Consider the following 57,671-nt stretch of genomic DNA (forward strand, 5'->3'; position numbering starts at 1 on the left):
CATCGACAGCGGCAGGTACTGCTCGAGGCGCTCATCGCCGCCGACCTCGCCCATGGGCATGACCTCGATGATGGTCATGTCGTGGCCCTCGCTTCCGCACCAGGCGAGCATCGAGGAGAGCTCCTCGTCATTGACGCCGCGGAGCGCTACCGCATTCACCTTGACCGCGAGCCCGGCCGCCTTCGCCGCCCTGATCCCGTCCAGCACCTGGTCGAGCTTGCCCCAGCGGGTGATTTCGGTGAATTTCGCCGGGTCGAGCGTGTCGACGGAGACGTTGACGCGCTTGACGCCGATGCTCCGGAGCTCGTCCGCGTAGCGCCGGAGCTGGCTGCCATTGGTGGTCAATGTCAGCTCCTCCAGCGCGCCGGTCTTGAGATGGCGGCCAAGGGCGCGGAACAGCGTCATGATGTCCCGGCGCACCAAGGGCTCGCCGCCGGTCAGCCGGAGCTTCTTGACGCCGAGTCCGACGAAGGCGCTGCACAGTCGGTCCAACTCCTCGAGGCTCAAAATGTCTTTCTTCGGCAGAAAGGTCATGTCTTCCGCCATGCAATAGACGCAACGGAAGTCGCAGCGGTCGGTGACCGACACGCGCAGGTAGCTGATATGTCGGCCGAAGGGATCGATCATTGGTCTGGTGCCCGAAAGTCCCATCTAATGTAGGCGCGCCGGGGCGAAATAACAGCCATGAATTCTACGAGGTATTTCGCCACCTTGCGGGGTATCGACGGGCCGGAGCATAGTCGAGGCCGATGGCGGAATTCTGGATCAAGCCGGACCCGAGCGACCAGCGGCTGACCCGCCGGGTCGTGGGCATGGACGAAGCCGGCCGGGCGGTTGAGACCTCGGTGCCGACCGAGCGGCCGCTGACGCTATTCCTCAACGGCCAGGAGATCGTCACCATGATGACGATCGGCGACTATCCCGAGTATCTGGCCCTGGGATATCTCATCAACCAGAACATGATCCAAGCCGATGAGCCGATCGCCGGCATCGACTATGACGATGAGACCGACAGCGTCGTGGTCCGCACCCGGCGCAAGACCGACTTCGAGCAGAAGCTGCGGAAGAAGACGCTGACCTCCGGCTGCGCCCAGGGCACGGTGTTCGGCGATCTCATGGAGAAATTCGAGACGATCGATCTCGCCAAAGACGCCGTGATCAAGACCTCGTGGATCTACGCGCTGGCGAAGAAAATAAACACCACGCCCAGCCTCTATCTGGAAGCCGGCGCCATCCATGGCTGCGTGTTGTGCGAGGCCGACCGGCCGCTCGTCTATATGGAGGATGTCGGCCGCCACAACGCCATCGACAAGATCGCCGGCTACATGGCGCGCCACCAGGTCCCGGCCACGGGCAAGCTCTTCTACACCACCGGACGGCTGACCTCCGAGATGGTGATCAAGACGGTGCAGATGGGCATCCCGATCCTGATCTCCCGCTCGGGCTGCACCGCCTGGGGCGTGGATCTCGCCAAGAAAGCGAACCTGACCTTGATCGGCCGCGCCAAGGGCAAGCGCTTCATCGCCTTTGCCGGCGAGGCCCGCATCCTCTACGACGCCGACCCGCGCCAGACCGTCGAAGAGGACGCGCGGCACAAACGCAAGGCCAGCGTCGCCGACGATGCGGCGTAGCCCGTCGTACCCCCTCTCCCATGGGGGGAGGGCAGGGGTGAGGGGAACCCGATGAGCATCTCGGCTGCGCGCAAGTTGCGCCGTAACATGACCGAAGCAGAGAGCAGGCTCTGGACTGCGCTTCGTCACCACCAATTGGACGGCTTCAAGTTCCGCCGACAGCACGCAATCGGTCCCTATGTGCTGGACTTCTACTGCGAACCCCTGAAGCTTGTGGTCGAAGTGGATGGCGGCCAGCATAATGATGCAATCGCACATGACGCGGCTCGCACCGCCTGGCTCGAAGCGCGTGGTTGCCGCGTGCTCCGCTTCTGGAACAATGAGGACCTCGGCAACCTTTCAGGCGTTCTGGCGACCATCCAATCGGCGTTGCCGGCTTCCCCTCACCCGCTCGCTCGCGCTCGCGACCTCTCCCCACGGGAGAGGTGACCGATGGTCGCCAAACCCCGCGACGTCGTCGGCGTGCTGCTCGCCGGCGGGCTGTCGCGTCGCATGGGCGGCGGCGATAAATGTCTAAGGGAGCTCGGCGGCGAGACCATCCTGGCCCGCATCCTCACGCGGGTGCGCCCTCAGGTCGGCCGGCTCGTGCTCAACGCCAATGGGGCGCCGGAGCGCTTCGCCGACTATGGCCTGCAGGTCGTGTCCGATGCGGTCTTGGGCTATGTCGGGCCGCTGGCCGGCGTGCTTACCGGCCTCGAATGGGCCTCGGTGCATGCGCCGGCCGCCGAATGGGTCGCCTCGTTTGCGACCGATGCGCCGTTCCTGCCCCTGGATCTGGTGCGCCGTCTGGCCGACGCGGTCGCCGACGACCAGGCCGATCTCGCCTGCGCCGCATCAAGCGGCCAGAGCCATCCGGTCTTCGGGCTGTGGCCGGTCAGGCTGCGTCACGACTTGCGGCGCGCGCTGACCCTGGAGGGTGTGCGCAAGGTCGACGACTGGACCGGCCGCTATCGCCTCGCCACGGTCGAATTCGCGACCGACCCCATCGACCCCTTCTTCAACGCCAACCGGCCGGAGGATCTGGCGGCGGCGGAGACGATGGTGGGGGAGACGCCCGGTTGATTTGATGACAGTTGCATCGCCCGCTCTTTGCGGGATTGATGTCTCCCCTCGAAATCGATGGGAGAGACTCTCGTGCTCAATCACTGGCTCGCTTTCGCCGCCGCCTCGGCGGTTCTCGTCGCCATTCCCGGGCCGACGGTGCTGATGGTCATCTCCTATGCCCTCGGCCATGGACGCAAGGCGACGGCGGCGACGGTGGCGGGGGTGAGTCTCGGGGATTTGACCGCGATCACCGCCTCGATGCTGGGGGTGGGCGCCGTGCTGGCGGCCTCGGCGGCGATCTTCACCGCGGTCAAGCTGGTGGGCGCCTTCTATCTTGTCTATATCGGGATCAAGCTCTGGCGGGCGCCGGTCGGCGACCAGCATCTGGCGGTGGTCGAGGAAGCGAAGCCCGATCGTATCTTCTGGCATGCCTATTGGGTGACCGCCCTCAATCCCAAGGGGGTGGTGTTCTTCGTCGCCTTCCTGCCGCAGTTCTTCGATGCGGCCGCGCCGATCCTGCCGCAGATGGTCTTGTTCGCGATCACCTTCGTCGTGATCGCCACGCTGAACTCGCTCCTCTACGCGCTGATGGCCTCCGCCGCGCGCCAGTCGATCCGCAAGCCGGCGGTGCAGCGACGAGTCAACCGCCTCGGCGGCTCCATGCTCATCGGCGCCGGCGTCTTCACCGCGGCCTGGCAGAAGGCGGGCGCGTGACGACCTTTGTCGCGCTTCTCCGCGGCATCAATGTCGGCGGCCGCAATCCTGTGGCCATGTCCGATCTGCGCCAGCTTGCGGCGGGGCTGGACCTCGAGGAGCCGCGCACGCTCCTGCAAAGCGGCAATCTCGTCTTTCGCAGCGAGGGACGGACGGCCGAGATCGCGCGTCGTCTGGAAGACGAGACGAAGAAGCGGCTCGCGCTCGCGACGACCTTCATCCTCCGCACCGCCAAGGAGTGGGCGACGATCATCGCCCGCAACCCGCTTGCGGACATGGCGGCCGGCGACCCTAGCCATCTCGTCGTCGTGTTTTTGCAGGAGGCTCCGACGGCGAAAGCCTGGAAGGCACTGGCGGCGGCGATCACCGGCCCGGAGATCCTCAGCGGCAGCGGGAAGGAAGCCTATATCGCCTATACCGCCGGGATCGGGCGCTCGCGGCTGACGATCGAGGCGATCGAATCCAAGCTCGGAACGCGTGGGACCGGCCGCAATTGGAACACAGTGCTCAAGCTCGCCACGCTGCTCGAGGATTGAATTGGCGTGAGGCTGAGATGAAGCGTGCGAGCCCCGAGTCGCTGGCGCGGATCGTGCCGTTCCTGGGTGAGCTCCGCCGTCGGCCTGGGCTGACCGAGAAAAAGCCCGGCATCTTCTACTGCCGCGGCAAGGCCTTCCAGCATCTCCACGAAGATGCGGCCGGGCTATTCGCAGATCTCCGCTTTGTCGAAGGATGGCGTCGATTTCCGGCGAACTCCGCTAAGGACTGGAAGGCACGTCTGGCCGCCGTCGATGGGGTGAACGGAGCGGCTCTGCGCTAATCGTTATTTATTCCAGTGCTTCTGTAGCAGGAGGGCGGCCAGGAACACCGCTGAGTTTGGTTGCTTGCGCACGGCCTGCCAATCAGTGATCGCCTGCTGTGCCTGATTAACCTTTTGGAGTACGTCCGCCCTGACGAACGGCTGGGATAAATCATAGTCAGCTCGATTGCGCTCTTGCTGCAAAGCGACGAAGGCGGTCGCCACAGACTGGAGCTCTTGTCTAATGGGCGACGTTACAATTTCCCGGGTGCCGGCCCCGAGCCCGGCAATATTGCCTTTTGCAAATTGCGCGCAGACATTCTTCATCTCCGAATGCGCAAACGCCCTTCGTACCTGTCCGCGCAGCGTGGCCGGTTCTCGCGGCGCAAGTATTTGCACGCCCTCATCGACCAGCAGGTGAAAAATTGCATAATACGCCGCGGATACGGCGCGCCGAAGGCTCGCTTGTTTGGGCTTCTTGCGTTCTCGAAAGGCGAGGTGGCGCGCTTGCTCAATTAGGTCAGTGTAAAGCGCCACCTCGCGGCCGCGTCACGCTGCCGCGCGAAATTGCACATAAGGCCACCGCTCGATGCCCTTCTTCGGCAATTTTGCAAGAAGGTCGGCGGTTACCTCCTGCGCGAGCTTGCTGAATTCGGAAACCTTCTTGGGCGAGGGGTTTAAATCGTCATCGATGATGAACAACACCCAGACGGCCGGATCACCGGTCGAATCGTCTCCGAACTGAAGCTCGAAACGTTTGACCCCCGCAGGAAGCTTAAGCTTGCTGACCAAGCTGTGGACCACCTTCGCTTCAGTCGCATACGCGGTCGTGACTGGCGATTTGGGCATGAAAAAGAACTTAGGTCGCCTCGGTGCTTTTGTCCACGGCACTACGTTGGCACTTTTGCCGCGCTACCCGCCGCAGCTGGGCGGCACCAGGCCGATCCGGGGCTGAAGCTGGCCGGCGGCGGTCTCGCATTCATCGCCATGGTCGGTGCAGTAGCTGGTGATGGCGTTGATGCCGGCGCCGGTGGCGTTGGCGAGACTGGTCGACATGTATTGCAGCGAGGTGAGCGCGCCCAAGCGCTTGAAGGCGTTCACCATGACCTCGCCCTGGCAGCGGGCACCCGGCGCCTCGCCGGGAATGACGACGATGAGCGGGTCGGGCTTCTTCACCTCGCCGCGCTTGCGCTCATCCTTCTTCTCCTCAGCCTGCACGGGCAGCGCCATCGGTGCCGCCATGGCAGTGAGCCAAAGGGCTGCCAGCAGGATGCTGAGCGGGCGGCAGAGGAAGGTCATGCGCTGCATGGGCGAGACGATACGTGATTCGCGGCACGGCGGGGGCAACAATCGCCTATTCGGCGGCGAGACGCACGGGCTCCACGCGGGCGGCGCAGAATTTCAGCTCGGGGATTTTTCCGAAGGGATCCAAGGCGGGGTTGGTCAGGAGATTGACGGCCGCCTCGGCGAAGCAGAAGGGGATGAAGATCACCCCTTCAGGCACTTCGGCGTCGGCACGGGCCCTGAGCTCGATGCGGCCGCGCCGCGTCTCCACGCTGACCGCCGCACCGGCGGCAAGGCCGAGGCGGTCGAGATCGGCCGGCGCCATATGGGCGATCGCCTCCGGCTCGATCGCATCCAAGGCAGTGGCGCGGCGGGTCATCGCCCCGGTGTGCCAATGCTCGAGCAGGCGTCCGGTGGTGAGCACCATGGGATAGGCGCTGTCCGGCACCTCGTCCGGCGGCAGGATCTGGCAGGGGACGAACTTGCCGCGGCCGCTCTTGGTGGGGAATCCCTCGCCGAAGATGACGTCGCGGCCGGGCACGTCCTCCGAGTCCACTGGATATGTCACCGCCCCCTCGCGCTCAAGCCGCTCCCAGGTGATGCCCTTCAGCGACGGCATCACCCGGCGCATCTCGGCGAACACGTCCTTGGGGTGGGTGTAGCGCCAGTCGAGGCCGAGGCGACGGGCGAGCTCCTGGATGGTCCACCAGTCGGGTTTGGCTTCCCCCGGCGGCTGGAGCGCCTGCCGGCCAAGCTGCACGCGCCGGTCTGTGTTGGTGAAGCTGCCGTCCTTCTCCGGGAAGGCGGTGGCCGGCAGCACCACGTCGGCGAACATCGCGGTCTCGGTCAGGAAGATCTCCTGCACCACCAGATGCTGGAGGTGCGCCAGGGCTTCGCGCACGTGGTTCAGGTCCGGATCGCTCATCGCCGGGTTCTCGCCCAGGATGTACATGCCCTTGATCTTGCCCGCATGCACCGCGTGCATGATCTCGACCACGGTCAGCCCGCGTTTGGGGTCGAGCTGCATGCCCCAGAGGCTCTCATACTCGGCCCGCCCCGCGGGATCCTCGACCGGGCGATAATCGGCATAGAACATGGGGATGAGCCCGGCATCCGACGCGCCCTGCACGTTGTTCTGGCCACGCAGCGGGTGCAAGCCGGTGCCGGGCCGTCCGACCTGTCCGCAGAGCAGCGCCAAGGCGATGAGCGCCCGGGCATTGTCGGTGCCGTGCACGTGCTGGCTGATGCCCATGCCCCAGAAGATCATCGCCCGCTCGGCCCGGGCGTAGACCCGCGCCACCTCGCGCAGGCTCTGAGCCTCGATCCCGCAGAGCGGCGCCATCTTCTCGGGCGAGAACGCCGCCGTCTGGCGCTCGAGCTCGGCGTAGCCCTCGGTGAAGCCCTCGATGTACTGCCGGTCGGTCAGCCCCTCGGTGATGATGGTGTGGATCAGCGCGTTCAAGAGCGCCACGTCCGAGCCCGGCCGGTTGCGCAACATGTAGGTGGCATGCCGCGAGAGCGCCTGGCCCCTGGGATCGGCGACGATGAGCGTGGCGCCGCCCTTGACCGCGTTCTTGATGAAGGTGGCGGCGACCGGGTGGTTGACCGTGGGATTGGCGCCGATGACGACGATGACGTCGGCGTTGGCGCATTCGGAGACCGGTGCGGTGACCGCCCCCGAGCCGATGGTCTCCATCAGGGCCGCCACCGAGGAGGCGTGGCAGAGCCGGGTGCAATGGTCGACATTGTTGGTGCCGAAGCCGGTGCGGACCAGCTTCTGGAAGAGGAACGCCTCTTCATTCGAGCCCTTGGCGGAGCCGAAGCCGGCGAGCGCATTGCCGCCATCGGTCTCGCGGATGCGCTTCAACCCCTGGGCGGCGGCGTCGAGCGCCTCGTCCCAGCCGGCTGGGCGGAAATGGGTCCAGGGATTGGCGGGATCGCAATCGAGCGACCGGTCCTTGGGCGCGTCCTGGCGCCGGATCATCGGCTGGGTCAGCCGGTGGCGGTGGTGGACATAGTCGAAGCCGTAGCGGCCCTTGACGCAGAGCCGGTTGTGGTTCGCCGGACCGTCGCGGCCGTCGACCGAAACGAGCTTGCCCTCCTTCATATTGAAAGTGAGCTGGCAGCCGACGCCGCAATAGGGACAAAGCGAGTCGACGGCCTTGTCCGGCGTCACCGCCTTGCGGCCGGCCATGTCGAGGAGCGAGGCCGGCATCAAGGCCCCGGTCGGACAGGCCTGCACGCATTCCCCGCAGCCCACGCAGGTCGACTGGCCCATGGGATCGTCGAAGTCGAAGACGATCTTCGAGTCATGGCCGCGATAAGCCATGCCGATGACGTCGTTCACCTGCACCTCGCGGCAGGCGCGCACGCAGAGCCCACATTGGATGCAGGCATCGAGATGAACCCCGATCGCCGGATGGCTGCGGTCCGGGGTCGGGGCGCCGCGGCCGGCAAAGCGGCTGGAGGCCACACCCATGCGCTCGGCCCATTGCCAGATGAGGGCATTGGGGTCATGGCTGTCGTTGCGCTGGGGCTGATCGGCCAGCAGCAGCTCCATGATCATCGCCCGCGCCTTCTTGGCGCGCTCCGAGCCGGTGGTGACGCGCATGCCGGCCTTGGGCTTGCGGATGCAGGAGGCGGCCAGCACGCGCTCGCCTGCGATCTCGACCATGCAGGCCCGGCAATTGCCGTCGGGGCGATAGCCCGGCGCCGGCTTGAAGCAGAGATGCGGGATCTCGGTTCCTTGCCGGTTCGCCACCTGCCAGATGGTCTCCTCGGGACTGGCCTCGACCTCGCGCCCGTCGAGCTGGAAGCGGATGAGTTCGCTCATGCGAAGTCCTCTGGAAAATAGCGGAGCGCTGTCAGCATCGGATTGGGTGCCGCCTGGCCCAAGCCGCAAATCGACGCATCCTGCATGGCGGTGCTGAGCTCGCTCAAGAGGGGGCGGTCCCATCGGGGCTGGCCCAAGAGGGCGGCCGCCTTCTCGGTGCCGACCCGGCAGGGCGTGCATTGGCCACAGCTCTCATGGGCGAAGAAGCGCATGAGGTTGTGGGCGGCCATGCGCACATCGTCCTGATCGGAGAGCACCACCACCGCGGCCGAGCCGATGAAGCAGCCATGGGGCTCGAGCGTGCCGAAGTCGAGGGGGAGATCGGCCATGCTCGCCGGCAGAATACCCCCCGAGGCGCCGCCCGGCAGATAGCCCTTGAAGCGATGGCCCGCAGCCATGCCGCCGCAGAAATCATCGATCAGACGACGGACGGTAATCCCCGCCGGGGCGATCTTGACGCCCGGTTGCTTGACCCGGCCGGAGACCGAGAAGGTGTGGAGCCCCTTGCGCCCGTTCTCGCCTTGGCCCACGAACCAGGCGGCGCCGCGCTCGACGATGTCGCGCACCCAATGGAGCGTCTCGACATTGTTGATGAGCGTCGGCCGGCCGAACAACCCGACCTCGGAGGGGTAGGGCGGTTTGTGCCGCGGCAGGCCGCGCTTGCCCTCGATGCTTTCCAGCATCGCCGACTCTTCACCGCAGATATAGGCGCCGGCGCCGCGCCTGAGCTCGATCTCCAGCCCTTGGCTGAGCCCGCTCTCGGCCAGCGCCTTCAGCTCCTCGCCGAGGAGTGCCCTGATGCCGGGATACTCGTCGCGGAGATAGACGTAGATCGACTTCGCCTCGATCGCCCAGGCGCCGATCAGCATGCCCTCCAGCATCCGGTGCGGGTCGGTCTCCAGGAAGTAGCGGTCCTTGAAGGTTCCGGGCTCGCCCTCATCGGCATTGATCGCCAAGAGCCGCGGAGCGGGCTGCTGGCGAACCAGGCGCCACTTCTGACCGGTCGGAAAGCCGGCACCGCCGAGGCCGCGCAATCCCGCCTGCTCCAAGACGGCGATGATCTCTTCGGGCTTGCGGCGCCCGGCTCGGCAGGCTTCGAGCAATTGGTACCCGCCATCCCGGCGGTAGCTCGCCAGGCGGCGATGGCTGATCGGCTGCGGCGTGGTTTCCCCCGCAACCAGGGCGGCGCGGATGCTGGCGGCATCGGCATGCGCGATCAATCTTTGGCCGACATGGACGGCGGGTGCCTTGTCGCAGGCGCCGATGCAAGGCGCCGGCACGACGCGAACGCCGGGGCCGACATCGGCGGCGAGCGCCGCCATGAGACGCTCGGCGCCGGCCAAGGCGCAGCTCAAGGAGTCGCAAACCCTGACCGTGACCGCAGCCGGAGCGGGCGCGCCGTCCTCGATCATATCGAAGTGGTGATAGAAGGTGGCGACCTCGTAGACCTCGGCCAGCGGCAGCTTGAGCTCATGGGCCAGTGCCGCCAGCAAGCCGGCCGGCAGCCCGCGATGGCGATCCTGAACGAGATGCAGATATTCGATCAGCAGATCGCGGCGGCGCGGGCCGGGACCCAACAGCGTGCGGATCTCGGCCAGCGCTTGGCCATCGACCTGCCGACCCTTCGGCTGCGGTCTCGCCTTGCCGCGGCCGGCGCCGTGGTGGCGCGGCTTCCCCCCGGCAACTTCGTTATCGGGCATTCCTTCTTTCCTCCGCGGGTTGCCGGGATTCTATTCCCGTCCCCGATGGCCGTGCCCCGTCCGGCAGCTCCCGAACCTGCTTACCTCGTCGCACCAAGCTCACGCCAATTTGCCCCTGTGATCGCCGCATCGGTCGGCGCCATCATTTTTGATCGTCATTTGGCCCGACCGGGTCGAGACTGATGATGTCGCTGTTGATCAGGCGCTTGCCTGCATGCTCGAAATTGACCGTTACCCGGTTGCCGATTGCGGACTGCACCTGTCCGATGCCCCAGTCGGGCTGCCCCGGGTGCCGCACCAATGTGCCGGGAGTGATCTGCTGGGACAAGCCTGTCGCTCGCGAAGCTAAGATTGCAGTATAGGAAATCTCCGCGGCGCGTTGAAGGCCGCCCAGCAAGAGGCTCCGAGAACCCGTGTCATCGAGTATTCATCTAGGGGAGCTGCTGATCTCGCGCATCTGCCATGACCTCGCCAGTCCGGTCGGCGCGGTCATGAGCGGTCTCGAGCTCATCGAGGAATTCGAAGGCGAAACCGCCGACGATGCGCTCAGGCTGATGGCCGATAGCGCGCGCATCGCTGCCCGGCGCATGGCCTTCTATCGGCTGGCCTTCGGCTTTGCCGGCAATGCCGCAAATCTGTCCCTGGCCGAGGCGCGCGCCCTGCTCATGGACTTTTTGGTCGGCGGGCGGGCCAGGCTGGACTGGCCGGAAGCCACCGACGTCGCCAATCATTGCCCCGAGGAAGGGGGCGTCAAGCTCCTGCTGATGCTTGTCTTCGTTGCGCTCGAAGCCTTGCCCCGCGGCGGCACGGTCGCCGTCGGGTTCGATCTGGCGGGGGGGATCGCCCGGATCCAGGCGCAGGGGCCCGGCGCTCGGATCGCGCCTGCGAACGAGGCGGCTCTCACCGGCGCCGAGGACATCCTCCAGCGCCTGGATGCGGGAACCGCGCCGTCCTACTACGCGGGTCGCCTGGCCCAGAGGCTCGGTGCGGGGCTCATGCTCGAGCCCGGCACCGATCGCCTCAGCCTATCGGCGCGGCTGCCCTAGGCGATCGCCGGTTCCTTGGCGGCGCCGCGAGCGCGCTTCGGCGGCTCTTCGGCCTGCGGGTCGCGGAGCACATAGCCCCGGCCCCAGACCGTCTCGATGTAGTTCTCGCCGTCGGTCGCCAGCATCAGCTTCTTGCGCAGCTTGCAGACGAAGACGTCGATGATCTTGTGCTCGGGCTCGTCCATGCCGCCGTAGAGATGATTGAGGAACATCTCCTTGGTGAGCGTGCTGCCCTTCCTGAGGGCCAAGAGCTCGAGGATGCTGTACTCCTTGCCGGTCAAGTGCACCGGCTTGCCGTCCGCTTCGACCAGGCGCTGGGCGATGTTGATGGTGAGCTTGCCGGTCCGGATGAGCGGGTCGGAATGGCCTTTGGAGCGCCGCACGATCGCCTGGATGCGGGCGATGAGCTCACGCCGATCGAAGGGCTTGGTCATGTAGTCGTCGGCACCGATGCCGAGGCCCTTGATCTTGTCGTCGGGTGCCGCCAATCCCGACAGGATCAGGATCGGCGTCTGGATCTTGGCGGCGCGCAGCCGGCGCAGCACCTCGTAGCCGTCGATGTCGGGAAGCATGAGATCGAGAAGGATGATGTCGTAGTCGTAGAGCTTCCCGATCTCCAGGCCGTCTTCGCCGAACTCGGAGATGTCGACGACGAAGCCGCTCGACTTCAGCATCAGCTCCAGGCTGCGTGCCGTCGCCGAATCGTCTTCCACCAAGAGAATGCGCATAAGCCACCCCTCCCACTGGCACACACAACCTAAAGATATTAACCGTTCCTGAAGGAATGGTTAACGACGTAGCAACAACCGCGGCCCGGGCGTGCGGAATGTGTCCTTTCCTGCTATGATACGCCTCCGCGGGGCAGGGGTTTCCCGATGCTGATCAATCCGTTGCGGCAGGCAGTGAAAGAGGTGGAGAAGCTGCCGGAATACCGCCTTTACGGCCGCGTTGCCTCGGTTTTAGGCATGATGGTGGAGGTGGGCGGGGTCGAGCGGCAGCTTTCCATCGGCGATCGCTGTCTCCTCATGGCCCGCGGCGGCCGCCGGGTCCCCTGCGAGGTGGTGGGGTTCCGGCAGAACCGGGCCTTGGTCATGCCCTTCGTCCCGCTCGAAGGGGTGGGTGTGGGCAGCCGCGCCGAGGTGGCGGAGTCGGAGCCGGTGGTGTTTCCCGATGAAGCCTGGCTCGGCCGCGTGGTCAACGCCATGGGCGAGCCGGTCGACGGCAAGGGCCCGCTGGTGAATGGCCGGCAGGGCTATCCGCTTCGCGCCCAGCCGCCGAAGGCGCATGAGCGCGCCAGGCTCGGCGGCAAGATCGATCTGGGCGTGCGCGGGCTCAACACCTTCCTCACCACCGTCATGGGCCAGCGCATGGGCATCTTCGCCGGCTCCGGCGTGGGCAAGTCGGTGCTGATGTCGATGATCGCCCGCTACACCTCGGCCGATGTCAACGTCATCGGGCTCGTCGGCGAGCGCGGACGCGAGGTGCAGGAGTTCATCCAGGACATTCTCGGTCCCGAAGGCCTGGCACGATCGGTCATCGTGGTCGCGACTTCGGACGAGTCGCCGCTGATGCGCCGGCAAGCTGCCTATCTCACGCTCGCCATCTCCGAATTTTTCCGCGACCTCGGCAAAGAGGTGCTCTGCCTCATCGACAGCATCACCCGCTTTGCCATGGCGCAGCGCGAGATCGGGCTCTCGGCGGGCGAGCCGCCCGCGAGCAAGGGCTATACGCCGACCGTGTTCGGCGAGCTGCCGCGCCTGTTGGAGCGCGCCGGGCCCGGCATCGGCAAGGGCAACATCACCGGACTCTTCGCCGTGCTGGTGGAAGGCGACGACCATAACGAGCCGATCGCCGACTCGGTGCGCGGCATCATCGACGGCCATATCGTGCTGGAACGGCATATTGCCGAGCGCGGCCGCTATCCGGCGATCAACATCATGAGGAGCATCAGCCGCGCCATGCCGGCCTGCAATACGCCGGAGGAGAACCGCCTGGTGGTCAAGGCGCGTTCGCTCCTCAGCCTTTATGAGGATATGGCCGAGCTCATCCGCCTCGGCGCCTATCGCCGCGGCAGCGACCCAAGAGTGGACGAAGCGATCGCCTATTACCCGGCGCTCGAGCGCTTCCTCGCCCAGGACAAGGATGAGCGCTGCGACCTGGAAACCGGCTATGCGCAGCTCGGCCAGATCCTGGACAATCCCCCCGTCGGCGATCAGGTCTAGCGCGGTAGACGGTGAAGAGCCTCTCCAGCCTCATACGCCTGGTCAAATGGCGCATCGACGAGAAGCGCCGGGAGCTCATGGACCGCGAGAGCGAAGCCGAGGCGCTTCGGTGGAAGCTGCAGCAGGGCGAGGAGGAGATCCGCGCCGAGCAGGCATGGGCCAAAACCACCTTCGAGGCGGGCCTGGGATACGGTGCCTATGCGCGGCGCGCCATCCAGCGGCGCGCCATGCTGACCCAGGCCTTGGCCGAGGCCGAGGCCAAAGTCGAGGTCGTCCGTGCCGAGCTCGCCGATCTCTTTTTGGAGCAGAAGCAATACGAGATCACCCAGGCAAACCGTGAAAGGCGCGAGCGCGAGCGCCTGGCCAAGATCGAGCAAGGCGAGCTGGACGAGATCGCGCTCAACCAGCACAAGGCCAAGAAGGTGGACGCCGCGGGCTAAATATTCGGATTCGATCGTCGTCGCGCAGGCGACGCGAAGAAACAGACCCTCACCCCAGCCCTCTCCCGCGATGCGGGAGAGGGAGAGAGAGGTGGCGGTCACCCCCTCTCCCGCTGGGGGTGGACTTTGGGAGGGGGTGGGGATCACCCCCTCCCCGACCCTCCCCGGGCGGGAGAGGGCTGGGGTGAGGGTCCTCACTGATCAACGCCGGTTCTCGCGGAAGCGCAGGATGACGCCGCAGGCATCCTCAGGAGCTACGCGGAGGAGATCGTCTTCCTCCTGGAAGCTCACGCCGTTCCTCTCGAGCAAGCCGCTGGTCTCGGCGAGCGCGGCGACGGCGAGAGTGATCGCCGACAGATAGGGCAGGGCCACGCCGGCGAGCGCCACGCGCCGTTGCTCGGCTTCGGCTTGGGTCATGAACTCGAGCCGCGCGCCGCCTCCGGCGTCGACCACGAGCCGGCCGTTCGCTTCACGAACCGCGGCGGCGCCGAACAGCGTCTCCTGCTGCCGCCGGACGAGGGTGATGTCGGCGACCACGGCGGTGAGCGCGGCGACGGCCAGGCTACCATTGGCGTGGCGCGTCCATTCGGGGCGGCGGATCAGCTCCGGCGTCAGATGCTGGCAAACGAGCGAGGCCATCAATCCCTCGGTCTGCCGCTGATCGAAGAACACCAGGCGGAAGCGGGGATGGACCTCGCCTTCGGCGAGCTCGAAGCGGCGGGTGAGCTCGCGGGGCGTCGTCGCGTCCAGCCCGCAGGCGCGGGCAAGACTGTAGGTTTCATCGGCCGAGCGCGGGACGAAGGCGACGCCCATCAGGCCTTCGCGCCGCTCGAGGAAGCCGTCGAGGCCATGCAGGTAGCGCTCGGCATCGACGATGCCGCGCAGCTCCAGATAGTCCCTCTGAAACATGATGCACCAATTGCCGGTGCCCCATTCCAGATGGCTGCCGCGGGGTGGAATGGTGAAGCCCAGGCGCTGGTAGAAGCCGCGCGCCGCCGCCATGTCGCGGACGGCGATGACGGGGTGATCGATGCCGATGATCCCGATGCTCATCCCTTGCCTCAGCCCCGCTTCTGCTGGGCCAACAGCTCGGGATTGCTCCAGCCGGGCTGGCGGTCCTCGACGACGACGCTGTGCTCGACCGCTTGCGGCATCCCCGCGCGCTTTCCGGCCCGGATCTCGATCATGGTCCAGCGCGGCACGATTTCGTTGTTGAGATCATCCAGCATGGCAAGGGTCATGGCTTCGAGGGACAGCCAGGGTTGCTGGGAGAGAAGGGCAAGATAGGTCTCGAGCGCGGCAGGCTGCAGGATGTCGCGGTCCGGCACATAGCAGAGGCGCACGCTCAAGTCGTTCTTGCCGACCGTGCCCAGATCCGCCTCCAGGCGCACGACATAGTCGACCTGGCCCGAGGGATTGGGCTCGCTCGCCAAGAGCCGACGACGTTCGCTGCGGGCTTCGGGAGTCGGCAAGGCTGGACCTCGGAGCCGCGCGTCAGGCCGAGATCTGGGCGGCGTGCCCGAAGAGGCGGGCGGAGTCGGGCTCGACGAAACGCGGCGTGGCTTGGAATGCGATCTGACCGGCGATGCCCGTGCCCTCGCAGGCCTTGGTGAAGATGGCATTGATCTCGCGCCGCATGTCCGCCGGCAGCGCGGCCTTGGTGCGAATAACGAGATCGAGCCGCTTGGCATGCACCAGCCCATCCAGCTGGAAGGCGCCGAGCCTGGTCAGGTCAAGATCGACCAGGAACCGGGTCGACGGCTCCTGCGCCTCCCTCTCGGTCTGCTCCTGGCCGCCATCCTTATGCACGTACAGGCGGAGCTGCCTGATCGCCTCGCCGTCGAACACCGGCACGAACAGGGCGCGCCAATCCCCGGAGCTGGTTTTTGCATCGCTCGCCTCCGCCATCTGCCGGAATTCCTGGCCGAGCTTGCTCAAGAGCCGGCCGCGACCGCTGCGCTCGAGCGCGCTCGTGCTCTGCTCGCCGAGCCACGCCCGCACGTCGCCGCCCTTGAGGGCTGCGATGAAGAAAGCGAGCCCACCGGCGAGCTGTTGACCCGGGCGGGCGATCACGTGCTCGCTCAGCGACTGGGCCAGCTGCGGGTTGATCGCCCGCAAGGCATCCAGCGCTTCGGCGAGGGCCGGCCATTCATGGGCGAGCTGGATCAAAGGGTCGGGCTTGACCGCGCCCGGCGCCGCGCCGCTCGTCGCCAGCTTCGGCGCCAGCGACAGCACCTCCATGCTGATTGGAGTGCCGACCGGTGGACTCATGCGCGTGACGAGAGTGAAAACACCATCCTCCGTGTCGACGACAGGCTCGCCCGCGAGCGTGGTGCCGGTGATCGAGCCGGTGAGGATCGGTGCGCCGGCTTGGGGGAGAACCGGCGGTCCCGAGCCGCCGAGGCTGAGCACGCGCACCAGGATGGCGCCACCGGGTCTGAGCGCCAGGACCGGATTGGCATGGGGACCGATTTCGGCCGGCGCGAGGTCTGCCGAGCCGTCGCTCGCGCCTGCTTGGGCCGGGGTGGCCGGTGCCGAGGTCTCGCTCGCCGCCGCGCCGGGCGGAGGTGCCGCGGTGCTTGCTGCGGCGTTGGCCGCTGCGCTCGCCTTCTGGGCGGCCGGCGATGCGGGGCCGGTGAGCGGAGTGGCTGGTGGAGTCGGCGACCGAGCCGCCGCATCTGCCGGTGGGCTCGCCGCGGCGACTGACGCTGGTGTTGCAGCCGCGGGGACGGGCGCTGGCGCCACCGAGGGGGGCGTCGACATCGAAGGAGGTGCGGCCGCTGCTTGCGGCGCCGCAGCCCCTCTGGCGGTGGCAGGCGCGGGTCCCGCCGTTGCCGGTGCGGCGCCGCGCGCGCCCCCAGCCGAGGCGAGGAGCCCGAGGGCGGAGAGCAGATTCTGCACGAGCCCGCTGCCCGGCGCGGCGCTGACACTGCCCGGTGAAGCGGCGGCCGCCACATAGGCCGGCTGGGCCGGCATGTTCGGCACCGGCTCGCCGGGCGCGGGCTCGTTGCCGGAAGTGCCCGCCGGTACCGCGGTCGCTGGATAGGGCGATTGCGGACGCGCCGGTGCGGGGCGGTTGGCCGGAGATTTCGGATCGCTCGGCGCTTCGACGGCCGCTTCGAGCAGCATCGTCGCCAAAGTCTGAGGGCTCACCAGCGTCGCCGGCCGGCGGGCGGCCGGGTCTGCTTGCGGATCGCTGGGCACGGCCAAGCGCGGCACGGGCAGGGGCTGCGGCAAGGTTGCCACGGGCGGGGGTGCCGTGTTGGGCGGAGATACGGTGTTGGATGCGGGCGGCGTGTTGGGCGGAGACGCCGCGCTCGGCAGAGGCGCCGTGTTGGGCAGCGGTGCCGGCGCGCCTGCCTCGGCGCTTTGACCTTGGCCCGGGCTGCGCTGCGCCAGCACTGCGGTAACGACGGTGCCGGGTGTGAGCACGATCGCCGGGTCAAGCGGCGCCGTCGGATTGCCGAGGTTGACCGCCGGCTCTGCAACCGGGCTTGCCGTGGCGCCGGGTCCGGCAGAGGCCGGCGCCCTGCCGTCGCTGACCGAGAGCAGAGCCACCTGCGGGACGGCGCCGGTGCTCTGCACTTGCAAGGCCACCTTGGCGCCGTCGGGGAGGGCGGTCGCCAGCGCGATCGGTCCGTGATCGGTCACCACGAGCGCGCGGCCCTGCTCATCGGTGCCGGCGACGGTGCCTTGGATGATGGCGCCGGCATTGACGCTCGCAAATTCCGGCGGCGGATTCTGCACCGGCAGCAGCGGCAGCGCCGGCTGCACCGCCGATACGGTCTGCGTCGGACTGGCCTGCGGAACGGCTGGAGCTAGCTGAGGTCCCGCAGCCGCCGTAGGCAGGATGGTGCTCACGGCCCGAGCCGGCTACCCGCCGACGAGGTTGCGCACGATCGCCTCGACGTCGGCGGCTGCATCGGAGCCGGGATGGCGCGTGAGCAGCGGTGTTTGATTGCGAATGCTTTCGACCACCTTCTTATCGCGTCTGACGATGCCGGCGAGCGGCGGCGCGATCTTGAGGAAGCCCTGGCAAGCCCGAAGCAGCGTCTGGTAGGTGCGTTGGCCTTCGGCGACGGAGCCCGCCATGTTGACGACGACGCGGATATCCACCTCGGGCTCGTCGGCATGGGTCACCTTGATGAACGCATAGGCGTCGGTGAGCGACGTCGGTTCTACCGTGGTTACCACCAGGCAGGTGCCGGCGCTCGCCGCCAGGAGCCGCACGGTGCGATCGAGACCGGCTCCGAGATCGAGGACGACGCTGTCATAGCTTGCGGCGAGCGCCACCAGCTCGGAGCGAAGCTGCGTCAGGCGCTGGCCGGGGAGGGTCGCCAGCGAGCCGTTGCCGGAGCGGCCGGCGATGATGTCGAAGCCGCCGTCGCCGTAGCGGGTGGTGGCCTGGGCGAGGGTGATGCGGCCGCCGATGACGCCGCCCAGATCCCGCTCCGGCATCAGGCCCAGCTGAATGTCGACATTCGCCAGGCCAAGATCTCCGTCGAACAGGAGAGCCTTGCGGCCATGGCGGGCGAAGGCATGGGCGAGCGTGATGGCAAACCAGGTCTTGCCGACACCGCCCTTGCCGGAGGCGACAGCGATGGCGTTGCGCGCTTTGGGCAACGGCGAGGCTCCAGCGGCGGAATGGACGGTCGTCATGACGCGGCCCTATTGCGGTAGACCTGCTCTTCCTCCGCGCTCAAATCGGGAAGCAAGAGTCGTGCCAAAGACACGGGATTCAAAGCCTTAAGCCCTTCGGCGACCGACGCGGTGATGCTGACATCGGCGAATTTGAGGCGGCTGCCATCGACCGCGACCAAGAGGCTCGCGAGCCGCCGCGCCAGGTCGATGCGGGTTGCAACCAGGCTCTTGGCGCCGACGGCGGCGAAGGCGCGGGCGATGTCGGCTGCTTCCAAAGGATCCCCCCCGGCGGCGAGGACAAGCGCAGTCTCGGCCTTCGCGGCCTCCACCAGCTTCGCAAGCGCGCGCATCTCGTCCTCCAGATAGGGATTGCGACCGGCGGTGTCGATGATCGTCACGCCATTGCGCCCGCAGGCCGCGAGCGCGTCCTGCAGACGCTGCGGCGATTCCGCGGTCATGACGTCGATCTTGAGGACGCGGGCGAAGACCTCGAGCTGCTCGTAGCCGCCGGCACGCTCGAGATCGGTGGTGATCAGATTGACCTCGCGCTTGCGCATGACCGCGCGGGCGGCGAGCTTGGCAACGGTCAGCGTCTTGCCCACCCCGGGGGGGCCGATCAGCATGATCGGCTGGCGCTGGCGGCCGTCGGGAAGCGGATGAAAGCTGAAGGTCCCGTCGAGCGCGCCGGCCAAGGCCAGGATCGGATCGTCGACGCCGAGCGTGGTGGCCGCGCGCAACAGCCGCTCCGCCAAATTCGCCGGCACCCCATGCCGGTCGAGCGCATCGCTCAGCACCTCGATGGTGTCTTCGCGTCGGGCCGGACGCTGCCCCGGCCGACCGTCGGAGTTTCGTCCTTTACCCGGCGCCGCGGCGCCGTCGACTTCCGCCTCGTAGCCCTCGAGCGCAGCGGTCACCCGCACGCCCTGGCCCCCTTCGCCCCGCTGGGTCGAGACGATGATCGCCTCCTCGCCCAAATGCTCGCGCACCAGCCGCATGGCATCGGACATGGTCGAAGCATTGAAGGTCTTGAGGCGCATGGCGTTCGGGTGGGGCTGTCTCTAAATCTGGCCGAGCGTCTTGATCTTGGCTTTGGGGTGGATCTCGTTCTGCGACATCACCACTGTCGCCGGCCGGAACCGCTCGATGATCGAGCGCACATAGGGCCGGATCACCGGGCTGGTGAGCAGCGCCGGTACCTCGCCCATCATGGCAAAGCGCTCGAAGGTCTGGCGCACGGCGGTGATGAACTCCTGCAGCTTCGAGGGCGCCATGGAGAGCTGGCGATCGTCGCCGCTGCCGACCAGCGACTCGGCGAATGCCTGCTCCCATTCCGGCGCGAGGGTGATGAGCGGAATGTATCCCTGGTCGGCGGCATTGGCGTCGCTGATCTGGCGGGCGAGCCGGGTGCGCACATGCTCGGTGATCTGGCCGATGTTGCGGGTGAAGCCTGCCGCCTCCGAGATGCCTTCGAGGATAGTCGGCAGATCGCGAATGGAGACGCGCTCGGATAGCAGGTTTTGCAAGACCCGCTGCAGGCCGCCGACCGAGATCTGGCTCGGGACGACGTCGGCGACGAGCTTCTGGTGGGTCTGGTTGGTCTCGTCCAGCAGCTTCTGGGCTTCGCTGAAGGACAGCAGATCGGGCATGTTGTCCTTCACCACCTCGGTCAGATGCGTCGTGATCACCGTCGGCGGATCGACGACCGTATAGCCGCGGAACATCGCCTCTTCGCGATTGGATTGCGGCACCCAGACCGCCGGCAGGCCGAAGGTGGGCTCGGTCGTCTCCTCGCCGGCGAGATTGATCTTGCCGCCGCGGGGATCCATGACCAGCAGCATCCCGGGTCGCAGATCGCCGCGCCCGGCCTCGACTTCTTTTACTCTCAGCACATAGCTGTTGGCCGGAAGCTGCAAATTGTCCTGGATGCGCACCGAGGGCATGATGAAGCCCATCTCGGAGGCGAGCTGGCGGCGGAGCGCCTTGATCTGGTCCGTCAGCCGGCCGCCCTCCGCATTGCGCACGAGCGGCAGCAGGCCGTAGCCCAGCTCGAGGCGAATGAGATCGATGGCAAGCGCGGTCGAGATCGGCTCTTCGGCCACCGGCGCCGGCTTCATCGCTTCGGCCTGGCGCTCCTGCTCGCGCACCTGGCGGCGCTGCATCTGCGCATAGGCGACGTAGCCCATGAACGCAGCCAGCGCCAGGAACGGAACCTTCGGGATGCCGGGGAGCATGGCCAAGACCACCAGAAGGCCGCCGCTCATCGCCAGCGCCTTCGGGTAGGCGGCGAGCTGGCCGAGGAGCGCCCTGTCCGTGGCCCCTGAGAGGCCGGCCTTCGTTGCCAGGATGCCGGCGCCGACCGAGACGACGAGGGCCGGGATCTGCGAGACCAGCCCGTCGCCGATGGTCAGCACCGTGTAGTTGTTGAGGGCTTGGCTGAGGGAGAGCCCGTGCTGGAAGGTGCCGATCAGCAATCCGCCGAGGATGTTGATGAAGGTGATGAGCACGCCGGCAACCGCGTCGCCGCGCACGAATTTCGAGGCGCCGTCCATGGCGCCGTAGAAGGTGCTCTCGTCCTCGAGCTCCTTGCGCCGCCGCCGCGCCTCGCGCTCCTCGATCAGCCCCGCCGAGAGATCGGAGTCGATCGCCATCTGCTTGCCCGGCATGCCGTCGAGGGCAAAGCGGGCGGCGACTTCGGCGATGCGCCCCGAGCCCTTGGTGATGACGATGAAGTTGATGATGATCAGGATGCTGAAGACGACCACGCCGATGATGAAATTGCCGCCCATCATGAACTTGCCGAAGGCCTCGATGACGTGCCCGGCGGCGCCGGTGCCCGAATGGCCGTTCTCCAGGATGAGGCGGGTGGCGGCGATGTTGAGCGCCAGGCGCAAGAGCGTCGTGACCAGGAGGATGGTCGGGAAGGCGCTGAGATCGAGCGGCTTCTGGATGAACATGACGGTCATCAGGATCAGGAACGCCACGGTGATCGAGATGCCGAGACTGATGTCCAAGAGCCAAGTCGGCATCGGCACCAGGAGCACGCCCATGATCGCCATGACGCCGAAGGCAAGCCCGAGATCCGAGTTGCCCTTGGTTAGGCCCTGAAGCTGCTGCCAGAATCCACCGAGATTGACCTCGGCCTGAGGTTGCGGCTGCTCGTTGGCGGTTTCGGCCATGACCGGCTTCTACCGGCTCAGCTCGTCAAGCTCGCGCGCTCGCCCTCGCCCGGCATCGGCACCGGCACGCCCTCCTGGGTGTATTGCTTCAGCTTGTTGCGGAGCGTGCGGATGGAGATGCCGAGAATATTGGCGGCGTGCGTACGGTTGCCAAGGCAATGCTGGAGCGTGTCGATTATGAGGTCGCGCTCGACGTCGGCCACGGTGCGGCCAACGAGCTGGGTGCGCTCGCCGGTGGCACGGGAGGAGGCGGCCTTGGCCGCCGCCGGCACCACGCCGCCATCGCCGCTTTGCTCGCCGGTGAGCATGATGTTCTCGACCTCGATCGCCGAGCCTTGGGCCAGGAGCACGGCGCGGTGCATGGTGTTTTCCAGCTCGCGCACATTGCCCTTCCAATGGTGGGCCTGCAGGCGCTCGAGTGCGCCGGGCGACAGCGACTTATCCGGCAGGCCGTTGGCGGCGGCATACTTTTTGGAGAAATACTCCGCCAGCGCGTGAATGTCCGCCGGCCGCTCGCGCAGGCCGGGCATGCGCAGATTGAACACGTTCAGCCGGAAATACAGATCCTCGCGGAACTCGCCCTTCTTGACCGACTCATCGAGATCGCGGTTCGAGGTGGCCAGCAGGCGGATGTTCACCTTGACCGGCTGATTGCCGCCGACACGGTCGATCTCGCGTTCCTGCACGGCGCGCAAGAGCTTCGCCTGCAGGCGCGGATGCATCTCGCTGATCTCGTCCAGGAGCAGCGTGCCGCCATTGGCCTCCTCGAACTTGCCGACACGTCGGGCGATGGCGCCCGTGAACGAGCCCTTCTCGTGCCCGAACAGCTCGCTTTCCAGCAGGTTCTCCGGAATGGCGGCGCAATTGACCGAGACGAACTTCTCGTTCGACCGCCGGCTCTTGGCGTGGAGATAGCGGGCCATCACCTCCTTGCCGGTACCGGATTCTCCGGTGATGAGCACGCTCGCGTCCGACGGCGCGATCTGATCGGCGAGCCTGATGACGCTCGCCATCGCCGGGTCGCGGTAGACGAGCCGCGTGCTGTCCTCCGCGACCGCCTCCAGGACCGCGGCGATCAGCTCGGCATTGGGCGGCAGGGGAATGTATTCCTTGGCGCCGGCCTTGATCGCCTGCACCGCCGCATTGGCATCGGTGCCGATGCCGCAGGCCACCACCGGCACGTTGATCCGCTCGTTCTTCAGGCTGCTGACGAGCATCGCCACGTCGAGCTTGACGTCGATCATCACCAGATCGGCGCCTTGGCCGGAGCGCAGAGCGGTCATCGCCGCTGGGATCGCCTGCACATGGGCAACCTTGGCGCCGCGCTCGTGCGCGATCTTGCCGGCGGTGGTTATATGGCCGTCGAGCGAGCCGACGATGAGTAGCCGCATGAGACGTCTCCGATCGAGCGAGTTCCGCTCTTCAGTCGAAATTCCTGAGCCGCTTGTCGGGCGGCAGCAAGGTGTTGAGCAGCATTTCCAGCCGCCGAGGATTCTCTTGCCGCCCGATGGAAGCGGCGGCGGTCAGGTAGATCGTGTTGACGAGGGCCTCCTCGCCCGAATTGCGGTCGAGCTTGGCCGCCAGCGGCGCAAACAGCATGTTGCCGAGGACCGCACCGTAGAACGTGGTGAGCAACGCCACCGCCATGCCCGGACCGATCGCCGCCGGATTGTCCAAATGGGCCAGCATCTGCACGAGCCCGACCAGCGTACCGATGAGGCCCATGGCCGGCGCCACTTCGGCCGCCCGACGGAGCACGCTGGCGCTTCTCTGATGCCGCGACATGATGGCGACCAGCTCCTGGTGCATGACGTGCTCGACCTCCTCCGGCGAGGCGCCGTCGACGACCATGGAGAGGGCTCGCCGGAGAAAGGGAAGAGCGCCGAGGAGGCCGAGCTGCCGCTCCAGCACCAGCACACCCTGGTTGCGGGCTAGCTGCGCCAGCTCAAGCACGTGCTCGGCGGCCTGGCGCGGGTCCCGGCTGGCGCGAACCAGCGCCAGCGCCACCGCCTTCTGCGTGCGGGCGATGTCGCTAAGCGAGAAGCACACCGTCGTCACCGCGAAGGTGCCGCCGAAGACGATGAGCGCCGCCGGCAAGTCGATGAAGGCGGAGGGCGAGCCGCCCAGCGCCATGGCCGCAAACATCAGACCAAAACCGGCGGTCAAGCCGAGAAAGGTGGCGAGATCGACCTGCCGGCGCGGCGGTGCGGCGGAGCGCTCGCTGGGCGCGATGTCGGTCAATTTGATCCTGGTGGCCGGATGGGTCATGGCAAGCGAGCTCTACGACCTCTCCGACTTGATGATTTCCGTCATGGTCACGCCGAGGCGCTCGTCCACGATCACCACCTCGCCGCGAGCGACGAGGCGATTGTTGACGTAGATGTCGATCGCCTCGCCGACCTTGCGGTCGAGCTCGACCACGGCGCCGCGGCCGAGCTTCAAGAGGTTGCTCACCTGCATCGTGGCCTTGCCCAAGACCGCGGAGACCTGCACGGGAATGTCGTAGACCGCCTCGAGATCGCGTGCCGATTGCGGGCCGCGCCCCGCATCGATCGCTTCGTCCTCTTCCTCCGCTTGCGCGGCTTGTGCGCCGGCCTCGAGCTCGTTCAGCTCCAGATTTTCGTCCTTACCCATGCTGCGTTCTCCTCATGCGAGCCGCTCTCGCGCGGCGGACGCCGACTCGTGTCATGCGCTGGCGGCAGCGGCGGAAGCGGGCAGGGCAGGGGCGGCGCCCTCCTCGGCGTCCGGTGAACGATCGAGCGCGCGGGCGACGATACGATCGATCTCGCGCCACTGCTCCTCGTTCAGGCGCTCGGCCGCCCCCGACGACCACTCCAACCGACAATCGCTGTCGCCCAGCGACTCCTCGCCGAACAGCACGAGTTGCCCCTCGAAGCTGCAGGCCTTGCCGGCGGCCTCGATCTGCGGGCGGAGCGGTTCGACCAGCTCGCTCGATACCCGGATGACGATGCGCGGCTCGTCGATCAAGGTCTCGATCACCTGGCGAACCAGGCTCTGGATCTCCTCGGAGCCGTGGCGGCGGACATGGGCGGGAATGACCTTGCGTGCGATCGCGTGGGTAACCTCGAGCGCATTCTGCATGGTCTCGTGGATCGCCTGGCTCTGGTCGCGGCCGAGCTCGGCCAGGGCCCGGCTCACCTGGTCCATGGCATCGGCGAGACGGCGCTCGAGCGAGGCCTGAGCCTCGACCAGGCCGGTATTGCGGCCTTCGTTGAAGCCCGCCTGGCGCGCCGCCTGCAGCTCCTCTTCGGAAAATGTCGGCGGCGGCGGCGCGGCGTTGGCTTCGGCTTCCTGGGCGGCGCGCTCCTCCTCCTCGCGCAGCCGATGAGCGCGCTCGACCGGCGTCTCCTCATCGAAGGAGTTCTCGAAAAGATACGGGCGGATCGTTGCCGGCACTGGGCATTCCCCGGGGTTAGTAGACCAACTCGTCGCCGCCCTTATTGTCGGACAGCACGATCTCGCCGCGCGAGGCCAGGTCCTTGGCGAGGTTGACCATGTACATCTGCGCCTCGTCCACCTCCTTCAAGCGGATCGGGCCCATGGAGGCCATGTCCTCGCGCAGGAGCTTGCCGGCGCGCTCGGACATGTTGGAGAAGAACATGTCGCGGAGCTGCTCGGAGGCGCCCTTCAGCGCGATCGCCAGCTTGCTCTTCTCCACCGTGCGCAGCAGCGTCTGCACGCCGCCCGGATCCAGGCGGGACAGGTCCTCGAAAGTGAACATCAGCGCGCGGATCTTCTCGGCGGAGTCCTTGTTGCGCTCTTCGAGCGCGGCGATGAAGCGCGACTCGGTGGCGCGGTCGAGGCTGTTGAAGATCTCCGCCATCATCTCATGGGCATCGCGCCTGGTGGTGCGCGCGAGGTTGCTCATGAACTCGGTGCGCAAGGTGCGCTCCACGTCGGAGAGCACATCCTTCTGCACCGCCTCCATGCGCAGCATGCGCATCACCACTTCCATGGCGAAGTTCTCGGGCAGCATGCTCAAGACCTTGGCTGCGTGCTCGCCCTTGACCTTGGACAAGACCACGCCGACGGTCTGCGGATATTCGTTCTTGAGGTAGTTGGCGAGCACCACCTCGTTTACGTTGCCGAGCTTGTCCCACATGGTCCGGCCGGCGGGACCGCGGATCTCGTCCATGATCCCCGAGACCCGGTCGCCGTCCATGACCTTCATCAACAGGCGCTCGGTCGAATCGAAGGTGCCGACCAAGGAGCCGGTGGAGGAGATCTGCTCGGCGAACTCCACGAACAGCCGCTCGACCACGTTCGAGGAGACCGTGCCGAGATTGGCCATGACCTGGGAGATCTCCTTGATCTCGTCGTCGCTCATCAGCGCAAAGAGCTTGGAAGCGTGCTCCTCGCCCAAGCTCATGAGCAGCATCGCCGCCTTCTCTGGACCACTGAGCGCCCGATAATCCTCGCGAACGCGCATCACCCTGCTCCCCTTACCGCAAGCCCACCCGAAAAGGGCCTGCGGCCATCACCTGCTCAGGTGGCTTCCTGATACATCCAGTTGCGGACGATGGCGACGGCTTCCTCCGGGTGCTTGTCGACGATCTCGCCGATCTTCTTCAAGGACGACGCGCGGACCCGACCCTCGACGCGGTTGATGTCGATCATCGCGTCGAGCAGATCTTCCGGCTCCTCTTCCGGGGGCGCCAGCGCCGCGGCGGTGTCGAGCGGGCCGGCGAGTGCGGCCATGCCGGCACCCGGCGGGCCGGCGACGGCTTCCGGTCCTAGGGCCGCGCCGGCTGCCGGCAACGCCTCGAACAGCCTGGTCAGGACCGGGCGGACCACCAGCAGGATCACCAGCAGGCCGACCACGCCCAAGACGATGATCTCGGCCAGCTGCAGGAACTCGCGCTTGGAGATGCCGAAGAGCGTGGTCGCGGTATCGGCGACCTCTTCGATCTGGGCGAAGGGCAGGTTGGCGAGCTCGACCTGGTCGCCGCGATTCGCATCGAAGCCGATTGCAGACTTCACCAGGGCCTCGAGCTGCTGCATCTCATCCTTGTTGCGGGCGGCGTAGGTCTTGTCCGGTCCGGAGTAGATGCCGTCGACCAGAACCGCGACCGACAGGCGCTTGACCGCGCCGCCCTCGCGCACCGTGTTGCGGACGATGCGGCTCACCTCGTAGTTGACGGTCTCCTCGTTGCGGCCCGAGCGCGAGCCGGTGCTCCCGCCGCCGACATTGACGCCGGTCTGGCCTTCCGGGAGGTTGTTCTGCACGGTGACCGCCTGATTGGGCTGGCCTTCGGTCGAATTTGAGGTCTCCTCGACGGTCTGGGTCGAGCGCACGACCTGGCCATTGGGATCGAAGCTCTCGGCGTTCTCGGTCACCCGATCGAAATTCACCTCGGCGGAGACCTCGGCGCGGACCTTGCCGAAGCCGACCGAGCGCTCGAGCAACGCCTCGACCTGGCTACGAATGCGACCCTCGTAGGCGATGCGCATTTCTTCGGCATTGGTGACGGCCAGGCTCTGCACGTTGACCTCGCCGCCCCGGGCGAGGAGATTGCCCCGATCGTCGACGATCGAGATGCGCGACGGCTTGAGATCGGGGACGGCAGCGGCAACCAGCTGCTGGACCGCCTGCACCTGCGGCTTGTCGAGCTGCTTGCCACCGCGCATCTTCAGGATGATTGAGGCGCTCGGGTCCTGACGCTCCCGGCTGAACAGCTCGCGGCGCGGCAGCACCAGATGGACCCTTGCGGCGGCAATGCCGGCAATGGTGCCGATGGTACGGGCGAGCTCGCCTTCGAGGGCCCGGACCTGGTTGATCGCCTGGACGAAGTTGCTGGTGCCAAGGCCTTGAGTTTTATCAAAAATCTCATAACCAACGGAACCGCCGGAGGGGAGCCCGGCCTGGGCCAGGGAGACGCGAAGATTGAGCGCCTGGTCGGCGGGGACAAGGATCTGCGTGCCGCCGGCGGCCAGCCGGAACGGCACGCTTTGCTGGGAGAGCTTGTTGACGATCTGGCTGGTTTCGGCCGGATCGAGATCGGCATAGAGAAGGGTCAGATCGGGCTGCCCGAGCCGGGTCATGAGGAAGATGAAGAAGCCCAGCATCACCAGACCCACGCCGCCGAGGGCGGCGACCCGGACCGTGCCGAGATTCTTGATCATCTGAACGAGTGCGTTCACTGGCGCCTACCTCTCCGCCCGGCTGCGACGGGTTCTGAGCGAACCCTGGCCGTGGCATGATCTGAGGATCCCCCGGATGGGCAAATTTTGCCTAGTACCGTACTCCAAAAGCGATTCGTTGAGAACCCTCTTTCTATAAAATTTTATGTTTTTTTGCCCTAAAAAAATTCCACTTTCTACTCTTTGGCGCGGTTACGGTGAAAATGCGCCGGGTGCCGAGCCACATTTTGCCGAGACCGTCACAGTTTGAGGCCAAAATCCGGCTTCCGAGCGCGAAGCACGCCCCGAGCGCTCACCCTAGCCTTAGTTCGATTAACAAAGCCTAGCCCAAGCCCTATCCTCGGGGCGCTCGAGGGACGGGTCAGGGAAGCGGGGCCGGGATGGGGCGAGGGCAGCGACCGGCGACAGGGCCGGCGAGACGCAGGGCGGCTGAAGCTTTGCAGCGCGGCATGGCGGCGCACAGCGCCGGCCAGTTCGCGGCTGCCGCGGCGCTCTACCGGGCCGTCCTCGATGTCGATCCGCGCCATGCGGATGCGCTCAGGCTCTTCGGTCTCACCTGCTTTCAAACCGGCCAGACGGCGACGGCCATCGAATGGCTGAGCAAAGCCGTGCGGGAGGCGCCCACCACCTCCCAGTACCGGACCGACCTTGCCTTGGTGCAGATGTCCGCCGGGCGGCTCGAGGAGGCCACGCGCATGCTCGCGGCCGCCCTGGCGCTGGCGCCGGAGAGCCCCGAAGCATGGTTCAACCGGGCGATGCTGGCGGAGGGGGCGAAGCGCCGCGACGAGGCAATGGCGCTGTTTCGCCGCGCTACATGGACCCGTCCCGAAATGGCCGAGGCCCATGCCGCGCTGGGCACGCTCCTGGTGGCGCGGGGAAACACGAAAGCCGCGGTCGGGCCGCTCTCCCAGGCGATTGCCCTCGATCCGGAACTGTCCGAGGCGCGCTTGAAGCTCGGCGGCGCCCTGCAGGAGTTGGGCCGGCAAGAAGAGGCTCTCGCCTACTATGCCGGCGGGTGCGCGGCGCAGCCCGAGGTCGTCGAGTTCCACAACAACCGGGGCAACGTGCTCCTGGCCTTGGGGCGGGCCGAAGAGGCGGCAGGCGCATACCGCGTCGGGCTCGCGTTCCGACCGGATCTGGGCGAGACCTTCAACAATCTCGGCAACGCCGTCATTGCCGGGCCGCATCGAGACGAAGCCGGTCCCTTCTACCGGCGGGCGGTGCTGTTGCGACCGAACCTCGCCGAGGCCTTGAGCGGGCTCGGACGCTGGCTGGTCGACCGTGAAGCCCATGAGGAGGCGATCCAGCGCTTTCGCCAAGCGCTCGCGATCGAGCGCGAGCGGCCGGAATATCTGAGCAATCTCGGCAGCGTGTTGCGCACCGTTGGCCAGCTCGACGAGGCGCTGCGCTTGTTTCGCCACGCGCTGGCCTTGGCTCCCGGGAATCCGGAAGGCCACAACAACATGGCGAGCGCCACGCTCACCCTCGGCGATGCCGATGACGCCATTCGCAACTATCGCCGCACGCTGGCGATTGCGCCTGCCGTGCTCGACGTGTGCCGCAATCTGCTGACCGCGACCTTGTATTCGACCGCGGTCTTGCCGGCCGCAGCCTTTGCCGAGCACCGGCGGTTTGCGGAGCTGTTTCGGCCCAAAGAAGCGCCCACGCCGCTGCCGGCTCGAGCCCGCGAGCCGGAGAAGCGCTTGCGCATCGGCTACCTCTCCTCCGACTTCCGCCATCACCCGATCGCACGCAACACCTGGCCTTGGCTCACCGAGCGCGATCGGACCCACTTCGAGGTGGTGTGCTTCGCCGAGGTGCACAAACCCGATCACGTGACCGAGCAGCTGAAGCCGCTGGTGGATGGCTGGATATCGATCATCGGCCGCAGCGATGCGGAGGTGGCCGCCGAAGTGCGCCGCGCCGGGATCGACATCCTGATCATTCTGGCGGGGCATTTCGACCGCAACCGGCCCTTGGTCGCCACCTACCGTCCGGCGCCGATCACGGCGAGCGCCCATGACGGAGCGACCAGCGGGCTCGAGGAGATGGATTACCTCTTGGCAGACCCGATCGTCTGTCCGCGGCATGGACGCGAGGGCTTCACCGAACGGGTGGTGCGCTTGCCGCTCATCTCGCTGCAGCGACCCATCGACGGGGCGCCCTCGATGGAGCCGCCGCCGGTGCTGCGCACGGGCGCCATCACCTTCGGATCCTTCAACAACCCGGCGAAGGTAACGCCGGCCACCGTCGAGCTATGGGCGGGCGTGCTGCACGCGGTGCCGGGCTCACGCATAGTGCTCAAATACCGCAACGTGTTCGGAGCGGCAGCGGCCCGACAACGCCTGCAGGCGATGTTCGCCCGGCGCGGCATTCCTGCCGAGCGATTGGTGATGGCGGCGGCGAGCGGCACGGCGGATCCGGTGCTGCATCACTTGGCGCTCTACCACCATGTCGACATCGCTCTCGACACGTTTCCGTTCAACGGTTCGACGACGACGTTCGAGGCGTTGTGGATGGGCTTGCCGGTGGTCACGCTCATGGGCGAGACCATGATGGCGCGTTGGGCGGGCTCGATGCTGGCCCATGTCGGCAGGCGAGAGTGGGCGGCGGAGACGGCCGCAGACTATGTCCGCATCGCTGGCGCGCTCGCCGGTGATCGCGACCGGCTCGTCCGCGAGCGTCAGGCGCTCCGTAGCGATGTGGCGCGTTCGCCCTTGTGCGACGCGCCACGCGCCATGCGGCATCTCGAGCGGACGTACAGGGCCTTGTGGCGGCGCTGGTGCGCCGCCGCCTAGGCCCTATTGCTATTGTTTAAGTCGCGTCGCCTCATCCAGCATCTGATCCGCCGTGGTAATCACCCTGGCCGCGGCGTTATAGGCGCGCTGCACGATGATCATGTTGGTGAATTCCTGGGAAAGGTCGACGGTCGAGTTTTCCAAGGAGGAGGGCGAGATCGCGCCCGAGGCGCCGGTGTTGGCCGGCCGCAGGAACGGATTGCCCGACGCGCTGGTGGTGCTGTAGGCGTTGCCGTTGATGCGCTGCAGGCCGTCCGCGTTCTGATAGGTGGCGACCGCCAGCCGGTAGATCTTCTGCGACAAACCATTGGCGAAGGTGGCGGTGATGAAGCCGTTGTTGTCGACGCCGACGCCGGTCAAGGCCGCCGGCGGCACGCCATCCTGGGTGATGCTATTCACCGCATAGGGCGAACCGACTTGGGTCGTGCCGTTGCCCGTGCCGATGGTGCCGAAGTTGATGTTGATCGTCTGCGGCTGGGCGACGCCGGCGGGGAGGCCGATCACGGCCGAGAAGTTGATGCCGGAGACCGCAAGGATGCCGGAGGTCGCCGGCGTGGTGTTGCCGTTGACGTTGATCAGCTGGCCCTGGTTGTTGAAGTTGACGGTGAAGGCGGTGGCCGGCGTGGTGATGCTGGTCGGGTTGAAGGAGACGTTCACCGTCCATTGGTTCAAGGTGGCCGTAGCGTTCCAGGTCAAGACCATGGTCTCGGGATTGCCGAGCGCGTCGTAGGTGGTGATGTTGGTGGTCTGCGCCGCCGGCGTCGCCACCGCCGTGGGCGGCAGGTTCAGCGCGGCGGTGATATTCGCCGTCGCGCGGGCGACCGAGGACTGACCGGTCAGGTTCACCGTCTGCAGATTGGCGAACAGGTCCGTTTGGCTGGTGGTGACGCCGGCAGGCGTCAGCACGTTGCCGAACGGATCCAGCTTGTAGCCCTGCAGGAAATAGCCGCCGGCGTTGAACAGGTTGCCGTTCTTGTCGCTGGTGAAGTTGCCGGCGCGGGTGAACAGCGTGTTCGAGTTGGCCGCCTGGGTGCCGCCGGGCTGGGTGGTGACCACGAAGAAGCCCTGCCCGGTGATGGCGACGTCGGTCGGCGACGTGCTGGCCTGGATCAGGCCCTGCTTGTCCACTTGCGTGAACGGATTGCCCTGCACGCCGCCCGGCGAGTAGCTCGTGGTGCTCTGGCCATTCGTCACCAGGGTCGAGAAGCGCGTCTGCGTTCCCTTGTAGCCGACGGTGTTCACATTGGCGATGTTGTCGGAGATCGACGCCATCGAATTGCCGTTGGCGAACAGACCCGACACGCCCGCGAATAGTGCACCATAGATGCTGCTCATGACGCTTCTCCTTCTCTAACCTTCGCGGGCCTCTCGGCCGCTCTCCAAATTTGAACCGTTGCGCTGAGTCCTAGGATTCGACGCTGGTGATGTCCGACATGTTGACCTTGACCGACCCGATGAGCAGGACCGGACCCGAGCTGTCGACTTCGACGCCGGTGACCTTGCCGCCGACCTGGGTGGTGACGGTGACCGGCTGATTTTGCCGATCGACGGCGCCGACGGTGATCTTGTAAGTGCCGTCGGCCAGCTGGATGCCGTTGTCGTCCTTGCCGTCCCAGCTGAAGCTGTGATCGCCCGTGGCCGTCTCGCCGACACCGTGGAACACCACCTTGCCGGTGGAATCGGTGATGGCGATCGAGGTCGCCTGCGCCGTCGCGGACAGGTTGTAGCCGAAGGTGGCGGCGCCATTTTGCAGTTGCTGGCTGCTGCCGTTGGCGCGAATGGTGTGGCCGATATAGGTGGTGGCCTGGGACACCTGGTTGCCGGTCTGCAGCGAGATCAGCTTCTCCAGGTTCTTGTTGGTGGTGATCGACTGCTCGACGGCGCTGAACTGCACTAGCTGCGTGGTGAACTGCGTGGAGTCCATCGGGCTCAGCGGATCCTGGTTCTTGAGCTGCGTGGTCAAGAGCGTCAGGAACTTGTCGGCGGTCTGCGACAGGTTCGCGAGCGCGTTCGTGGAATTGCTGGCATTGCTCGTTGCCGACGAGTTGGTGAGGCTGCTGATGCCGGTCATGACTCTGTGTCCTTCGCGCTCTTACACGCTGACGTCGACGCCGCCGGCGGCACGCCGCCAAGCAGCTGCCGGAGGTGAAGCAGGATCCGTGCCAATCTCGCGTTCGCTCGGCGCCGACACCAGCGTGCGACGCCCGGCGTCGCGGTCGGCGAACTGGTCAGCGCTGCGCTGTTCGCGCAGGTTGAAGCTCAGGCTGCCGGAGTCGGTCTTGAGGCCGGCGTCCTTCAGCGCTTGGTCGAGATGCGTGGCGTCCCGGCGAAGCCAGTCCAAGGTTTCCGGCTTGTCGGCGGTGATCGCGGCGGCGACATGGCCGTCACGCCGGATATCGAGCTGCACATCGATGCGGCCGAGGGACTCCGGCTTCAGCTGGATGGTGATGCGGTTGCTGTCCGATTGCACCGCCTTCGAGACTTGGACCGCGATCTGCTCGGCCACCGGTGGGGGCACGTGAACGGCTCGGCTTGGCGCCGGAGCGTCCGTGCGTGTCGTCGCGTCCGCTTGCTGTGCAGGCGGCGCGGAGGCAAGGGGCGTTGGCTGTCCGGCGCCGCTGGGCTTGCTCGAACCGGCATCGGCGGCAAGCGTATCGGTGGCCGCCTGCGGCTGGTCGCTCGGCTGCGCCGCGGCTTGCGCGTGCCCACCTGCCGCACCCAGCTCGGAGGCGAAATCCGGCAGGGTCGGCTGGGCGAAGGCGGCCGCCGCATTCGCACCCGCGAGCTGGTCGCCGTTCAGCAACCTGGCCGTCAGGCTCTGTGCCGGCATCTTTGCGGCGCCTGAGCTCTGCGCCAGCGCCGCGACGGCAGCGCTTGCCGGGACCGACGGAGTATCGGAGGCGCTCTGCGCGATAAGCAGCGCGGCAAGGGAGGCGGTGCTGAGCGGCGCATCGTTGCCGTCATCATCGGCCGTGGAAGAGGGCACCACCGCCACCGTGGCCGCTGGCAGAAGGACCAGGCCCGTCTCGGTGGCCGTCGCCGTGGCAGTCGGGTTGGCATTGACCGTGGGGGTGGCCACGAAGGCGGTGGTGCGATCCGGCCCGCTGGCAGCGGCAGGCGCAGGATCTTGGACATCGGTCGTGCTTGCCGCTGCCGGCGCCACCGGCGCTGCCTGATTAGGAGTTGCCGACGCCGCGCTTGCGAGCGGCTCGGGGGCGGCAGGGGCGGGGGCGGATTGCGGCGCCGGGGCGGATTGCGGCGCCGGGGCGGCAAGCGCGCTCGCCGTGACGGGCTGCGCGGCGCCAGACGCATCGGCGGCGGCTGCCGTGTCTTGAGTGATGTCCGTCAGGGACGGGGCGGTGCCGCTCGGGACCGTCGCCGCGACGGTTGCCGCCTGGTCGGCGGCGGCCGCGGCTGCTGCGGCCGCTGTCGGTGGGGCGACGGCAGGCGTCGACGTGGGGTCGACGGCGACGCTGGCGTTGGCCGCCGTCGGATCGAAGGAAGCGGTGGCGAGAGCAGCGCTGCTGGCGTCGTCGTCATCCGCGGCACTTGCGGTTGCGCCGACAGCGGCAATAACGACTGGCGGGCTCGCGGCCGGCGCCGGCGGGTCGGAATTCGGTGATGTCTGGGCGGATGCCGCATCGGACGGATCTTGGCATGCATCGGCGACCGCGGCCGCACCCTTCGAATGGTTGTCGGTCTGGCCGGCGGCGCCGCCGTTTGCCTGGGACGCTGCCGTCTTATCGGCATCGGCGGCATCGGAGCGGACCACCGCGTTGCGCCGGGACGCCTTCGACGATGCGCCGGCTTTAGGCTTAGGGTCCGCGGCGCGGTCGGCGCGGCGGTCGTTGTTGCTGTCGTCGCGCGCTTTCTGGGAGGCACCGCGGCGTGTGCGGCGGTCGTCCTCGGCAGCGCGGGCGGCAGCGTTGCTGTCTAGGCTCGAAGGCGCCGAGCGCGGAGCGGCGCTGACATCGGTGGAGGCGGTATCGTTGGAAGCAGGGGCGTTCGCTCGGGAGCCCAGGAGTCCCGCCGCGCGCCGATCGACCGCCTGATCGAGGTGGGCGGCGAACTCTGCGCCATGATCACCGTCGTCGTTGGCACGCGCGCGCGATGGCGCAGGAATGGCCGAGGCGACGATGTCGATGCCGATTGCGTCCATGATGTCGTAGCCGTCTGTCTATTGTGGCAGCTCGAATGGAAGCAATTCGCAGGCCAGGTGCGATTTCGCGCAAAGTTGCGCGACCACAAGGGGTTATTCGGAAAAATCCGACACCGGAAAGGCTGGGATGACGCTGCGGGGCAGATTCTGCAGAGGTACCCCCGGCACATTTTGCCGGGCGCTGACCGGCTCAATAATGCCCAGCGAGCTCGACGGCGACCGGCCGGTTGCTGTGGTAGTAGGCGCCGCGCCGGTGCCCGTACCAGACCACCTCGCGACACCAGGTGGCGAGATCCTCGTAGCTCTCCTTCGAGCGCTCGATGCGGTAGCTGACCTCGCCTGCCGTCAGCGGCTCCCGCTGGCCGTTGAGCACGCCTCGGTAGAAGCGCCAGGTATCGTAGTTCAAGCTCAAGGTGCAATCGTCGTATTGCTGCGGCTGGCTCAGCAACGCTTGGTTCAGTCGCAGTGCATCCTTGACCGGCTCCGCAGGCGCCGATGGCGCATGCTGAGCCAGCACCTCAGAGATCCGGCGCAATGACTCGGCAAAGAACGCATCCAGCTTCCTCTCCGCGGTCAGCTTGATGAACTGGAATTCGTCGGCCGGCCACCAGATCCCGAGATAGTCCGGCGAATAGACGAGCTCGTGCCCGCCGTCCTGGATCGACTGCGCCTCAGCCAGGAAGAAATCGCGGATCGAGGCGATGAGCGGATATTCGGAAGAATCTACCTCGGTGAAGGCTTCGATCAGGCGCCGATAGCCGACGCCGGAGACCTCGTGCGCGACCACCAGAGGAATCTGCAGGAGCTTGTCGAAGTGCAGGAGGGCGGTCATCCAGGCGAAGGTGCGCGTGCGCCGCCAGTCCTCCTTCGGCATCGCGCGCGTGGCGATCACCAGCTGCTGCATCTCGGCGATTCCGTCGATATCCTCCTCGAGCGAGCCGTGCACGTTGATGATCTTCGTCGGCACGGTGACCATGCCGTACTTCGCCTGATAGGCGGGATCGCCCATCTCCGCGTTGGGAAGGATCGACAGGTTGTTGAACTGGATGCGGTTGTGCTGGCCGCCCTCGATCACCCGGGCCACGCCGTCGACGAAGGCATCGTAGGTCTCGCCGGGCAGACCGATGATGAGGTCGGAATATGTGGCGACGTTGTCGCGGGTGAACCGCTTCTGCAGCTCCTCGTAGGTGGCAAGCGAGATGTTCTGCCGCTTGATGCTCTCAAGCGTGTGCATGTCGACGCTCTGCAGAGCCAAGGCCACGCCCTTGCTCAAGCCGGCATCGGAAAGGATTTTCTGCGTCGTATAGGCGCGTTCGGTGGCGTTCTTGGTATTCTGCACCGAAAGCGCCTTCGGATAGCCCTTGGCGCGCTTGTTGGCGGCGGCGTATTCGGCGATCTGGATGTCCCGCGGCAGGATGCCGAAATTGGCATCGCAACAGAAGATGAACTCGATCTTGCGCTCGCTGAACCAATCGAGCTCGGCCTTGAGCCGATCCATCTCGAAGGTGAAGACCTTGCTCTGGGTGGCAGAACCCCAGTCGCAGAACGTGCAAGCGAAGGGACAGCCGCGATTGGTCTCCCAGAGCACGATCCAGGTTTCCTCGCGATGCGCCTCGATGAGCGGCCTGAAGGTGCCGCTGAGATAGGGCGAGGGCGTGGCCTCGATCTCGCGCGTTCGGCCGGCCTTCGGCTGATGGTGAAAGGCGCCATCCGGGGGGAGAAAGCTGATGCCCGGCACGCCTGAGAGGTCGCCGCTGGGGAGCGCTTCCAAGAGATTGAGGAAGACCTGCTCGCCCTCGCCATGGCAGGCAATGTCGACGAAGGGATTGGCCCTAAGCCACGCCTCGGCCCGGTCCGGCACTTGCGGTCCGCCGAAGACGATGACGACATCGGGACGGACCTGCTTCAAACGCTTGGCGATCTCCAGGCTTAACCGCTCGTTCCAGACATAGAGGCTGAAACCGACAATGTCGGCCGAACGCAGGTGCTCGACCGCGGCATCGGCCCGCAAACGCTTATAGAGCGGCAGCAGGAAGCGGTACCGCGCAGGAGCGGCAGCATGCGCCAGGGTGTGCGCCTGGAGCAGGCCGATGGAATAGGGGAGGTAGTTTTGGCCCGAAAAGCTGTTGTTGATCTGGGCCAAGCCGACGACAAGCGGGTTGCCGGGCGTCCCCTTCACCTCGCCTTTGGTTGCACCTGCCTGACCCATAGCTATATCCCGCTGCGGCCCGAGATCCTCGATACTCGGCGCCTAGACTCCGCGTTGAGTGATATCAAATAAGGAGGACGCGTGCCAGGGCGCTGGGGTCCGTCGAGCCTCACGCGAATCGCCGCCCGGCGCCGGCACGATACCAATCGACGGTTTTGCCGATCGCCTCCAGCAGGGTAGTTCGCGGCTGAAAGCCTAGGATCTCGCGCGCGCGCGCGATGTCGGCGACCTTGCGCGGCTCGCCGGCCGGTCGGCTGGTATCCCAGCGGACGGTGGGTTGCCGGCCGGTGGCCGCGAGCACCGCCTCGACGACCTCGCGGATCGAATGACCGATGCCGCTGCCGAGATTGATCGGCCCCTGGCCAAGACCGCGCTCGTAGGCGCGAAGCAGGCCGTCAACGACGTCGTCGACATAGAGGAAATCCCGAACCGCGGTGCCGTCGCCCCAGACCACGAGAGGATCCTCGCCAGCCTCGACGCGGCCGATCAGCGCCGGCACGACCAGCGCCGTCTTGGGATCGAAGTTGTCGAAAGGGCCGAAACAGTTGACCGGTCGGACGACGGCAATGTCGGTCATGCCATATTGCTTGGCGATGGCCTCGATCTGCTTCTCGGCGATTCGCTTGGCCCAGGCGGCATATTGATCGGCCGGGTGCGGATTCGCCGACCAGGCCAGGTCCTCCTGGTAGAGCGCCATGGACGGATAGACCGACACGGTCGAGGTGTAGACGAGGGCGCCGACGCCGGCACGGCGCGCTGCCTCGAGCGTGTTGAGGCAGATCAGCAGGTTCTCGCCCAGCATCGTCGCCGCCTGGGTATTCTGGATGCCGATCGAACCGCGCCGGCCGGCCAGATGGAAGACGACCTCGATGCCGTCCATCAGCGACTCGGCAAAGGAGCGGTGGGTGAGATCTCCGACCTGGTGCTCGCCACTCTGGAGGGCCGGCGACGGCGCGCGCGTCGAGGTGGTGCGCACCTGGACGCCTCGGCTCAGCAGCGTCGGGACCAGCGCCCTACCGATCAACCCGGTGGCGCCGGTCACCAAGACCCGACGGCCATCGTAAGGCTGCTGCGCGAAGGGATGCTGGTCTCGGCTCATCGCGACGCCGAGACTATGCCGAGAAGCGCGACTCGCGCTACACCCGCGCGGTGACGACCGTGGACCAGATGCTGGCTGAAGGTCTTGCCCATCACCGCGGCGGGCGGGTCCCGGAGGCGCGCTCGCTCTATGCGCGCGTGCTCGACCTCGAGCCGAGCCAACCCGACGCCCTGGCGCTTTTCGGCACCATTGAGCTGCAAGCCGGGCGCGCGACGGCGGCGCTGAGCCTCCTCAGCCGGGCGCTTGCGCTGCAGCCCGACCGCCGGGATGCCCTCATCGGCCGCGCCCGCGCCTTGCAACAGATGGGTGAGCCGGCCGCTGCAATCGGCCAGCTCAAGCGTGGGCTGGCGCTCCGCGGTTCCGACGCGGGGCTCCTGTTCGAGCTCGGCCAGTGGCTGTTCGCATCCGATCCGCTCGCGGCGCTCAGGACTTTCTCCCACGCCCTCCAGCTGCAGCCGGATGCCGTAGGGCCGCTCTGCGGCATCGGGGCCGCTCTGGACCGGCTCGGCCGCGCTGAGGATGCCGCCCGAACGCTGCGCATGGCCGGTGCGTTCGCGCCTCAGCATCCTCCGGCTTGGCTGATGGCGGGGCTGATCGCCCGCAGCAACGGTCGGCTGGGTGACGCGCTGCGCGACCTCGCCCGCGCCCTTGCGCTTGTGCCGAACAGCATCGAGGCGCTTGATGCGCTCGTCTGGTGCCGGCAGCTCGCAGGCGATGTGCGAGGGACGGTGAGAGCCGCACGAGCGGCGCACCAGCTGGTGCCGGATCGCGTCGATCTGCACGCATCCTACATTCTCTCGCTCCTTCCGGTCGCCGCTGCGAGCACGGCCGAGATTCTGGCGCAGTGCCGAGCTTGGGATGCGCGGTTCGCGCGCTCGCTGTCCGGCGCGCTGCCGCCCCCGGGAAACGATCCCGATCCCGATCGTCGACTGCGCGTCGGCTACATTGCGGCGCAGGGCTTTCGCATGCACACCACGGCGAGCGTGCTCTGGCCGTTGATTGAAGGCCACGACTCGCGGCAGGTCGAAGTCTTCTGCTACAGCGACGTGGCGCCGAACAACGAGGATTGGGTAACCCAGCGCCTGCAGTCCCTCGCCTTTGGATGGTGTCGGGCCGGCGGACTCTCCGATGCGGAGCTCGCCCAGCAGATCCGCTCCGACCGGATCGATGTGCTGGTTGACATGTATGGCTATCCGCCGGGCTCGCGGCTGCTGAGTCTTGCGCGGCGCCCGGCTCCGGTGCAGGTGAACGGCTTGCCGATGGGTAGCTTTGGGCTCGATGCGGTGGCTTGGGCGATTACTGACGATCAGCTGACCCCCGCCGGAAGCGAGGAGTGGTTCCACGAGCGGCTACTGCGCGTGCCGCTCGCCTATTGCTATCGGCCGCTCGTGCCGGCGCCGGAAGCCAAGTGGGATCCGGCCGCCTCGCGCGGCATCGTCTTCAGCTCCTTGAACCAACCCGGCAAGATCTCGGAAGCCGCGCTCGCCGCCTGGGCCCGCATATTGCTGCGTCTGCCCGATGCCAGGCTGGTGCTGAAGGGTATGGGCTTCATCGACGCTGCCGTCCGCGCCGCTTTCCTCAGGCGCGCCCGGAGCGTCGGCATGCCTGAAGAACGGCTGGAGCTACGTCCATGGTCGTCCAGCACGGCCGAGCACCTCGCTACCTATGACGAGATCGACATCGCCCTCGATCCATTTCCATATTGCGGCGTGACCACGACTTGCGAGGCGTTGTCCATCGGTGTCCCCGTGGTCACCCTCGCCGGCGATCGGGTCATCGGACGCTATGGCGCTACGTTCTTGAGCGCAATCGGTCTCGGTCATCTCGTTGCCGATTCTGTCGAGCGCTATGTCGACATCGCATCGACGCTTGCCTCCGACCGCAGGGTGCTGGCGGAGCTGCGCGTGAGCCTCCGTCGGGATTTTGCCGCGTCCGCAATTTGCGACGGCGCCGCCTATGCGCGCTCGCTTGAGGCGGCCTATCGCGTGATGTGGCGCGATTGGTGCAGCCGGCGGTGACCGACCAACGGATTGCCGAGGCCCTCGGGCATTACGCGGCCGGGCGGGTGAGGGAAGCGGTCCGGCTTTCCATCGAGGTACTGACCAATGAGCCGGAGCAAGCCGACGCACTGCATATCCTGGGCGTGGTGGCGCTCGATGCCGGCCGTGCCGAGCAGGCCATCGATCTGATCGGCCGCGCGCTCGGTCGGCGCAATCAAGACGCCATCATGCACAACAATCTCGGCAACGCTCAGCGCCGTTTGCGGCGGAGCGCCGAGGCGGTTCACAGCTTTCGGCGTGCGCTTGCCGGCATCCCGCACGTGGCCGAGATATGGACCAATCTTGGCGCAGCCTTGGCCGATGAGCGGGATTCGCCGGCAGCGCACCGCACGTATCGACGTGCGTTGGCGCTCGATCCTGCGTGCGCCGATGCGCAGCTCGCGCAGGCCCTGTTGGACCAAGCAGAAGGGGTTGACGCGCGCCTCCGTCTCGAACGCGCCCTGGCGCAGGCGCCGACTCTGGGAGCCGCCTGGTTCGCACTCGGCAACGGCAGAATGGCCGTCAGGCACAACGCGGCTGCGGAAAGCGCCTACGGCCGCCTGACGGCGCTCGATCCGAAGGACGCGGCGGCTTGGACCAATCGGGGTGCCGCCCGCCATCGCCTGGGCGACTGGCGGGGTGCCGAGGCGGCGTTCGAGCGCGCGCTCGCGCTCGAACCCGAGCAGGCGGATGCCGAGAATGCCTGGGGCAGCCTGCGCCTTGATCAGTATCGCACCGCTGAGGCCGCTCGCTCGTTTGCGCGCGCTCTCGTTCAGCGCCCGGAATTCGCGGCGGCCCACTACCATCACGGCAACGCGCTCTTTGCCCTGGGAGGCCTGGATCAGGCGGTAAAGGAGTTCCAACGCGCGCTCGATTGCGACCCGCATATAGCCGAAGCGGCCGTCAACCTCGGCAATACGCGCCGCGATCAGGGACGGATGCTGGCGGCCAAGCAGGCGTACGACCGCGCGATCGCGATCCGCGACCTGCCGGGAGCTCGAGTGCGGCTGGCCACGCTGCTGCCGGTCATCCCGGTGTCGCTGGCCGCCATCGAGGAGTCGCGGACGCGTCTGGCTGAAGCGGTGGAGGAGCTGAGGCGCCGTGGAACCGCGCTCGCGGATCCTTTGGCGGAGGTCGGGGCCGCCAACTTCTATCTCGCCTATCACGGCCTGGACGACAGGGCGCTGCAAGAGCAGCTGTCCCGATTCTACCGCGAGGCCTGCCCGGATCTAACGCTAGCGCTGGCCGAGCCGCAGGCAAGGCCGCGCGCGGACGGCCGGATCGCCATCGGATTCGTTTCAACCTTGCTGCGCACCCACACCATCGGCCGGCTGAATGCCGGCCTCATCCGCCATCTCGACCGCCGCCGGTTCCACGTGAGCGTCATCGGGCCGGCCCATGGCCAGGACGCGATCGCAAGCGAGATCGCCAGCTCCGCCGATCGGGCGATCACCTTGCCGAGAGACCTGCAAGCGGCGCGGCGAGCGATCGCCGCAGCGGGGCTCCATGTCGTCTACTACCCCGACATCGGCATGGACCCTATGACCTACTTCCTCGCCTACGCGCGGCTGGCGCCGCTGCAGGTCGCAAGCTGGGGCCACCCGGACACGACCGGTCTTTCTTCGATCGACTTCTTCCTCTCCGCCGACACCATGGAGCCCCGGGAGGCCGACCAGCACTACACCGAGCGTCTCGCCAGATTGGCCGGGCCCACGGTCTGCGTTTCCCGACCGCAGGCGCCGGCGCGGAGGAAGACGCGTGCGGAACTGGGATTGCCCGAGGCGGCCACGCTCTACGTCTGTCCGCAAAGCCTGTTTAAGCTGCACCCGGAGTTCGATCCGGTGCTCCGGCGAATCCTCGAAGGCGATCCCCGGGGCCGGCTCGTGCTGATCCATGGCAAGGACCGGCATTGGGCCGAACTCGTGCTCGAGCGCCTGGGCGCCGGCGTCGCGGAGCGGACGATCGTGTTGCCGATGCTGTCCACCGCCGATTTCCTTAGCCTGCTTGCGAACGCCGATGTGATGTTGGACCCGCTGCACTACAGCGGCGGACATACCAGCCTGGAAGCCCTCGCCTTGGGCCTGCCCATCGTCACTTGGCCGGGGCGCTTCATGCGGGCGCGCCATACCTATGGCTTCTATCGGCTCATGGGCTATGAGACGCTGGTGGCCAGAGATCCCCGGCACTATGTGGAGCTGGCCGTGGCCCTTGGGCGGGATCGCGGGCTTCGGGACGAAGCACGGCGCAGCATTCGCGATTCGAACGCCGTGCTCTACGACAACCAGCCGACGGTGGGCGCCATCGGCGATTTCCTGGAGGCGGCCTTGGCGGCACGCTGGTGAGTTCCGTGGCGGCAACGCCGGTGCTCGGCTATAGATGCGGGCATCGATGCACGCTTTGATTCTCGATCCCGGCCTCTCCACCCCGATCGGCCACCACTACAACCTCGATGCCTGCCTCGTGCAAGAGCTGGCGCAGCTGGGAATGCCGGCGCGCATCATCTCCCATGCCGAAACGGCCCCGGTGATCGTCGAGAAGCTGGGTACCGTACCGCATTTTCGCTCACACCCATACCTGATGCGCTCCACCGATCAGCTCGTGGGGCCGCTGGAGGACTATCTCGAGTTCAACGAGGTGCTGGCGACCGATCTCGCCTCGCTTGCCAGCAAGGTCGATTGGACCGATGCGCTGGTGATCCTGCATACGGTCAACGATCGCATGCTCTTCGGCCTTGCGCGCTGGCTCGGCTCGGCCGCGCTGCCGGATAGCTGCAAGATCATGATCGTGCTCCCGCACGAATCCGGACTCGACTCCGGCGGCAAAGCCGTCACCTGGAAGGCGCTCTTGTATCGCCACGCCTTCAATGTCCTGAACCGGCTGGCCGGCGGCCGCGCCAGCCTCCTCACTCTGTCGGAGCTGCAGGTGCGGGACTTCGGCCTGCTCTCGGGGCAACCCGTGAAAAACATGCCATATCCATCCTGCGCGGTCGGCTGGCGCCGGGCGAATGGGGCGCCGCAGCGCTCCGAGCGCCCGCGGCGCCGTGTGCTCTACTGCGGAGAAGCGACCCGCCGGAAGGGCTTTGATCTGCTGCCGGAGATCATCCGCAAGGTGAGCGCGGCCAGAGCCGATGCGGAGTTCGTGATCCAGCTCCATGGATGGCATCCGAACGACCCGCTGCTGGCGGAGGTGGCGAGCCTGACGCGCACCCAGGCGAACGTGCATACGGTTTCGGGCTTCACCTTGCCCGAGGACTTCTACCGGCTGCTCGACGACGCCGACCTGATCGTGCTGCCCTACCAGGCGCCTGTCTACAAGGCCGGCACCTCGGCGATCTTCGAGGAGGCGATGTATCTCGGGTGTCCTTGCGTGGTGCCGCCTGAAACGATGATGGCAACTGCGTTGGGCCGGCATCCCGAGGCGGGGGCGGTCGCGGCCGACGCCAGCGCCGCCGCGCTCGCCGATGCGGTGCTCCGCGTGCTCGCCGACTATCCCCGCTACCAAGCGGGAGCGATGGCCGCCTCGCTCGAATGGCGCGCCCGCGATGGCATCGATCGCTTCGCCCAATTTCTCGTCGATCAAGTCCGCAGCCGATGAGCGATGCGGGCGAGCACATCGCCCAGGGTTTGGCCGCGCATCAGAGCGGTCGGTTGGACGAGGCAGAGCGCCTCTATCGTCTAGCGCTGGGCGCCCAACCCCGGAGCGCCGAGGCCTTGCATCTCCTCGGCCTCGTCATGCATCAGACCGGGCGGACGGGGTCGGCGCTCGGCTTCCTCAAGGGGGCGGTGCGGGAAGCATCGCTGCCTCAGCATCGTCTGAGCTTGGCCAGCGTGCTGGTGGCCCTTGGACGCCATGCCGAAGCCGCGGTTGAGCTGCGCCGGTTCCTCGCCGAGAGCCCGGCCGATGCCGAGGCCGCATTGGCGCTGGCCGCCGTCTCCAGATCAGCCGGTGTTGTGGCGTCGGCAGTCATCTGGGCGAGGCGCACGCTGGCGGTTCGCAGCGACTATGCCGAGGCCGCCTACAATCTCGGCAACTGGCTGCAGGCCATCGGCCAGACCCAGGCAGCGCTCGTGGCGTACCGTCGCGCGCTCGCAGCCCGCGGCGACTATGGCGATGCGCTGGCGAACCTGGCGCCGGCGCTCCTCGATTTCGGTCGGCCGTCGGGGGCATGGCAGGCGGCGCGGCAAGCGATCGCCTTGGCGCCCTCCCATGCCGCAGCCCTCAACAATCACGGGCAAGCAGTGCAGGCGGCCGGTATGACGCGCCCGGCCACCGTCTCGTTTCGCCGGGCCCTTGCCGCCGAGCCGCAGCTCGTGGCCGCGCACAGCAACTACCTCTTCAGCTTGAGCTACGCTCCGGAGACGACGCATGGCGAGCTGTTCGCCGCCTATCAGGAATGGGCGGTGCGCCACGCGCCGTCGCCTGCGGCTTGGCCTCGCCACCGCAACTCTCGGGACGGCGAGCGGAGGCTGCGCATCGGCTATCTCTCGGCCGATCTCGCCGATCATCCCGTCGGCCACAATTTGATCGGGCTCATCGAGGCGCATGATCGGCAATCGGTGGAGCTCTATGCCTATGCGGCGGTATCGCGCCCCGACCCCATGACCGCGCGATTCCGCCGGGCCTTCTCGCATTGGCGCGACCTCGAGGGCATCGACGACGCACGGGCCGCCCAGCTCGTCCGCACCGATGCGATCGATATTCTGGTGAGCATCGCCGGCCACACCGCCCACAATCGCCTCATGGTCGCGGCGCAGAAGCCGGCGCCGGTACAAGCGAGCCTGTATGACCTTTCCACCACCGGTCTTGCCGCCATGGATGCTTGGTTCACCGATCCAGCGCTGCATCCGTCGGATAGCGCCGAGCGCTTCACCGAGCATCTCGTCCCTCTGCCGTGCCTCTATCTGCACGCTCCGCCCGATCCATCGCCCGAACCGGGTTCGGCGCCGGCGGAAGAGGCGGGCCGCATCACCTTCGGGTCCTGCAACAATCCGGCGAAGCTGACGGACGCGGTGCTCGCGTTGTGGGCGAGGGTGATGGGCGCGGTTCCGGGCTCGCGCCTTCTCATGAAATACCAGGATCGATTCGCCGATGCCGCGCTGCAACGACGGGTCACGGCGCTATTCGGCGATCACGGGATCGCGCGCGATCGGCTCGACTTCGTCGGCGGGCGACTGCCCCGGGCTGGTCAGCTGGCGATTCTCAACCGTGTCGACATCGCGCTCGATCCTTTTCCCTTCAATGGGTCGACGACCACCTTCGAAGCGCTGTGGATGGGCGTACCCGTCGTCAGCCTCGCCGGAGACCGCTTCCTCGGACGGGTGGGCGCCAGTTTCCTTGCGCAAATCGGCCTTGGCTCCCTCGTCGCCGCCGATGCCGAGGCCTATGTCAGGCTCGCCCGAGAGCTGGCCGCCGATGCGCCACGGCGCGCCCGATTGCGCCAGGAGCTCCGCCCTCGGTTGCTGGCATCGCCGCTCTGCGACGCCCCGGCCCATGCGCGCGCCTTCGAAGCGGCACTTCGTGCGCTTTGGCGCGCGTGGTGCTCCCGCTGAGGGCCCGGCCGCGTGCCGAGTGCGTTCCGTTGGCCCGGCCTTTCTGCTATAGCTCGACCTGACCGCAACACGAGCGCTGGTTCGATCCGGCTCCCGGCGAGCCCAATCGGCCGAGTTCGCCAATTCGTCCCAAAAGGGGCATCAATATATGACTACGGCTGCGCCACAGAGTGCCACGCTCGCCATCGCCGGCGGCCAGGATGCCTTCAACATCCTGAAGAATTGCCGTCACGGAGCGATGCTGTTCAACCGCAATGACCAGTATGTCGGTCGCTCGCTGGAACTTTACGGCGAGTACTGCGAGGCGCGGGTGGAAACGCTGCGCCAGCTTCTGCAGCAGGGCGACGTCGTCGTCGATGTCGGCGCCTATATCGGGAACACCACCTTGTTCTACGCCCGAGCGGTGGGCGAGAAGGGCGCGGTCGTCGCCTTCGAGCCGCAGCGTGTGATCTTTCAGACGTTGTGCGCCAACTTGGCCTTGAACAGCATGACCAACGTGTATGCCGTGCATGCCGCCGTCGGCGACGAGCGCGGGCAAGCTGTGGTGCCGCTCCTGAAGCCGGAGTTGGAAAACAACTTCGCGGCTCTCGGGCTCGAAGATTCCAAATGGGACCAGGGCGATAGCGTTCCGGTGACGACGATCGACAATCTGGAGTTGCGCAACTGCCGCTTCATATCGGTGGATGTCGAGGGCATGGAGCTGGCGGTGCTCAAAGGGGCGGAGGCCACCATCGCCACCTGCGCTCCAATCTTGTTCGTCGCCAACCATCGCAAGGACAAGTCTGCCGCCTTGATCACCCACCTTCTCGATCGCGGCTATCAGCTCTACTGGGACGTCGCCAAGGTCTACTCGCCATCGAATTTCTTCGGCAAAGCCGACAACGTCTTCGAAGACATGGTCAACGTCGGGATGATCGGACTGCCGCCTGGCGACACGCTTGCGGTCGACGGACGCCAGATTACCAGCGCGACCGACACTTGGCATGGCACGGCCACGGTGCGCATCTTCGCGCCGCCAGGCAAGGGCGGTTGATCACCACCGGCTGACGCGTGCGGGAAGGGGCGGCCAGAGCGGCAATCGACACACTTCTCGCCGCTGCTTTGGCCGATCACCGCTCGGGACGACTTGCCGAAGCGGCGGCGGGCTACCAGGCGGTGCTGGCCCAATCCCCCGAGCATGTCGACGCACTGCATCTCCTCGGACAGATCGCGCGCGATCAGGGCCTTCTCGACGCCGCCTCGCACTTGATCGGACGCGCGGTCGAGCGCGATCCGAGCTTCGCCGAGGCCCAAAACAGCTTGGGCACGGTGGTCAAGGCCAAAGGCGACCTCGTTCGGGCGATCGGGTGCTTTCAGACGGCGGTCCGTTTGCAGCCGAACTACGGGGTGGCGCTCAACAATCTGGGCAATGCGTGGATGGATTTGGGCGACCGTCCAACGGCCGCCGCCGCGATCGGCCGCGCCCTGGTGCTGGACCCGACCTACGCCGAGGCCCATGGCAATCTCGGGAACGCCCTGCAACTGCAGGGCGAGGTCGACGAGGCGCAGCCGTGCTATCGGCGTGCGCTGGCGCTCACACCCGGCTCCGCCACGTCATGGAGCAACCTCGCCAGCCTCGACCAAGCGCTGGCCGAAGCCGAATCCGCCGAGCGGCGCTTCCGGCGGGCGCTGGCGATCAAGCCGGAGCCATGGCTACACAGCAACCTGCTCTTTGCCATGTCCTATGATCCGGCGGTGACGTCGGAGCGTCTGTTCGCCGAGTACCGGCGCTGGGAGCAACGCCATGGGCGGCCCTGCTATGGGCGGATCCGTGCGTATGCCAACCCGCGCCAGCCCGATCGGCGCCTCAGGCTCGGCTACGTCTCCGCCGATTTCCGCGCGCATCCGGTCGGTTGGAACGTGCTGGGGCTGATCGAGCGGCATGATCGGGAGCGGTTCCAGGTCTTCTGCTACGGCGATGTTCTCCGGCCGGACCGTATTACCGAGCGCTTCGCCCAGCGGGCCGAGGTCTGGCGTGGCGTCACCGGCGTCGGAGACGAGGCGCTGGCCGAGCGCATACGCGCCGACGGGATCGATGTTCTCGTCATCCTCGCCGGTCACACCGGCCGCAATCGACTGCGCGCGGCGGCCTTTAAGCCGGCCCCGGTGCAGGTGAGCTTTCACGATCTGTCGACGAGCGGCCTCGAGGTGATGGATGCGTGGCTGACCGATCCCAGCCTGCATCCGGCGGACACGCACGAGCGCTTCACCGAGAAATTGATCCGCTTGCCTTGCTTCTATTTGCATCAAGCTCCGGAGGACGCGCCGGAGCCGGGACCGGCGCCGGAGACCCGGAACGGGTTCATCACCTTCGGCTCGTGCAACAACACCGCAAAGCTCAATCGCGAGGTCCTGGCGCTGTGGTCCGATGTGCTCCGCGCTGTTCCAGGCTCTCGGTTGCTCTTCAAGTATCTCAACCGCTTCGCCGCTCCGGGACTGCGCCGGCGCATCGGCGAGACCATGGCGCGGCTCGGCATCGCTGCCTCTCGGCTGGAGTTCCTGCCCGGCGAGCTCGGCCGTGGCGAGCAGCTCGCCGTCTTGACCGGTGTCGACATCGCTCTCGACCCATTTCCCTTCAGCGGATCGACCGCGACGTTTGAAGCGCTTTGGATGGGCGTGCCTGTCGTCTCGCTGGCAGGCGAACGGTTCCTCGGGCGGGTAGGGGGCTCGGTCCTGGCTCAAGTCGGTCTGTCCGACCTCGTCGGCGCGGATCGAGCGGCCTATGTGCGGATTGCCGCCGCGCTCGCCGGCGATCGCGGACGTCGCATGGAACTCCGCCAAGAGCTTCGCGGCCGGCTCGCTGTTTCGCCCCTTTGCGAGGCCGACGCCTATGCGCGTTCGGTCGAGGTGGCCTACCGCACACTCTGGCAGACTTGGTGCCGGGGGTGACGGTGGACGTGCTCCGCGCTGCCATCGCGCGACACCGCTCCGGCGATCTTGCGGGGGCAGAGCAGCTTTACCGGCAAGTGCTCGAAGCCGAGCCCGGACGAGCCGACACACTGCACCTGCTTGGGCTCCTGCTCGGCGCCGTCGGCCGCAGCGACGAGGCTGCTAGCTATCTCAGCGAGGCGGCAAGGCGGGTTCCCGCGCAGGCGCTCTACCAGCTCGCCGCCGGAGAGGCTTTGCGCGCCGCCGGCAAAAGTGCGGAGGCCGGCGCTCTCCTGGAGAAGGCGCGGCAACGCTTCCCGGCGGATGCGGCGCTCGCGACGGCCCTCGGCCTTGCCCTCTTCGATCAAGCCAACGTCGCGATGGCGGCGGGCCGCCTGCCGATGGCCGAGGCGTTGTTGCGGCGTGCGATCGATCTCATGCCGCTGTCGGCCGAAGCGCATTTCAATCTTGGCAACGCCTTGAGCGAACAAGGGCGGCTTGAGGCAGCGCTCGGCGCCTATGGCGCGGCCCTCGAGCGGGCTCCGCTGCTGGGACCGGCGCATACCAACCTCATGCGGGCGTTGAAGCGCCTCGGCCGAACCGGCGAGGCTGCCCTCCATGGTCGCCGGGCGATCGCGATCGAGCCGTCCTCATACCCGGCCTTGGTGAACTTCGGAGATCTTTGGATCGTCGCCGGTCGCCTGCATCTGGCCGGGGCGCCGCTCCGGCGTGCCCGCTGGATCAATGCCGCGCCGGCCGAAGCGTTGCTGACCGAGGGCGTCTCGAGCCTGCTCGCCGGTCACTTCGGCGCCGCGCGTCGCGCCATCGCGGCGGCGCTCGCGCTGGCACCAGGGTTGCCAACGGCGTTCAACAATTTTGCAGCCGCCGGCATCGAGCCCAGGGAGGTCCGACGGAGCTTTCAGCGGGCGCTCGCGATCGAACCCGGTAATGCCCAGGTGCACAGCAATCTGCTGTTCGCCGAGGCCTACGCGGCGGAACTGGACAACCCTGCCCGGTTTGCCGAGATCCGGCGCTGGCAAAGCCGTCATGCCCTGCTCCGACCGACCCGCGGCGGTCCCCACGCCAATCGCCGCGAGCCCGAGCGGCCGCTCAAGGTGGGTTATCTGTCGGCCGATCTGCGTAGCCACCCCATCGCCTACAACCTCGAAGGCCTGTTCGAGAACCACGATGGGTCGGTCGTCGAGACCTATGCCTACAGCCTGGCCGCCGCCCCCGACGAGGTAACAAACCGGCTGACGCAAAAGGTCAACCAGTGGCGCAACGTTGCCGGTCTCGGCGAGGCGGAGATCGCCGAGCGCGCGCGGCAGGATGGCATCGACATCCTGGTGCTGCTGGCCGCGCATATCGGCGACAACCGGCCGCTGGTCGCAGCCTATGGAGCCGCTCCGGTCCAGATCGCCTTTCACGATGTCATGAGCAGCGGAGTCGCCGCCATCGGCTATTGGCTCACGGACTGGGTGTTGCACCCTCAGGACACGCCCGAGCAATTCACCGAAAGGCTGGTGCGGCTGCCTTGCTTTTATCTGCACCGACCGCCGGCCGGGGCACCCGAGCCGATGGTCGCACCCGCCGCACAGAGTCGCTATATAACATTCGGATCGTGCAATAACCCGTTAAAAATAAACGATTTAGTGGTTGACGTCTGGGGCCGGATCCTGCACCAGGTTCCAGACTCGCGGCTCCTGCTCAAATACAAAAATTGTTTCGCCGACGCTTATGTGCAGGACTGCTTTCGCAGACGCTTTGCCGAGCGCAACGTCCCAAGCGAGCGGCTGATGTTCGTCGGCGGCGATCTGGCCCGGAGCGAGCAGCTGGCGTTGCTCAACCGTATCGATGTCGCCCTCGATCCGTTTCCGTTCAACGGCTCGACTACCAGCTTCGAGGCCTTGTGGATGGGCGTGCCGCTGGTGACCATGGCCGGCGACCACTTCGTCGCCCGGGTCGGTGCCAGCTTGCTCGTGCCGCTGGGCCTTGAGGAGTGGGTGGCGCATGACGCCGATGAGTACCGCAGGATCGCGATCCGCCTCGCAGGCGAGGCGCGGGGGGCGAAGGAACCGCGGATTCGGTTGCGCCACCAGGTCGCCGCCTCGCCGCTCTGCGATGCCCGGGCTTACGCCCGCGCCATCGAGAGCGCATACCGGTCGATGTGGCGGGAGTGGTGCGCCCAGCGATGAACGATGAGCCGCAAGCCGTGCCGCGTTCGGCGGAGGCCAGCTATGAAGCCGGAAACGCCAGCTTCGCCGCGGGCGACCTCGCCGCGGCGCGCTCGGCCTACGCCGCCGCCGTTCGTCGCAAGCCGGGGTTTGCCGAGGCGCACTACAATCTTGGCATCGTGCTGCACCGGCTTGGCGACCGCGAGGGTGCCGCGCGATCGTTTGCGGCGGCGCTGACGATCCGTCCGCATCTCGCGCTGGCGCGCCTCAACCTGGCGACGCTTCGCCACGAGAGCGGGGACCTTCGGAGCGCGATCCGCCTCTACCGCGGCGTGCTTGCAGAAGAGCCGCAGCTGAGCGACGCGCTGGGCAATCTGGGGCAGGCCCTCGGGCGTCATACTGAAGCGGGAGCTCCGGCGCTGATCTGGCTCGCGCGCGCCTTGGCCGTTTCGCCCTTGGACGCCTCGACACTTTGCAATTTGGGCGCGATGCTCGACGACAACCGCGCCGCGCAGCGACGGCTCCGAGGATCCCTGGCCTTGGCCCCGATGCTGGCCGCCGCGCAACTGAACTACGGCACTCGGCTGCGCGAAGCAGCCGCGTGGCCGGCAGCGCAGCGCTGCTACCGCCGGGCACTGGTCCTTGCCCATGGCGCCGTGGCGCTGACCAATCTTGCCCTTGTCGCTCTCGATCTCAACGATGGCGTGGAGGCCGAGCGCCGCTATCGCCAGGCGCTTGCGCTCGAGCCGGCTCTTGCCGGTACGCATCGCGGCAGGGCCGAGCTGGAGCATCGGCGAGGAGAAATCGGCCGCTCTTGGCTGCGTGCCGCCCGTGCCTTGGCGATCGATCCCGACGATGGCGGCGCGGCCAACAACCTCGCCAACGCCCTCCTGGCTCTGGGCAAGGCCGGTACCGCCGTCAGCTACTACCGACAGGCCCTCGAAGCTGATTCTTCGAATCAGCTATACCATAACAACTTATTGTTCTGTTTGGCTTATGTGCCGGACTCGACTATCGAGGATCTGTACCTCGAAGCGCGCCGCTGGGAAGCCCGGCACGCGGCTTCGAATTATCGGGAGATCCTTCGGCACGACAATCCGCGGCTGCTGGATCGGAGGCTCCGGGTTGCCTATCTCTCCGCGGATTTCCGCGATCACCCCGTTGCCTGGAACCTGCTCGGGCTGCTCGAGAACCATGATCGCCCTGCGATCGCCGCTTTTGGATACGCGGAGCTCAGAACCACGCCCGATGCCATGACCGAGCGTTGCCGCGGATTGATGGAGGGTTGGCGTGATACCGCAGGCCTCAGCGATCGGGCCGTGGCGAAGCAAATCCGCAGCGACGCCATCGACATCCTCGTCACCATCGCCGGGCATACCGGGCCCAACCGTCTGGGCGTGGCCTCCTTCAGGCCGGCGCCGGTGCAAGTGAGCATGTACGACATCACGACCAGCGGGCTCGAGGTCATGGATGCCTGGCTGACCGATTCAGTGCTGCATCCGGCCGATACCGCCGAGAAGGCCACCGAGCGGTTGGTGCGGTTGGCGCGCTTTTGCGTGCATCGGCCGCCGGAAGCCTCACCCCCGCTCGTGCCGCCGCCGGTTTGCGGGCGGGGCTACGTCACTTTCGGCTCCTGCAACAATCCGGCAAAGCTGAACGAGCCCGTGGCGGCGGCCTGGGCCTCGATCCTGCGGCAGGTTCCGGGCTCGCGGCTTGCGTTGAAGTACAAGGGTTGGTTTCGCGATCCGATGGTCGCCTGCCGCTTCACCGAGCTCTTCGCCAGCCATGGCATCGCTCCGGACAGGCTGGAGCTCCTGGGAGGCGACCTTCCCAAAGCAAGCCAGCTCGCGGTGCTGAACGGGTTCGACATCGCCCTCGATCCGTTTCCCTTCAACGGATCGACCACGACCTTCGAAGCGTTGTGGATGGGGCTTCCGGTCGTGAGTCTCGCCGGCCATCGCTCAACCGGGCGAATGGGGGCCGATATGCTGCAGGGGCTTGGGCTGGGCGAGCTGGTCGCCGGCGCGGTCGAGGACTATGTCCGCATCGCCGTTGCCCTGGCGCGGGACCCGGAGCGTTTGGCGGCCCTGCGTGCGAGGCTAAGGCCGCTGCTATCGGCCTCGGCGTGGTGCGATGCGGTGGGCTACGCGCGGACGGTCGAGGCTGCCTACCGCACGCTCTGGCGAGAGTGGTGCGCCGGCGAACGGCCGTGAGCGGTACCGATCAGGTCTTTCAGGCGGCGTTCGCCTTGCACCAGGCCGGTCGCCTGGCGGAGGCGGAGGCGCTGTACGGGCATCTCTTGAGCCGCGAACCCAACCACGCCGAGGCGCTGCATTTCTCGGGCGTGCTGGCGCTGTCGGCGGGACGCCCGGACGAGGCCGTCCGGCGCATCGCCCGCGCCCTCGAGCTGGCGCCGGAAGCGGCCGATGCCCATGCCCATCTGGGTCTCGCCTTCAAAGCGGTCAGCCGCCTTGAGGAGGCGCGCGCCAGTCTCGAGACCGCCGTCCGCCTGGATCCGACCGATGCCGGCAAGCACAACAATTTGGGCGTGGTCTTGCGCGCCGCCGGCGAACCGATGGCCCCTCGCTCATTTCGCAGAGCGCTCGTCTTCGATCCCGGATTTGCCGAGGCCCACAACAACCTCGGCAATGCCGCGCACGACCTGCATGATCTCGACCAGGCCGCCGCCCGCCTCGCGCGAGCCGTCGCGCTGCGGCCCGGCTATGCCGATGCCTTGCGCAATCTCGGCACCGTGCTCGCCGCCGGCGGCGCGTTGCAGCGGGCGGTTACGGCGTATATGCGCGCGCTCGAGCTCAAACCCGATCAGCTCGATACCATCCACAATTTGGGCGCGACACTTCTGTCGCTCGACCGGGTCGAGGCGGCGCTCGCCTGCTTTCGGCGTGAAGCGGCCTCGCGCCCTGGCGAGGCCGGGGCGTGGGGCAGCCTCGGCGCCGCCGAAAAGGCCCAGGGCCGCATCGGCCGGGCGATCGTCCAGCATCGCAGGGCGCTCGCGATCGATGGCGACGACGCCTCTTCGGTCAACAATTTGGCCGATGCTCTTCAGGCGCTGGGCGATGTCACGGCGGCGGCAAGGCAGTTTCGGCGTGCAATCCAGCTTCGTCCAAAAGATCAAGATATGAACAGCAATCTATTGTTTTGTTTGTGTTACGACGCAGGCACAAGCAACGCTGGGCTCTTTGCCGAGGCGCGGCAATGGGAGTCCCGGCACGCCGCTCCCCATTACGCGCGCACCCGGACCCACGCCAACCGGGCCGAGCCCGAGCGCCTGCTCAATCTTGGCTATGTTTCGGCAGATTTCCGCGACCATCCGGTCGGCCGCAATGTCCTTGGTCTCCTCCAACACCACGACCGCCAGGAGATCCGGGTCCATTGCTATGCCGAGCAGCGACTGGCCATCGATGCCCTGACTGAGCGCTTTCGCGCGCTGTCGCCGTGCTGGCGCGCGACCACGGGGCTTCCCGATGAGGCGATCGCCGCCCTCATCGGCAAGGACCAAATCGATATCCTCGTGCTGCTGGCTGGGCATACCGGGCACAACCGGCTCGGCGTGGCCGCCCATCGGCCGGCGCCGGTGCAGGTGAGCTTCCATGACGTGACGACGAGCGGCCTCGGCGTCATGGATGCCTGGCTCACCGACGCCGTCCTCCATCCCGACGACAGCACCGAGGCGTTCACCGAAGCCCTGGTGCGGCTCCCATGCTTTTACCTGCATCGACCGCCTGATCCCTCGCCGGCGGTCGCGCCGCCGCCGCATCTGAGCACCGGCCGGATCACCTTCGGCTCATGCAACAATCCGGCGAAGCTGGGCGAGAGGGTGATCGAGACGTGGTCGGCGATCCTCAGATCGGTCCCGGGTGCGCGCCTGCTCTTGAAGTACGTCGATTGGTTCGCCGACCCGGCGGTGGCGGGGCGCATTGCCGGCATGTTTCAACGCCACGGGATCGGCCCGGAGCGACTCGATTTCCTTGGCGGCGATCTCAGGCGCGTGGAGCAGCTGGCGGTACTGCATCGGATCGACATTGCGCTCGATCCATTCCCCTTCAACGGCTCGACCACCACCTTCGAGGCGCTATGGATGGGGGTTCCGGTGGTGAGCCTCGCGGGCGGGCGCTTCGTCGGGCGCGTGGGGGCGAGCGTGTCGGCGCAGCTCGGCCTCGACGATTTGGTTGCCGCGACAACGGCGGACTACGTTCGGATCGCCGTCGCCCTGGCAGCGGACCATGGCCGCCTGGCAAGGCTTCGAAGTGACCTGCGTCCTCGCCTGGCAGCCTCGCCGCTCTTGGATGCCCCGGCCTATGCGCGATCCGTCGAGCAAGCCTATCGGGAGCTGTGGCGCACCTGGTGCGCCAACCGGCGGGGCGTCAGGCCCGCGGATTGAGGGCGGGCTCGGAACGCGCTCGGCACCATTCCCGCCATAATCCGCGACAGGCCGCTTCAAATTGGCGGGCATAGTCCCGGCCATCGGCAAGCGGAGAGGCGGCGATCTGTTGGCGCAAATCCGCGCGGAGCCGGCGCAGGCGGCTCGGATCGCGAGCGAGCCCGACGGCAATCCGCACATAGGTCTCCGGGTCTCCGGCCACCAGCGTCTCTAGGCCGACCCGGACCAGCATGCTGGCGCCCTGACGGGCGACCAAGGTGTTTCCTGCGAGCGTGACGATAGGCACGCCCATCCACAGGACTTCGGCGCTCGACAGGCCGCCGGTGAAGGGCAGAGGGTCGAGCGCGATGTCGACGCTACCCAGCGCCGCCAGATGGCCGCGGGCAGCGGGCACGCGGCCGAGATACCGGACCCGCTCCCGGTCGATACCGGCTTCGGCGAGGGAATAGGTCAACCGCCGCCTCGGCCCCGACTCGGAGAGCGCGATCGCCTTCACCAGCAAACGCGCCTCCGGCAGCGCATCCAGGATGCGCGCCCAAAGCGTTAGGGTCTCGGGCGTCAGCTTGGTAAGGTTGTTGAAGGAGCCGAGCGTCACATGTCCCGAGCGGTCAGCCGGCAAAGGCTCGACCGCCGGGGCGTCCTGTGGCGGCTCGAACACGGCAAAGCCGGCATCGAGGCGCAGGAGCCGGTCCTGGTCGGCATCAGCGCCATCGCCCGGCGGATCCAGCCAGCGGTCGGTGATCCTGGCGTCGATGGCGCTCAAGCCGGTCGCGGTCACGTGATTGAGGGCGGCGATCTGGATGGGGGCCTTGCGGCAGGCGAAGCGGCGCCGATCGCGGGCGAGGTAGCCGGTGACCGACACCATGATGTCGACGCCATCGGCGCGGGCGGCGGCGGCGACGGCGTCGTCGTCCAATCCGGCGATGTCGCGCCAACCGTCCGCCATGGCGCGCAGACGTTCGGTATCGTCATCCGGCCGCGCCACCTCGGCATAGCCCAGAACCCGGAACCGGTGGCGATCATGGTGAGCCCACAGCGGGCGCAGTTGCATGAGGAATTGATGCCGCCTCAGGTCCGGAGAGAGGTAGGCGATGGTCAGTCGACGCTCGGGGTCGGCGGAATTGGCGAAGCTTGGTGCCGGCCCGCAATTCCTCTCGGCCATGCGCCCCCAACGGCGACTTGCCCGCGACTGCCGAGCGGCGTCGGATTCGGGCATGAAGCAAAGCGCGAAGATGAGGTTGCTGTGGGGATCATCGTCCTCGGGCTTCAGAGCGATGGCACGGTCATAGGCGCGGACCGCATCGGCAAAGCGGCCGCGATCCCTGAGATGGTTGGCGCGGTTGAACCACGCCTCGGCATAGGCCGGCTCCAAGGCGAGCGCGCGGGCGAAGCGAGCCTCGGCGCGGTCGTCGTCGGCGAGTGCTGCCAGCGAGCCCAAGGCGAACCAGGCATCGGCATAGTTGAAATCGTGGGCGATCGTCCGCCACAAGGTGCGCTCGGCCGCGGCACCTTCTCCTTCGTCAACGAGCGCGCCGCCCAGATTGGTCAATATCGGCACCACCCCAGGAGCCAGCGCCACCGCCCGGCGGTAGGAGCCCGCGGCCTCCTCGCCTCGCCCGAGGCGCTTCAGCGCGTTGCCGAGATTGCTGTGGTAAAGCGCTTGATCGGAGGAGATTTGGATGGCGCGACCGATCAGGTCTATCGATTCGGCGGGACGGCCCATGTCGGAAAAGGCCACACCGAGGAGATGCAATGCATCGGCGTGCTGCTGCTCGCGCTGGAGAATCGCACGATAGAGTTGGGCCGCTTCGCCGATGCGCCCGGCGCCATGCAGGCTGATCGCTTGCGCCAGGATCTCGCTCACTAGCATCGGCCGGCGGGGCTCAGTCGACATGGGCAAAGGCCCCTGGATCTGCGCGCCCCAACCGGCTAAACCCTAGGCCGATGTCGATTTTTACCGGCAAGAACGTGCTCGTCACCGGCGGCACCGGCCTCATCGGTCGCCCGTTGGTGGAAATGCTGCTTGCCGAGCGGGCGGCGGTGCGCGTCGCCTCGCTCGACGATCCATCACGGGTGGTGCCGGGGGCCGAGTTTCGTCGTCTCGACCTTACGGTGCTCGACAATTGCCTCGAGGCTTGCCGCGACATCGATCATGTCTTTCATCTTGCCGGCATCAAAGGCTCGCCGGCAATGACGCATTCCCGGCCGGCCAGCTTCTTCTTCCCGACGATCTCGTTCAACACCAACATGATGGAGGCGGCGCGCCGGTGTGCCGTCGAGCGCTATCTCTTCACCTCCACCGTCGGCGTCTATTCCCCGGCGGAGGTGATGCACGAGGACGATGTCTGGCGGAGCTTCCCCTCGCCGAACGATCGCTTCGCCGGATGGGCGAAGCGCATGGGCGAGCTGCAGGCGGAGGCTTATGCGCTCGAATATGGCTGGGACAAGATCGGCATCGTGCGGCCGCCCAACGTCTATGGACCGTTCGACAACTTCGATCCCGAGGGCGGCATGGTCGTGCCCTCGCTCATTCGCCGCGCCGTCGACGGCGAGCGGCCGCTGACGGTCTGGGGCGACGGCACGCCGGTGCGCGACTTCATCCATGCCCGCGACGTGGCCCGCGGCATGCTGGTTGTGATGGAGAAG

46 protein-coding genes (1 of these 46 running past the window's edge) are annotated in these 57,671 nt (G+C 67.0%); 20 read left to right on the top strand and 26 right to left on the bottom strand.

Annotation, left to right across the window (positions count from 1 at the left end):
• Window positions 1-627: GTP 3',8-cyclase MoaA (gene moaA, locus HY058_15725; protein ID MBI3498747.1), on the bottom strand; the 627-nt coding region annotated here is incomplete at its 3' end.
• A 122-nt stretch (window positions 628-749) separates the two neighbouring features.
• Here moaA and fdhD point away from each other — a divergent pair.
• Genes fdhD through HY058_15755 form a run of 6 tightly spaced genes read left to right on the top strand, consistent with a single transcriptional unit; the run spans window position 750 to window position 4,206 of the window.
• A complete protein-coding gene (gene fdhD / locus HY058_15730; GenBank protein ID MBI3498748.1) occupies window positions 750-1,631 on the top strand; it encodes a formate dehydrogenase accessory sulfurtransferase FdhD in 882 nt (293 codons plus the stop codon).
• Between the two features lie 51 nt (window positions 1,632-1,682).
• Window positions 1,683-2,060 carry an endonuclease domain-containing protein gene (locus tag HY058_15735; protein ID MBI3498749.1) on the top strand — a complete coding sequence of 126 codons (378 nt, stop codon included), beginning with the start codon at window positions 1,683-1,685 and terminating at the stop codon, window positions 2,058-2,060.
• A 3-nt stretch (window positions 2,061-2,063) separates the two neighbouring features.
• Window positions 2,064-2,693, top strand: a complete 630-nt coding sequence (mobA, locus tag HY058_15740; protein ID MBI3498750.1) for a molybdenum cofactor guanylyltransferase MobA — start codon at window positions 2,064-2,066, stop codon at window positions 2,691-2,693.
• Between the two features lie 57 nt (window positions 2,694-2,750).
• On the top strand, window positions 2,751-3,389 hold the full coding sequence (locus HY058_15745; GenBank protein ID MBI3498751.1) for a LysE family translocator: 639 nt from the start codon (window positions 2,751-2,753) through the stop codon (window positions 3,387-3,389).
• On the top strand, window positions 3,386-3,925 hold the full coding sequence (locus HY058_15750) for a DUF1697 domain-containing protein (protein ID MBI3498752.1): 540 nt from the start codon (window positions 3,386-3,388) through the stop codon (window positions 3,923-3,925). Before HY058_15745 ends, HY058_15750 begins: the two co-directional genes overlap by 4 nt.
• Window positions 3,926-3,942: 17 nt before the next feature.
• Complete coding sequence (locus tag HY058_15755; protein ID MBI3498753.1) at window positions 3,943-4,206, top strand: hypothetical protein; 264 nt, start codon at window positions 3,943-3,945, stop codon at window positions 4,204-4,206.
• A gap of 3 nt (window positions 4,207-4,209) precedes the next feature.
• Here HY058_15755 and HY058_15760 read toward each other — a convergent pair whose 3' ends face one another.
• The 6 genes from HY058_15760 to HY058_15785 all read right to left on the bottom strand — a co-directional run bounded on the left by HY058_15760 (window position 4,210) and on the right by HY058_15785 (window position 10,330).
• Window positions 4,210-4,722 carry a hypothetical protein gene (locus tag HY058_15760; protein ID MBI3498754.1) on the bottom strand — a complete coding sequence of 171 codons (513 nt, stop codon included), beginning with the start codon at window positions 4,720-4,722 and terminating at the stop codon, window positions 4,210-4,212.
• Window positions 4,723-4,734: 12 nt separating this feature from the next.
• Window positions 4,735-5,034, bottom strand: a complete 300-nt coding sequence (locus HY058_15765) for a hypothetical protein (protein ID MBI3498755.1) — start codon at window positions 5,032-5,034, stop codon at window positions 4,735-4,737.
• Between the two features lie 63 nt (window positions 5,035-5,097).
• Complete coding sequence (locus HY058_15770) at window positions 5,098-5,493, bottom strand: hypothetical protein (protein ID MBI3498756.1); 396 nt, start codon at window positions 5,491-5,493, stop codon at window positions 5,098-5,100.
• 46 nt (window positions 5,494-5,539) lie between these two features.
• A complete protein-coding gene (gene fdhF, locus HY058_15775) occupies window positions 5,540-8,302 on the bottom strand; it encodes a formate dehydrogenase subunit alpha (protein MBI3498757.1) in 2,763 nt (920 codons plus the stop codon).
• A complete protein-coding gene (locus HY058_15780; protein MBI3498758.1) occupies window positions 8,299-10,002 on the bottom strand; it encodes an NAD(P)H-dependent oxidoreductase subunit E in 1,704 nt (567 codons plus the stop codon). The genes fdhF and HY058_15780 overlap by 4 nt, the downstream gene beginning before the upstream one ends.
• Window positions 10,003-10,144: 142 nt before the next feature.
• Window positions 10,145-10,330 carry a DUF3553 domain-containing protein gene (locus HY058_15785; GenBank protein ID MBI3498759.1) on the bottom strand — a complete coding sequence of 62 codons (186 nt, stop codon included), beginning with the start codon at window positions 10,328-10,330 and terminating at the stop codon, window positions 10,145-10,147.
• Between the two features lie 85 nt (window positions 10,331-10,415).
• Here HY058_15785 and HY058_15790 point away from each other — a divergent pair, with 85 nt between their 5' ends.
• A complete protein-coding gene (locus HY058_15790) occupies window positions 10,416-11,048 on the top strand; it encodes a hypothetical protein (GenBank protein MBI3498760.1) in 633 nt (210 codons plus the stop codon).
• Here the strand turns inward: HY058_15790 and HY058_15795 are convergent.
• The gene (locus HY058_15795; GenBank protein ID MBI3498761.1) at window positions 11,045-11,776 is read right to left on the bottom strand and encodes a response regulator transcription factor; all 732 of its coding nucleotides are present in this window, start codon (window positions 11,774-11,776) and stop codon (window positions 11,045-11,047) included. The genes HY058_15790 and HY058_15795 overlap by 4 nt on opposite strands.
• A 147-nt stretch (window positions 11,777-11,923) precedes the next feature.
• Here HY058_15795 and fliI point away from each other — a divergent pair, with 147 nt between their 5' ends.
• The gene (gene fliI, locus HY058_15800; protein ID MBI3498762.1) at window positions 11,924-13,270 is read left to right on the top strand and encodes a flagellar protein export ATPase FliI; all 1,347 of its coding nucleotides are present in this window, start codon (window positions 11,924-11,926) and stop codon (window positions 13,268-13,270) included.
• 11 nt (window positions 13,271-13,281) lie between these two features.
• Window positions 13,282-13,710, top strand: coding sequence for a hypothetical protein (locus HY058_15805; protein ID MBI3498763.1), 429 nt, complete (start codon window positions 13,282-13,284; stop codon window positions 13,708-13,710).
• 201 nt (window positions 13,711-13,911) lie between these two features.
• Here the strand turns inward: HY058_15805 and HY058_15810 are convergent, their stop codons facing one another.
• The 12 genes from HY058_15810 to fliF are packed head-to-tail and all read right to left on the bottom strand — an operon-like array spanning window position 13,912 to window position 27,689.
• Window positions 13,912-14,763: a VOC family protein gene (locus HY058_15810; protein MBI3498764.1), complete on the bottom strand. Its 852-nt coding sequence runs from the start codon at window positions 14,761-14,763 to the stop codon at window positions 13,912-13,914.
• 8 nt (window positions 14,764-14,771) lie between these two features.
• Window positions 14,772-15,182 (bottom strand): hypothetical protein, encoded by a 411-nt coding sequence (locus tag HY058_15815; GenBank protein ID MBI3498765.1) that lies wholly within the window; start codon window positions 15,180-15,182, stop codon window positions 14,772-14,774.
• A 22-nt stretch (window positions 15,183-15,204) separates the two neighbouring features.
• On the bottom strand, window positions 15,205-17,571 hold the full coding sequence (locus tag HY058_15820) for a hypothetical protein (GenBank protein MBI3498766.1): 2,367 nt from the start codon (window positions 17,569-17,571) through the stop codon (window positions 15,205-15,207).
• Window positions 17,572-17,583: 12 nt separating this feature from the next.
• On the bottom strand, window positions 17,584-18,369 hold the full coding sequence (locus HY058_15825) for a MinD/ParA family protein (protein MBI3498767.1): 786 nt from the start codon (window positions 18,367-18,369) through the stop codon (window positions 17,584-17,586).
• Window positions 18,366-19,388 carry an ATP-binding protein gene (locus HY058_15830; GenBank protein ID MBI3498768.1) on the bottom strand — a complete coding sequence of 341 codons (1,023 nt, stop codon included), beginning with the start codon at window positions 19,386-19,388 and terminating at the stop codon, window positions 18,366-18,368. Before HY058_15830 ends, HY058_15825 begins: the two co-directional genes overlap by 4 nt.
• 21 nt (window positions 19,389-19,409) lie before the next feature.
• Window positions 19,410-21,527, bottom strand: a complete 2,118-nt coding sequence (flhA, locus tag HY058_15835) for a flagellar biosynthesis protein FlhA (protein MBI3498769.1) — start codon at window positions 21,525-21,527, stop codon at window positions 19,410-19,412.
• 17 nt (window positions 21,528-21,544) lie between these two features.
• Window positions 21,545-22,918 carry a sigma-54-dependent Fis family transcriptional regulator gene (locus HY058_15840; GenBank protein ID MBI3498770.1) on the bottom strand — a complete coding sequence of 458 codons (1,374 nt, stop codon included), beginning with the start codon at window positions 22,916-22,918 and terminating at the stop codon, window positions 21,545-21,547.
• Between the two features lie 31 nt (window positions 22,919-22,949).
• Window positions 22,950-23,795: a MotA/TolQ/ExbB proton channel family protein gene (locus tag HY058_15845; GenBank protein MBI3498771.1), complete on the bottom strand. Its 846-nt coding sequence runs from the start codon at window positions 23,793-23,795 to the stop codon at window positions 22,950-22,952.
• A 12-nt stretch (window positions 23,796-23,807) separates the two neighbouring features.
• Window positions 23,808-24,161 (bottom strand): flagellar motor switch protein FliN, encoded by a 354-nt coding sequence (gene fliN, locus HY058_15850; GenBank protein MBI3498772.1) that lies wholly within the window; start codon window positions 24,159-24,161, stop codon window positions 23,808-23,810.
• A gap of 51 nt (window positions 24,162-24,212) precedes the next feature.
• Window positions 24,213-24,944 (bottom strand): hypothetical protein, encoded by a 732-nt coding sequence (locus HY058_15855; GenBank protein MBI3498773.1) that lies wholly within the window; start codon window positions 24,942-24,944, stop codon window positions 24,213-24,215.
• Window positions 24,945-24,960: 16 nt separating this feature from the next.
• Complete coding sequence (gene fliG / locus HY058_15860; protein ID MBI3498774.1) at window positions 24,961-25,977, bottom strand: flagellar motor switch protein FliG; 1,017 nt, start codon at window positions 25,975-25,977, stop codon at window positions 24,961-24,963.
• A 56-nt stretch (window positions 25,978-26,033) separates the two neighbouring features.
• Window positions 26,034-27,689 (bottom strand): flagellar M-ring protein FliF, encoded by a 1,656-nt coding sequence (gene fliF / locus HY058_15865; protein ID MBI3498775.1) that lies wholly within the window; start codon window positions 27,687-27,689, stop codon window positions 26,034-26,036.
• A 449-nt stretch (window positions 27,690-28,138) separates the two neighbouring features.
• Between fliF and HY058_15870 the strand changes: the two genes are divergently transcribed.
• Window positions 28,139-30,487, top strand: coding sequence for a tetratricopeptide repeat protein (locus tag HY058_15870; protein MBI3498776.1), 2,349 nt, complete (start codon window positions 28,139-28,141; stop codon window positions 30,485-30,487).
• 9 nt (window positions 30,488-30,496) lie between these two features.
• On the opposite strand, the gene HY058_15875 is transcribed toward HY058_15870, so the two are convergent.
• The 5 genes from HY058_15875 to HY058_15895 all read right to left on the bottom strand — a co-directional run bounded on the left by HY058_15875 (window position 30,497) and on the right by HY058_15895 (window position 37,954).
• A complete protein-coding gene (locus tag HY058_15875) occupies window positions 30,497-31,822 on the bottom strand; it encodes a flagellar hook protein FlgE (GenBank protein ID MBI3498777.1) in 1,326 nt (441 codons plus the stop codon).
• A gap of 70 nt (window positions 31,823-31,892) precedes the next feature.
• Complete coding sequence (locus tag HY058_15880; protein MBI3498778.1) at window positions 31,893-32,558, bottom strand: flagellar hook assembly protein FlgD; 666 nt, start codon at window positions 32,556-32,558, stop codon at window positions 31,893-31,895.
• 21 nt (window positions 32,559-32,579) lie between these two features.
• A complete protein-coding gene (locus HY058_15885; protein MBI3498779.1) occupies window positions 32,580-34,646 on the bottom strand; it encodes a flagellar hook-length control protein FliK in 2,067 nt (688 codons plus the stop codon).
• A gap of 190 nt (window positions 34,647-34,836) precedes the next feature.
• Entirely contained in the window at window positions 34,837-36,855 is a 2,019-nt protein-coding gene (locus HY058_15890; GenBank protein ID MBI3498780.1) for a cobalamin B12-binding domain-containing protein, read from the bottom strand.
• Between the two features lie 109 nt (window positions 36,856-36,964).
• A complete protein-coding gene (locus HY058_15895; GenBank protein MBI3498781.1) occupies window positions 36,965-37,954 on the bottom strand; it encodes an NAD-dependent epimerase/dehydratase family protein in 990 nt (329 codons plus the stop codon).
• 50 nt (window positions 37,955-38,004) lie between these two features.
• On the opposite strand from HY058_15895, the gene HY058_15900 reads away from it, so the two are divergent.
• The 9 genes from HY058_15900 (at window position 38,005) to HY058_15940 (ending at window position 55,025) form a co-directional block, all read left to right on the top strand.
• Window positions 38,005-39,972 (top strand): tetratricopeptide repeat protein, encoded by a 1,968-nt coding sequence (locus HY058_15900; protein MBI3498782.1) that lies wholly within the window; start codon window positions 38,005-38,007, stop codon window positions 39,970-39,972.
• The gene (locus HY058_15905; protein MBI3498783.1) at window positions 39,969-42,335 is read left to right on the top strand and encodes a tetratricopeptide repeat protein; all 2,367 of its coding nucleotides are present in this window, start codon (window positions 39,969-39,971) and stop codon (window positions 42,333-42,335) included. The genes HY058_15900 and HY058_15905 overlap by 4 nt, the downstream gene beginning before the upstream one ends.
• Before the next feature lie 46 nt (window positions 42,336-42,381).
• Window positions 42,382-43,587 carry a glycosyltransferase gene (locus tag HY058_15910; GenBank protein ID MBI3498784.1) on the top strand — a complete coding sequence of 402 codons (1,206 nt, stop codon included), beginning with the start codon at window positions 42,382-42,384 and terminating at the stop codon, window positions 43,585-43,587.
• Window positions 43,584-45,542, top strand: a complete 1,959-nt coding sequence (locus HY058_15915) for a hypothetical protein (GenBank protein MBI3498785.1) — start codon at window positions 43,584-43,586, stop codon at window positions 45,540-45,542. Before HY058_15910 ends, HY058_15915 begins: the two co-directional genes overlap by 4 nt.
• 148 nt (window positions 45,543-45,690) lie before the next feature.
• A complete protein-coding gene (locus HY058_15920; GenBank protein MBI3498786.1) occupies window positions 45,691-46,575 on the top strand; it encodes an FkbM family methyltransferase in 885 nt (294 codons plus the stop codon).
• Between the two features lie 17 nt (window positions 46,576-46,592).
• Complete coding sequence (locus tag HY058_15925; protein ID MBI3498787.1) at window positions 46,593-48,470, top strand: tetratricopeptide repeat protein; 1,878 nt, start codon at window positions 46,593-46,595, stop codon at window positions 48,468-48,470.
• Window positions 48,458-50,644: a tetratricopeptide repeat protein gene (locus HY058_15930; GenBank protein MBI3498788.1), complete on the top strand. Its 2,187-nt coding sequence runs from the start codon at window positions 48,458-48,460 to the stop codon at window positions 50,642-50,644. The genes HY058_15925 and HY058_15930 overlap by 13 nt, the downstream gene beginning before the upstream one ends.
• On the top strand, window positions 50,641-52,836 hold the full coding sequence (locus HY058_15935) for a tetratricopeptide repeat protein (GenBank protein MBI3498789.1): 2,196 nt from the start codon (window positions 50,641-50,643) through the stop codon (window positions 52,834-52,836). The genes HY058_15930 and HY058_15935 overlap by 4 nt, the downstream gene beginning before the upstream one ends.
• Window positions 52,833-55,025 carry a tetratricopeptide repeat protein gene (locus HY058_15940; GenBank protein ID MBI3498790.1) on the top strand — a complete coding sequence of 731 codons (2,193 nt, stop codon included), beginning with the start codon at window positions 52,833-52,835 and terminating at the stop codon, window positions 55,023-55,025. The genes HY058_15935 and HY058_15940 overlap by 4 nt, the downstream gene beginning before the upstream one ends.
• Here the strand turns inward: HY058_15940 and HY058_15945 are convergent.
• Window positions 55,009-56,919, bottom strand: a complete 1,911-nt coding sequence (locus tag HY058_15945) for a tetratricopeptide repeat protein (protein MBI3498791.1) — start codon at window positions 56,917-56,919, stop codon at window positions 55,009-55,011. The two genes, HY058_15940 and HY058_15945, sit on opposite strands and share 17 nt — an antisense overlap.
• Window positions 56,920-56,969: 50 nt before the next feature.
• On the opposite strand from HY058_15945, the gene HY058_15950 reads away from it, so the two are divergent.
• A protein-coding gene (locus HY058_15950) for an NAD-dependent epimerase/dehydratase family protein (GenBank protein ID MBI3498792.1) crosses the window boundary here: on the top strand, window positions 56,970-57,671 show its 5' portion. It continues 291 nt past the right edge of the window; only the first 702 of its 993 coding nucleotides appear in the window; its start codon is at window positions 56,970-56,972; its stop codon lies beyond the right edge, outside the window.

It is taken from the genome of Pseudomonadota bacterium (assembly GCA_016195085.1).
Lineage (GTDB): Bacteria > Pseudomonadota > Alphaproteobacteria > SHVZ01 > SHVZ01 > JACQAG01.

Coding starts and splice junctions, on each gene's coding strand:
- fdhD (MBI3498748.1), top strand. CDS start 750: ATGGCGGAATTCTGGATCAAGCCGGACCCGAGCGACCAGCGGCTGACC.
- HY058_15735 (MBI3498749.1), top strand. CDS start 1,683: ATGAGCATCTCGGCTGCGCGCAAGTTGCGCCGTAACATGACCGAAGCA.
- mobA (MBI3498750.1), top strand. CDS start 2,064: ATGGTCGCCAAACCCCGCGACGTCGTCGGCGTGCTGCTCGCCGGCGGG.
- HY058_15745 (MBI3498751.1), top strand. CDS start 2,751: ATGGGAGAGACTCTCGTGCTCAATCACTGGCTCGCTTTCGCCGCCGCC.
- HY058_15755 (MBI3498753.1), top strand. CDS start 3,943: ATGAAGCGTGCGAGCCCCGAGTCGCTGGCGCGGATCGTGCCGTTCCTG.
- HY058_15765 (MBI3498755.1), bottom strand. CDS start 5,034: ATGCCCAAATCGCCAGTCACGACCGCGTATGCGACTGAAGCGAAGGTG.
- HY058_15770 (MBI3498756.1), bottom strand. CDS start 5,493: ATGCAGCGCATGACCTTCCTCTGCCGCCCGCTCAGCATCCTGCTGGCA.
- fdhF (MBI3498757.1), bottom strand. CDS start 8,302: ATGAGCGAACTCATCCGCTTCCAGCTCGACGGGCGCGAGGTCGAGGCC.
- HY058_15780 (MBI3498758.1), bottom strand. CDS start 10,002: ATGCCCGATAACGAAGTTGCCGGGGGGAAGCCGCGCCACCACGGCGCC.
- HY058_15795 (MBI3498761.1), bottom strand. CDS start 11,776: ATGCGCATTCTCTTGGTGGAAGACGATTCGGCGACGGCACGCAGCCTG.
- fliI (MBI3498762.1), top strand. CDS start 11,924: ATGCTGATCAATCCGTTGCGGCAGGCAGTGAAAGAGGTGGAGAAGCTG.
- HY058_15810 (MBI3498764.1), bottom strand. CDS start 14,763: ATGAGCATCGGGATCATCGGCATCGATCACCCCGTCATCGCCGTCCGC.
- HY058_15825 (MBI3498767.1), bottom strand. CDS start 18,369: ATGACGACCGTCCATTCCGCCGCTGGAGCCTCGCCGTTGCCCAAAGCG.
- HY058_15830 (MBI3498768.1), bottom strand. CDS start 19,388: ATGCGCCTCAAGACCTTCAATGCTTCGACCATGTCCGATGCCATGCGG.
- flhA (MBI3498769.1), bottom strand. CDS start 21,527: ATGGCCGAAACCGCCAACGAGCAGCCGCAACCTCAGGCCGAGGTCAAT.
- HY058_15840 (MBI3498770.1), bottom strand. CDS start 22,918: ATGCGGCTACTCATCGTCGGCTCGCTCGACGGCCATATAACCACCGCC.
- HY058_15845 (MBI3498771.1), bottom strand. CDS start 23,795: ATGACCCATCCGGCCACCAGGATCAAATTGACCGACATCGCGCCCAGC.
- fliN (MBI3498772.1), bottom strand. CDS start 24,161: ATGGGTAAGGACGAAAATCTGGAGCTGAACGAGCTCGAGGCCGGCGCA.
- fliG (MBI3498774.1), bottom strand. CDS start 25,977: ATGCGCGTTCGCGAGGATTATCGGGCGCTCAGTGGTCCAGAGAAGGCG.
- HY058_15870 (MBI3498776.1), top strand. CDS start 28,139: ATGGCGGCGCACAGCGCCGGCCAGTTCGCGGCTGCCGCGGCGCTCTAC.
- HY058_15875 (MBI3498777.1), bottom strand. CDS start 31,822: ATGAGCAGCATCTATGGTGCACTATTCGCGGGCGTGTCGGGTCTGTTC.
- HY058_15880 (MBI3498778.1), bottom strand. CDS start 32,558: ATGACCGGCATCAGCAGCCTCACCAACTCGTCGGCAACGAGCAATGCC.
- HY058_15885 (MBI3498779.1), bottom strand. CDS start 34,646: ATGGACGCAATCGGCATCGACATCGTCGCCTCGGCCATTCCTGCGCCA.
- HY058_15890 (MBI3498780.1), bottom strand. CDS start 36,855: ATGGGTCAGGCAGGTGCAACCAAAGGCGAGGTGAAGGGGACGCCCGGC.
- HY058_15895 (MBI3498781.1), bottom strand. CDS start 37,954: ATGAGCCGAGACCAGCATCCCTTCGCGCAGCAGCCTTACGATGGCCGT.
- HY058_15910 (MBI3498784.1), top strand. CDS start 42,382: ATGCACGCTTTGATTCTCGATCCCGGCCTCTCCACCCCGATCGGCCAC.
- HY058_15915 (MBI3498785.1), top strand. CDS start 43,584: ATGAGCGATGCGGGCGAGCACATCGCCCAGGGTTTGGCCGCGCATCAG.
- HY058_15920 (MBI3498786.1), top strand. CDS start 45,691: ATGACTACGGCTGCGCCACAGAGTGCCACGCTCGCCATCGCCGGCGGC.
- HY058_15935 (MBI3498789.1), top strand. CDS start 50,641: ATGAACGATGAGCCGCAAGCCGTGCCGCGTTCGGCGGAGGCCAGCTAT.
- HY058_15945 (MBI3498791.1), bottom strand. CDS start 56,919: ATGTCGACTGAGCCCCGCCGGCCGATGCTAGTGAGCGAGATCCTGGCG.